The sequence below is a fragment of the Clostridium sulfidigenes genome (assembly GCF_000732635.1).
GTDB lineage: Bacteria > Bacillota > Clostridia > Clostridiales > Clostridiaceae > Clostridium_J > Clostridium_J sulfidigenes.
In genome coordinates, this window is the sequence record NZ_JPMD01000003.1 from 1 (window position 1) to 57,671 (window position 57,671).

Annotated in this window: 61 protein-coding genes, 1 pseudogene and 1 riboswitch; of the genes and pseudogenes, 10 read left to right on the forward strand and 52 right to left on the reverse strand. The window is 30.0% G+C overall.

Annotation, left to right across the window (positions count from 1 at the left end; translation table 11 throughout):
* Window positions 1–340: pseudogene (locus tag IO99_RS19255) on the forward strand (transposase); the annotation flags it as partial.
* Window positions 341–736: 396 nt separating this feature from the next.
* Here the strand turns inward: IO99_RS19255 and IO99_RS02465 are convergent.
* Window positions 737–1,897, reverse strand: coding sequence for a GerMN domain-containing protein (locus tag IO99_RS02465; protein WP_242844070.1), 1,161 nt, complete (start codon window positions 1,895–1,897; stop codon window positions 737–739).
* A gap of 213 nt (window positions 1,898–2,110) precedes the next feature.
* Here IO99_RS02465 and IO99_RS02470 point away from each other — a divergent pair, with 213 nt between their 5' ends.
* The gene (locus IO99_RS02470; protein ID WP_035129806.1) at window positions 2,111–3,457 is read left to right on the forward strand and encodes a Na+/H+ antiporter NhaC family protein; all 1,347 of its coding nucleotides are present in this window, start codon (window positions 2,111–2,113) and stop codon (window positions 3,455–3,457) included.
* A 153-nt stretch (window positions 3,458–3,610) separates the two neighbouring features.
* On the opposite strand, the gene IO99_RS02475 is transcribed toward IO99_RS02470, so the two are convergent.
* Both IO99_RS02475 and IO99_RS02480 read right to left on the reverse strand, forming a co-directional pair.
* A complete protein-coding gene (locus tag IO99_RS02475) occupies window positions 3,611–4,714 on the reverse strand; it encodes a hypothetical protein (RefSeq protein ID WP_035129809.1) in 1,104 nt (367 codons plus the stop codon).
* Window positions 4,715–4,861: 147 nt separating this feature from the next.
* A complete protein-coding gene (locus IO99_RS02480; RefSeq protein WP_035129812.1) occupies window positions 4,862–5,821 on the reverse strand; it encodes a ribonuclease Z in 960 nt (319 codons plus the stop codon).
* A 196-nt stretch (window positions 5,822–6,017) separates the two neighbouring features.
* On the opposite strand from IO99_RS02480, the gene ltaE reads away from it, so the two are divergent.
* The 3 genes from ltaE to IO99_RS19585 all read left to right on the forward strand — a co-directional run bounded on the left by ltaE (window position 6,018) and on the right by IO99_RS19585 (window position 8,534).
* A complete protein-coding gene (gene ltaE, locus IO99_RS02485; RefSeq protein WP_035129814.1) occupies window positions 6,018–7,046 on the forward strand; it encodes a low-specificity L-threonine aldolase in 1,029 nt (342 codons plus the stop codon).
* Window positions 7,047–7,269: 223 nt separating this feature from the next.
* Window positions 7,270–8,400 (forward strand): sodium ion-translocating decarboxylase subunit beta, encoded by a 1,131-nt coding sequence (locus tag IO99_RS02490; RefSeq protein ID WP_035129817.1) that lies wholly within the window; start codon window positions 7,270–7,272, stop codon window positions 8,398–8,400.
* Window positions 8,400–8,534: an OadG-related small transporter subunit gene (locus tag IO99_RS19585; RefSeq protein ID WP_341349072.1), complete on the forward strand. Its 135-nt coding sequence runs from the start codon at window positions 8,400–8,402 to the stop codon at window positions 8,532–8,534. The genes IO99_RS02490 and IO99_RS19585 overlap by 1 nt, the downstream gene beginning before the upstream one ends.
* 57 nt (window positions 8,535–8,591) lie before the next feature.
* Here IO99_RS19585 and IO99_RS02495 read toward each other — a convergent pair whose 3' ends face one another.
* The 41 genes from IO99_RS02495 to IO99_RS02685 form a co-directional block, all read right to left on the reverse strand.
* Window positions 8,592–9,887 (reverse strand): metallopeptidase TldD-related protein, encoded by a 1,296-nt coding sequence (locus IO99_RS02495; protein WP_035129819.1) that lies wholly within the window; start codon window positions 9,885–9,887, stop codon window positions 8,592–8,594.
* Between the two features lies 1 nt (window position 9,888).
* On the reverse strand, window positions 9,889–11,271 hold the full coding sequence (locus IO99_RS02500) for a TldD/PmbA family protein (protein WP_035129821.1): 1,383 nt from the start codon (window positions 11,269–11,271) through the stop codon (window positions 9,889–9,891).
* A gap of 76 nt (window positions 11,272–11,347) precedes the next feature.
* Complete coding sequence (locus tag IO99_RS02505; protein WP_035129824.1) at window positions 11,348–12,103, reverse strand: nucleoside phosphorylase; 756 nt, start codon at window positions 12,101–12,103, stop codon at window positions 11,348–11,350.
* A 30-nt stretch (window positions 12,104–12,133) separates the two neighbouring features.
* Window positions 12,134–12,655, reverse strand: a complete 522-nt coding sequence (locus tag IO99_RS02510) for a DNA topology modulation protein (protein WP_035129826.1) — start codon at window positions 12,653–12,655, stop codon at window positions 12,134–12,136.
* Between the two features lie 56 nt (window positions 12,656–12,711).
* Window positions 12,712–13,233, reverse strand: a complete 522-nt coding sequence (locus IO99_RS02515; RefSeq protein ID WP_035129829.1) for a GNAT family N-acetyltransferase — start codon at window positions 13,231–13,233, stop codon at window positions 12,712–12,714.
* 24 nt (window positions 13,234–13,257) lie between these two features.
* Window positions 13,258–13,821 carry a GNAT family N-acetyltransferase gene (locus tag IO99_RS02520; RefSeq protein ID WP_035129832.1) on the reverse strand — a complete coding sequence of 188 codons (564 nt, stop codon included), beginning with the start codon at window positions 13,819–13,821 and terminating at the stop codon, window positions 13,258–13,260.
* Between the two features lie 141 nt (window positions 13,822–13,962).
* Window positions 13,963–14,724, reverse strand: a complete 762-nt coding sequence (locus IO99_RS02525) for a GNAT family N-acetyltransferase (RefSeq protein WP_035129834.1) — start codon at window positions 14,722–14,724, stop codon at window positions 13,963–13,965.
* 39 nt (window positions 14,725–14,763) lie between these two features.
* Window positions 14,764–15,336, reverse strand: a complete 573-nt coding sequence (locus tag IO99_RS02530) for a GNAT family N-acetyltransferase (protein WP_035129837.1) — start codon at window positions 15,334–15,336, stop codon at window positions 14,764–14,766.
* A gap of 55 nt (window positions 15,337–15,391) precedes the next feature.
* Complete coding sequence (locus IO99_RS02535; protein WP_198028545.1) at window positions 15,392–16,243, reverse strand: DUF2268 domain-containing putative Zn-dependent protease; 852 nt, start codon at window positions 16,241–16,243, stop codon at window positions 15,392–15,394.
* 25 nt (window positions 16,244–16,268) lie between these two features.
* A complete protein-coding gene (locus IO99_RS18240; RefSeq protein WP_051823859.1) occupies window positions 16,269–16,802 on the reverse strand; it encodes a GNAT family N-acetyltransferase in 534 nt (177 codons plus the stop codon).
* Window positions 16,803–16,955: 153 nt separating this feature from the next.
* Window positions 16,956–17,495 carry a GNAT family N-acetyltransferase gene (locus tag IO99_RS02545; RefSeq protein WP_035129843.1) on the reverse strand — a complete coding sequence of 180 codons (540 nt, stop codon included), beginning with the start codon at window positions 17,493–17,495 and terminating at the stop codon, window positions 16,956–16,958.
* Between the two features lie 61 nt (window positions 17,496–17,556).
* On the reverse strand, window positions 17,557–18,054 hold the full coding sequence (locus IO99_RS02550) for a GNAT family N-acetyltransferase (RefSeq protein WP_035129846.1): 498 nt from the start codon (window positions 18,052–18,054) through the stop codon (window positions 17,557–17,559).
* 10 nt (window positions 18,055–18,064) lie between these two features.
* Entirely contained in the window at window positions 18,065–18,808 is a 744-nt protein-coding gene (locus IO99_RS02555; protein WP_198028546.1) for a S66 family peptidase, read from the reverse strand.
* Between the two features lie 160 nt (window positions 18,809–18,968).
* Window positions 18,969–19,490: a GNAT family N-acetyltransferase gene (locus IO99_RS02560; RefSeq protein WP_035129849.1), complete on the reverse strand. Its 522-nt coding sequence runs from the start codon at window positions 19,488–19,490 to the stop codon at window positions 18,969–18,971.
* A 30-nt stretch (window positions 19,491–19,520) separates the two neighbouring features.
* Window positions 19,521–20,318: a class I SAM-dependent methyltransferase gene (locus IO99_RS02565; RefSeq protein WP_035129854.1), complete on the reverse strand. Its 798-nt coding sequence runs from the start codon at window positions 20,316–20,318 to the stop codon at window positions 19,521–19,523.
* Window positions 20,319–20,538: 220 nt separating this feature from the next.
* A complete protein-coding gene (locus IO99_RS02570; RefSeq protein ID WP_035129857.1) occupies window positions 20,539–21,420 on the reverse strand; it encodes an aminoglycoside 6-adenylyltransferase in 882 nt (293 codons plus the stop codon).
* Between the two features lie 17 nt (window positions 21,421–21,437).
* Window positions 21,438–22,007: a GNAT family N-acetyltransferase gene (locus IO99_RS02575; RefSeq protein WP_035129859.1), complete on the reverse strand. Its 570-nt coding sequence runs from the start codon at window positions 22,005–22,007 to the stop codon at window positions 21,438–21,440.
* A gap of 51 nt (window positions 22,008–22,058) precedes the next feature.
* On the reverse strand, window positions 22,059–22,424 hold the full coding sequence (locus tag IO99_RS18620) for a GNAT family N-acetyltransferase (protein WP_084178043.1): 366 nt from the start codon (window positions 22,422–22,424) through the stop codon (window positions 22,059–22,061).
* Window positions 22,385–22,681 (reverse strand): GNAT family N-acetyltransferase, encoded by a 297-nt coding sequence (locus IO99_RS02585; protein WP_035129863.1) that lies wholly within the window; start codon window positions 22,679–22,681, stop codon window positions 22,385–22,387. The genes IO99_RS18620 and IO99_RS02585 overlap by 40 nt, the downstream gene beginning before the upstream one ends.
* A 192-nt stretch (window positions 22,682–22,873) precedes the next feature.
* A complete protein-coding gene (locus IO99_RS02590) occupies window positions 22,874–23,308 on the reverse strand; it encodes a GNAT family N-acetyltransferase (RefSeq protein WP_035129866.1) in 435 nt (144 codons plus the stop codon).
* A 38-nt stretch (window positions 23,309–23,346) separates the two neighbouring features.
* Complete coding sequence (locus IO99_RS02595; protein WP_035129869.1) at window positions 23,347–23,850, reverse strand: GNAT family N-acetyltransferase; 504 nt, start codon at window positions 23,848–23,850, stop codon at window positions 23,347–23,349.
* A gap of 91 nt (window positions 23,851–23,941) precedes the next feature.
* Window positions 23,942–24,409, reverse strand: coding sequence for a GNAT family N-acetyltransferase (locus tag IO99_RS02600; protein ID WP_035129872.1), 468 nt, complete (start codon window positions 24,407–24,409; stop codon window positions 23,942–23,944).
* Window positions 24,410–24,499: 90 nt separating this feature from the next.
* Window positions 24,500–25,183 (reverse strand): 5'-methylthioadenosine/adenosylhomocysteine nucleosidase, encoded by a 684-nt coding sequence (locus IO99_RS02605; protein ID WP_035129875.1) that lies wholly within the window; start codon window positions 25,181–25,183, stop codon window positions 24,500–24,502.
* Between the two features lie 54 nt (window positions 25,184–25,237).
* Window positions 25,238–25,831 (reverse strand): GNAT family N-acetyltransferase, encoded by a 594-nt coding sequence (locus tag IO99_RS02610; protein WP_051823864.1) that lies wholly within the window; start codon window positions 25,829–25,831, stop codon window positions 25,238–25,240.
* Window positions 25,832–25,913: 82 nt separating this feature from the next.
* Window positions 25,914–26,387 (reverse strand): GNAT family N-acetyltransferase, encoded by a 474-nt coding sequence (locus tag IO99_RS02615; RefSeq protein ID WP_051823866.1) that lies wholly within the window; start codon window positions 26,385–26,387, stop codon window positions 25,914–25,916.
* A gap of 11 nt (window positions 26,388–26,398) precedes the next feature.
* The gene (locus tag IO99_RS02620) at window positions 26,399–27,226 is read right to left on the reverse strand and encodes a DUF2785 domain-containing protein (protein WP_051823868.1); all 828 of its coding nucleotides are present in this window, start codon (window positions 27,224–27,226) and stop codon (window positions 26,399–26,401) included.
* A 48-nt stretch (window positions 27,227–27,274) separates the two neighbouring features.
* On the reverse strand, window positions 27,275–27,826 hold the full coding sequence (locus tag IO99_RS02625) for a GNAT family N-acetyltransferase (RefSeq protein WP_242844071.1): 552 nt from the start codon (window positions 27,824–27,826) through the stop codon (window positions 27,275–27,277).
* 24 nt (window positions 27,827–27,850) lie between these two features.
* Window positions 27,851–27,973: a hypothetical protein gene (locus IO99_RS19590; RefSeq protein ID WP_278245219.1), complete on the reverse strand. Its 123-nt coding sequence runs from the start codon at window positions 27,971–27,973 to the stop codon at window positions 27,851–27,853.
* A 237-nt stretch (window positions 27,974–28,210) separates the two neighbouring features.
* A complete protein-coding gene (locus IO99_RS02630) occupies window positions 28,211–28,720 on the reverse strand; it encodes a hypothetical protein (protein ID WP_035129878.1) in 510 nt (169 codons plus the stop codon).
* Window positions 28,721–28,772: 52 nt separating this feature from the next.
* Window positions 28,773–29,624, reverse strand: coding sequence for a GNAT family N-acetyltransferase (locus tag IO99_RS18245; RefSeq protein ID WP_051823870.1), 852 nt, complete (start codon window positions 29,622–29,624; stop codon window positions 28,773–28,775).
* Window positions 29,625–29,705: 81 nt separating this feature from the next.
* Window positions 29,706–30,548, reverse strand: coding sequence for an MBL fold metallo-hydrolase (locus IO99_RS02640; RefSeq protein ID WP_035129881.1), 843 nt, complete (start codon window positions 30,546–30,548; stop codon window positions 29,706–29,708).
* 185 nt (window positions 30,549–30,733) lie between these two features.
* Window positions 30,734–31,192 (reverse strand): GNAT family N-acetyltransferase, encoded by a 459-nt coding sequence (locus IO99_RS02645; protein ID WP_035129883.1) that lies wholly within the window; start codon window positions 31,190–31,192, stop codon window positions 30,734–30,736.
* 43 nt (window positions 31,193–31,235) lie between these two features.
* Entirely contained in the window at window positions 31,236–31,772 is a 537-nt protein-coding gene (locus tag IO99_RS02650) for a GNAT family N-acetyltransferase (RefSeq protein WP_035129886.1), read from the reverse strand.
* 20 nt (window positions 31,773–31,792) lie between these two features.
* A complete protein-coding gene (locus IO99_RS02655; protein WP_035129889.1) occupies window positions 31,793–32,566 on the reverse strand; it encodes a GNAT family N-acetyltransferase in 774 nt (257 codons plus the stop codon).
* Between the two features lie 46 nt (window positions 32,567–32,612).
* Window positions 32,613–33,044 carry a GNAT family N-acetyltransferase gene (locus IO99_RS02660; RefSeq protein WP_035129892.1) on the reverse strand — a complete coding sequence of 144 codons (432 nt, stop codon included), beginning with the start codon at window positions 33,042–33,044 and terminating at the stop codon, window positions 32,613–32,615.
* A gap of 385 nt (window positions 33,045–33,429) precedes the next feature.
* Window positions 33,430–35,217, reverse strand: a complete 1,788-nt coding sequence (locus IO99_RS02665; RefSeq protein ID WP_035129894.1) for an ABC transporter ATP-binding protein — start codon at window positions 35,215–35,217, stop codon at window positions 33,430–33,432.
* A 20-nt stretch (window positions 35,218–35,237) separates the two neighbouring features.
* The gene (locus tag IO99_RS02670) at window positions 35,238–36,983 is read right to left on the reverse strand and encodes an ABC transporter ATP-binding protein (RefSeq protein WP_035129896.1); all 1,746 of its coding nucleotides are present in this window, start codon (window positions 36,981–36,983) and stop codon (window positions 35,238–35,240) included.
* Between the two features lie 398 nt (window positions 36,984–37,381).
* Complete coding sequence (locus tag IO99_RS18940; RefSeq protein ID WP_156964273.1) at window positions 37,382–37,540, reverse strand: hypothetical protein; 159 nt, start codon at window positions 37,538–37,540, stop codon at window positions 37,382–37,384.
* A 262-nt stretch (window positions 37,541–37,802) separates the two neighbouring features.
* Window positions 37,803–38,309 (reverse strand): GNAT family N-acetyltransferase, encoded by a 507-nt coding sequence (locus IO99_RS02675; RefSeq protein WP_198028547.1) that lies wholly within the window; start codon window positions 38,307–38,309, stop codon window positions 37,803–37,805.
* Between the two features lie 97 nt (window positions 38,310–38,406).
* Complete coding sequence (locus IO99_RS02680; RefSeq protein WP_035129897.1) at window positions 38,407–38,820, reverse strand: hypothetical protein; 414 nt, start codon at window positions 38,818–38,820, stop codon at window positions 38,407–38,409.
* A gap of 112 nt (window positions 38,821–38,932) precedes the next feature.
* A complete protein-coding gene (locus IO99_RS02685; protein ID WP_051823873.1) occupies window positions 38,933–43,585 on the reverse strand; it encodes a cell wall-binding repeat-containing protein in 4,653 nt (1,550 codons plus the stop codon).
* A gap of 516 nt (window positions 43,586–44,101) precedes the next feature.
* On the opposite strand from IO99_RS02685, the gene arsM reads away from it, so the two are divergent.
* On the forward strand, window positions 44,102–44,893 hold the full coding sequence (arsM, locus tag IO99_RS02690) for an arsenite methyltransferase (protein ID WP_084178045.1): 792 nt from the start codon (window positions 44,102–44,104) through the stop codon (window positions 44,891–44,893).
* A 95-nt stretch (window positions 44,894–44,988) separates the two neighbouring features.
* On the opposite strand, the gene hisS is transcribed toward arsM, so the two are convergent.
* Together hisS and IO99_RS02700 are read right to left on the reverse strand one after the other, a co-directional pair.
* Window positions 44,989–46,305, reverse strand: coding sequence for a histidine--tRNA ligase (hisS, locus tag IO99_RS02695; protein ID WP_035129900.1), 1,317 nt, complete (start codon window positions 46,303–46,305; stop codon window positions 44,989–44,991).
* Window positions 46,306–46,658: 353 nt separating this feature from the next.
* A complete protein-coding gene (locus IO99_RS02700; RefSeq protein WP_035129902.1) occupies window positions 46,659–47,717 on the reverse strand; it encodes a DmpA family aminopeptidase in 1,059 nt (352 codons plus the stop codon).
* Window positions 47,718–47,906: 189 nt separating this feature from the next.
* Between IO99_RS02700 and IO99_RS02705 the strand changes: the two genes are divergently transcribed.
* Together IO99_RS02705 and IO99_RS02710 are read left to right on the forward strand one after the other, a co-directional pair.
* Window positions 47,907–48,131 carry a DUF1659 domain-containing protein gene (locus IO99_RS02705; RefSeq protein ID WP_035129904.1) on the forward strand — a complete coding sequence of 75 codons (225 nt, stop codon included), beginning with the start codon at window positions 47,907–47,909 and terminating at the stop codon, window positions 48,129–48,131.
* A gap of 58 nt (window positions 48,132–48,189) precedes the next feature.
* On the forward strand, window positions 48,190–48,411 hold the full coding sequence (locus IO99_RS02710; protein WP_035129906.1) for a DUF2922 domain-containing protein: 222 nt from the start codon (window positions 48,190–48,192) through the stop codon (window positions 48,409–48,411).
* 114 nt (window positions 48,412–48,525) lie between these two features.
* On the opposite strand, the gene lysA is transcribed toward IO99_RS02710, so the two are convergent.
* On the reverse strand, window positions 48,526–49,833 hold the full coding sequence (lysA, locus tag IO99_RS02715) for a diaminopimelate decarboxylase (RefSeq protein WP_035129908.1): 1,308 nt from the start codon (window positions 49,831–49,833) through the stop codon (window positions 48,526–48,528).
* Window positions 49,834–49,974: 141 nt separating this feature from the next.
* Window positions 49,975–50,146: riboswitch (Lysine riboswitch) on the reverse strand.
* Window positions 50,147–50,389: 243 nt separating this feature from the next.
* On the opposite strand from lysA, the gene IO99_RS02720 reads away from it, so the two are divergent.
* Complete coding sequence (locus IO99_RS02720; protein WP_035129911.1) at window positions 50,390–51,124, forward strand: DUF3784 domain-containing protein; 735 nt, start codon at window positions 50,390–50,392, stop codon at window positions 51,122–51,124.
* Window positions 51,125–51,238: 114 nt separating this feature from the next.
* The gene (locus IO99_RS19260) at window positions 51,239–51,394 is read left to right on the forward strand and encodes a hypothetical protein (protein ID WP_198028548.1); all 156 of its coding nucleotides are present in this window, start codon (window positions 51,239–51,241) and stop codon (window positions 51,392–51,394) included.
* 126 nt (window positions 51,395–51,520) lie between these two features.
* On the opposite strand, the gene IO99_RS02725 is transcribed toward IO99_RS19260, so the two are convergent.
* The 5 genes from IO99_RS02725 to IO99_RS02745 form a co-directional block, all read right to left on the reverse strand.
* Window positions 51,521–52,915: an MATE family efflux transporter gene (locus tag IO99_RS02725; RefSeq protein ID WP_035129914.1), complete on the reverse strand. Its 1,395-nt coding sequence runs from the start codon at window positions 52,913–52,915 to the stop codon at window positions 51,521–51,523.
* A 276-nt stretch (window positions 52,916–53,191) separates the two neighbouring features.
* Entirely contained in the window at window positions 53,192–54,502 is a 1,311-nt protein-coding gene (locus IO99_RS02730; protein WP_156964274.1) for an ABC transporter permease, read from the reverse strand.
* Window positions 54,503–54,510: 8 nt separating this feature from the next.
* Window positions 54,511–55,401, reverse strand: a complete 891-nt coding sequence (locus tag IO99_RS02735; RefSeq protein ID WP_035129920.1) for an ABC transporter ATP-binding protein — start codon at window positions 55,399–55,401, stop codon at window positions 54,511–54,513.
* A 251-nt stretch (window positions 55,402–55,652) separates the two neighbouring features.
* Window positions 55,653–56,186: a DUF5317 family protein gene (locus tag IO99_RS02740; protein ID WP_035129923.1), complete on the reverse strand. Its 534-nt coding sequence runs from the start codon at window positions 56,184–56,186 to the stop codon at window positions 55,653–55,655.
* A gap of 55 nt (window positions 56,187–56,241) precedes the next feature.
* The gene (locus IO99_RS02745; protein WP_051823874.1) at window positions 56,242–57,522 is read right to left on the reverse strand and encodes an HD-GYP domain-containing protein; all 1,281 of its coding nucleotides are present in this window, start codon (window positions 57,520–57,522) and stop codon (window positions 56,242–56,244) included.
* Window positions 57,523–57,671: the final 149 nt, after the last annotated feature.

The following is a 57,671-nucleotide window of genomic DNA, read 5'->3' on the forward strand; positions in this document are numbered from 1 at the left end:
TAAAACAACAAAATACATTCTCTCCTGCGAAGCACCATGCACAACGTCTCCTTGCGGAAGGATTTATCATCCAACCATCAATAAGGAACTTAGATTGAATTGCCCTATTCCTCGTGATTCAAATGAATGGACAAGACTCTATAAAATTAGAACAATTACAGAAAGAACTAATCACATTCTCAAAAATACACTAGCCATTTCAAAACTAAAAATAAATAAAACCTCTTCACTAAAATCTGAATTACTTTTATCTGGAATAACTCAACTTATTTCAGTAATTATCAGCTACAACATGAATATAAAAAACAACATACTTTCTTTAAGAAGATTAGTTTCTTAAAGCCTATCTATAGTGTTTAAAATTTCCAATTAAATATCCTAAAGCTACTTTAGCCTAAATTCTTTTAATAGTTTTGCAATGGGCTATTATATAATAATTATCTTAATATCATCTTAACTTTTCTATGTTTATTCTACTGTTTTATATAATGTTTTATAAACAAATAAATTTTCTTAATTTATTAAATTCATTTTCTTTTTATAATAAATTATTGTATTTATGTGTCTATTGTTGGTTTTTCTGTTGTTATTATATTTTACATAAAATAAACAATTCCACCTAAAAGATACCATTGAGTAATCTTTTAATGAAATTGTTTATCTAATATACTACTTTTTAAATAGCCTTTATATCATTTTAATATTCAAAACATTTTTTATAAAAATTTTTCCTAACTTATTCACATGTTACTTTAAAATATTCACCCTTAGCTTTTACTATATGACCTGAACTATAAGGCTTATTATCTATAGTTATATAAACTTTATTAACTCCGTAGTATTTTCCTATAGTATTTACAATGCTCTCTAAGATAGCACTTTCAAATCCTGAGCCTGCATTCATTTCTTTTACAAAATTACTGCTAAAATCTATATATACCATGCCATCATCATTTAAATATAAACTATTTATAGTTACATTTTTCCCTAACAATTGTCCCTTGTTATTTCCTGGAAAGTTCTTAAATAAATTTTGAATAGCAATTTTAGTTATATCATTAGTGGAAAAAGTAAGTTTTTTATCTTCATAATGAATTTTATAATTTTCATCTGGATAATAACATCTTATACTTTGATTTAATCTCATATTCTCTTCTATACTTTTTAAAGTTGAAGTAACTTTCATGGTTTTAATATCATAAATAGATTTAATTAACCCCTTGTTAACAGCGTAATACTGTAAATCAATTTGGCCATTTGTATTTTCTGTTGTAACTTCAAGAGCACTACAATCTCCATTGCCTATTGAAATCTTTACATCTACCCTTGAAATATATCTTTTACTTCCATCTGATAATTTCCATGTAGTACCTACCACTAGTGGCTCCTTTAGTAATACTTCACTTACGTTATATGGTTTATTGGTGAAATTTTCTCTATAATAACACTCATTTCTTTCAAATTTTTTTGCAATTTCTCCATTATTATTTTGTAAAACTGTGACCGTTTCTGTTCCTCCATTATTACTTCTTAGTTGAACCTTATTACCATTTATATAATCAACGTAGGTAACATATTCTGCATACTCTGAATTTGTACCAGCATAACTGTATTTTACATTTTCCTTAAATTTAAAATAGTCATCTATACTATAACTTGACTTATGGTTATTATTACTTTCTTCTGGTTTAGTAGTGCTATTCTCTTTAGTAGTTTCTTTAGAACCTGTATTTTTTTCTTCTTTTAAGGTATTATCAATGTTGTTTGTTACAACATTATTATTATTTATATTAGTATCTACATGAATATTCTTATCTTCTTCACTATTTTTATTACCACAACCAGCAAGAAAAACTGCTACTGCAAAAATTATTACAGGAATCACTTTTCTTCTCACAACAATCACTCCCTAAAATATTCTCTATATAATATACGCAAATACATCCAAATAATCCCATAAAATAAAAATAAATTTATTCCATAGAATTCCACCTTCTAAGTTTACTATATTTTCAAAATCAGTAGACTATAAATTTATCTCTTTTTATATTGTAAATTCATAATATTAAAGATAATATATAAGTGAAATTTATTTATATGGGGGATTTTTATGGACGTAATTTTAGGGCTAATCATTTCTACAATTATATTTATAACAGGAGTAATTACAAATATAGATACTGTTATATCTTTATTCATGGTACTATGTATATTCTTTATTATAGCACTAAAAAGAGGTGTCTCTATTAGGGATGGTTTTAGATATTTAATTGAAGGAGGCAAAGAATCCTTAGGGGTATTAAAAATATTTATTCTAATAGGAGCAATCGTTTCTCTTTGGATGATTTCTGGTACAGTTCCTTCAATTGTTTATTATGGAATTAATCTTATTCATCCAAGCTTCTTTGCTGTAAGCGCCTTTATTTTGTCAGCTTTTATATCTATGCTCCTTGGAACTTCCTTTGGTACCATTGGTACTGTAGGTATTTCTTTGATAGTAATGGCTAGAGCTGGTGGTGGCAATACACTTATAATAGCTGGAGCAATTCTTTCTGGTGCCTATCTTGGAGATAGAGCATCACCTATGTCTTCCAGTGCAAATCTAGTTGCATCGATTACAAATACCAATCTCTACGATAATATTAAGAGAATGACTAAAACTTCTTTAATGCCATTAATATTATCTCTAGGTTTATATTTATTTCTATCCTTATTCATGCCTGTAAATTATAGTAACTCAGATATATTATCTCAGCTAACTGAAACTTTTAATATAAATATAATAGCATTGCTTCCTGCATTAATTATAATTGTACTATCATTCTTTAAAATTGAAGTGAAAATTTCTATGTTTATCAGTATGACTGTAGCTGCTATTATATCTTTCATTTTTCAACATGCTACCTGTAGTGAAATTATTAAAACTGCCATCTTTGGTTTCCAATTACCTATTGATAACCCTCTTTACAGCATCATAAAGGGTGGAGGTATAATATCAATGATAAAGTTAGCCTTTATAGTATTTCTCTCTTCAGCACTTACCGGAATATTTCAAGGGGCTAATATGCTAGATTTTATAGAAGAATATTTAAATAAAATAAAAAGACCTTATACTTTATTTCTCACTACTATAATAACTAGTATCATTAGTTCCATGGTTGGCTGTACTCAAGTATTGGCAGTAATGCTTACAAAAATGACTATGAATGATACCTATATTAGATTAGGTTATGATAAAGAACGATTGGCACTTGATCTAGAAAATTCAGCTATTGTAATAGCTCCTTTAATACCTTGGAATGTAGCTGTATTAGTACCTTTAACCACTTTAGGTGTAGATGCAAGAGCTATTTTATTCTCTTTTTATTTAATTTTATTACCACTAATAAGCCTAATGTCTACATATTTAAAAAGTCATAAAGAATATAATTTTATGACATATAATATTGAAAAATAACTTAATAAAAAACTTATATAACATAACTTTTTTTAACAAAACCATACCTATGGACTAGGCACACAACAGTGTTTTAGTCCATAGGTATTTATTATAATTATAATTATTATTAGTATTTATTATTCATAAATTCATCTTACATATCATTTAAATTTATTCAGATATTATCTTAGATTCTTCCATAATCTCAATTTCTATGCCTTTAGCTTTGGCTGTTTTTATAAGCTCTTCATTAACATTAAGTGGTGAATATAATGATATTTTCTTCAATGTAGGTATACTAAGCAATTTATCATAATTCTCAATAACTTTATCATGTAGTGTAATTTCTTTTAAATTAGTAAGGTTTTCTATACCCTCCAAATTGGGAATCCCTGTAACAGATAGTGAAAACTTCTCAACTTCTGGGAAATTTTTCAAACCTAAAAGGCTAGTAGGCTTCTTAGTCTGAATATCAAGTTTTTTTACATTTGGAAAATATGGCATCTCTTCTAAAGAACCTTTCTTAGGAAAAACAATTTCTAAGTCTTCTAATTTTCCAAAAGTATCAAGCTCTCCTAATTTATTTAGATATCCATACCAGATAGACATTCGTTTTAGATTTTTGCATTGCAAAAGAGGCCTATAATCCATAATAAAACCTTCATCATCTATAAAAAGTGTATTAAGGTAATTCATATGCTCAATACCATTTAAGCTCTTTACCTTGCTAACAGTACTAATCCAAATACTTTCTATTTCATCTAATTCACCTTGTTTTAAAGAAAGAAAGGCAGGCTTTTTTATTTCCTGTGAACGTTTTATTTCTGCCTCTAAATTTCCATCCTTTATTATTCGATTAGAATAAACATAGTAGTTTGTGGAAAATAACAATATACCTAGAACTATAACTAAAGCAATCTTTATTTTCTTTTTATCGGAATTCTCTTTAACTGCATAAAAAATAGTTAAAACTGATAATACTATAAAAATTATAATATAGTTAGGAATATAAATATAAAAAAATCTAAATATAAAATAATTTAATATTGGAAAAATCAATATCATATATTCCTTCCAATTCTTCCTATGAAACCCAATACCACATATCATAAGTATAATCCAAAACACTGGTGAATCATCATAAATATCATGAAATCCTGAAATAAATAATTGAAGAAATATAAATCCTATTAAAATACATATCCCTATTAAGTACTCCTTTTTATAATTTTTAGGTTTATCTTTAATTTTATCATTATTAATAATATTATCCATTTTAGACCTCCAGCAATAATTAAAACTATATTTACATCAATTTTAACTTACTCATATTTACAGTTTATCTTTACGTAATATAACAGTATACTCTATATTTTACAATATATAGAGTTATAATGCTATAAATTTAATGGATAATTCTTTTTAGTCCATATAAGTTAATGTCCTAACCATCCTATCTTCTCCTATGACACTATTATCAAATATCTCTTTAGCATTATCTATAAACTGTGCTGGTTCTCCCATAATAGGACTAAAATGAGTTAATATAAGCTCTTTAACTCTTCCTTCCTTAGCTAGAGTGGCAGATTCTCTAAAAATCATATGCTTATTTTTGATAGCCTTGTCTATATCCTCATCCTTACCATAGGTACCTTCACAGATAAACAAATCACTTTCTGCAATGAATTCCACCATTGAATCCATTGGTCTGCTATCAGTTATTAAACTAATCTTAACTCCTCTTCTCTCATCTCCTAATACCATATCTCCAGTATATGTTTTCCCTTCAAAAGTTACTTCTTCCTGCCTTTGTAGCTTACTCCATAGATTTTTAGGAATGTTATTTGCCATAGCCTTTTCTACATTAAACTTTCTTTCCCTTTTAAAATAAAAACTATATCCCTTGCAAGGTGATGAATGGTCTACATCTATAGCATTTAATATTATTTCACTACTATGAATTTTTCTATGCTCATTATTCTCTGCCACATGTATCCCATCCTTTGATACATTAAGCTCTACCTTTGAAGGGGCTTCTATAATATTTACCTCATAGGGTAAATATTCTGCAACAACCCTTAGACCATTTACAACCCTAGTAATTCCCTCAGGACCAATTATAGTTAAAGGCTCAGTTCTACCACTATTACCTATAGTTGAAAGAAGCCCTGGAAGTCCTATGATATGATCTCCATGGGTATGGGTAATACATATAATATCAATGGACTTAACCCCCCATGCCACCATCTTCATAGAAACCTGAGTCCCTTCACCACAATCTATAAGTATCTTTCTCCCTTTATAATTAATTAAAGTGGCCGAAAGATTTCTTTCCGGCATTGGCATAGATCCTCCACAGCCTAATAAACATACATCTATCATTGTTTTCCTCCATTATTTTATAAGTTATAATCTAATGTAATTTAAAATCTATAATAGATTTTAAACCATATTAAGTATATTTACAAAAACTCCATAAATAATACTAGAGTCTTAGATATTTATTTAACACTTCACATATTCTAGACTTTTAATCCCTCTCATAGTACAATTTAATTATGACGTAGGGGGGATATGTATGAAATTTATCGATTTAAGAAGTGACACCGTAACAGAACCAACGGAAGCTATGAGAAAGGCTATGTATGAAGCTACTGTAGGTGATGATGTATATGGAGATGATGAGACTACTGTAGAACTTGAAAAATATGCTGCAGAACTTGTAGGCAAAGAAGCTGCACTATTTGTTCCTAGTGGAACCTTTGGGAACCAACTTTCATTACTTACTCACTGTAGACAAGGGAATGAGGTTATTCTAGGAAATGACTGTCATATAGTTTGTCATGAAGTTGGAGCAGCATCAATTATTGCTGGAGTTCAACTTAGAACCTTAAATAGCAATAAGGGTGAACTTTCACCTAGTGAAATAGAAGCAACCATAAGAAAGGAAGAAGATATCCATTATCCTGATACAGCCTTAATATGTCTTGAAAATTCTCATTCAAATGGAAGAGTTATTTCTCTAGAAAATATGGCTGAAATAAGAAAAGTTGCTAATAAATATAATTTACCTATTCATCTAGATGGTGCAAGATTATTTAATGCAGCTGCTTATCTTGATGTAGATGTAAAGGAAATCACTAAAAATGTAGATACAGTAATGTTCTGCTTATCAAAAGGACTTTGTTCTCCTGTAGGATCTATTTTAGCAGGTAGCAAAGATTTTATTGATAGAGCTAGAAAATATAGAAAACTAATGGGTGGCGGCTTAAGACAATGTGGTGTAATAACTGCTGCTGGGCTTGTGGCATTAAAAGATATGAGAAAAAACCTAAAAGTAGATCATGAGAAAGCCGTATACTTATCTAAAGAACTAGCAAAACTTCCTGGATTTAAAGTAATGGAAGATAACCTACACATAAATATGGTATTCTTTAAACTACCTACTTCTGTAAATTCTCAAGACTTAGTTCAACACCTTTTAGAAAGAGGCATAAAGGTTTGTGATATAGAAGATGGCTTAATGAGATTTGTTACTCACTACTGGATTAGTTATGAAAACATAGATTTTATTATAAAAACACTAAAAGATTACTTAACTACTTAATGATTATATTTTAACCTAAGGTTGTAGGTTAAGTGCTTATTCTATTCACTTTTAACTATAACCTAGGTTATTTTTATGTTATATAAATACAATTATAGAAATTATGTATACGTTGTAGTAAAATTATGTTGTTGTAATAAATATATTGGGGAATACTATTTTATTATAATTACACTCACTAACTACAATGGCAAAATATTTAACTTATATGGGAGGATTAATCATGGAATTTCTATTGAAGGGCATAATGTCCCTCACCTGGCAACAACTAATAATGTGGGGTATAGGTGCAGGGCTAATATGGCTTGCTATTAAAAAAGGTTTTGAACCGGCACTTTTACTACCAATGGGGTTTGGTGCTATTCTTGTAAACTTACCACTCTCTGGAGCTGTAACTCAACTTATTAATGGTCATGAAGAAATCGGAATAATAGACAATTTATTTAATATGGGTATAGCTAATGAGCTATTTCCACTTATTTTATTCATAGGTATTGGAGCTATGATCGACTTTGGTCCATTGCTTACAAATCCGAAAATGCTTTTATTTGGCGCTGCAGCTCAGTTTGGTATATTCTTTACCATTTCTTTAGCGGCACTATTAGGATTTTCATTAAAAGATGCAGCTTCCATCGGAATTATAGGAGCTGCTGATGGACCTACTTCTATCTTTGTTGCAAACTATTTTAAAAGCAATTACATAGGACCCATAACCGTGGCCGCCTATTCCTATATGTCTTTAGTACCAATTATTCAACCAGCTGCTATCAAGCTAGTAACTACTAAAAAAGAGAGACAGATAAAAATGAAGTACAATCCTAAATCTGTTTCTAAAACTACAAAGATATTATTTCCAATAATAGTTACTGTTATTGCTGGTCTTATTGCACCAACCTCTGTAGCTTTAATAGGTTTCTTAATGTTTGGTAACCTAATTAGAGAATGTGGTGTTTTAGAAAGGTTATCCAGCACTGCACAAAATGAATTAGCTAACTTAGTAACCTTACTTTTAGGAATTACTATAGCTTCTAAGATGAAAGCTGAATTCTTTGTAACCTCTCAAACCTTTATGATTATAGGTCTTGGTCTAATTGCATTCATATTTGACACTATTGGTGGAGTTTTATTTGCTAAATTTATAAATCTATTTGCAAAGGATAAAATTAATCCAATGGTTGGAGCAGCTGGAATATCTGCATTTCCTATGTCCGCTAGAGTAATCCAAAAAATGGGTCAAAAAGAAGATCCTCAAAACTTCTTATTAATGCATGCGGTTGCAGCTAACGTATCTGGACAAATAGGATCTGTTATAGCTGGTGGACTAGTTCTCTTCTTAATCGGAGGTGGCATGTAATGAATATAAATATAGAGGCATTCATGGAAAGTTTAATTGTAATGGGTAAAGGTATGGGTGGAATCTTTGTAGTAATGCTTATAATATTTTTAGCTATTAAAGGATTAGGCTCCATATTTAAAGGTGAAGAATAAACAATATATAGCAAAGCTCTATGACTAAAAGTCTTCAGTCATAGAGCTTTTATGATTTTAATTTCCTGAAATAGTTACACCTTTAATTTTCATCCAAGGAGTTACGGATTCTCCAGTATTTAAAGTTTCTATAGAAATTTCTTCTATATTATTAAACATATCCTTTAAATTTGAAGTTATCATAGTTTCAGTTATGGCATACTTAATTTCTCCATTTTCAACATAAAAACTATTTTTAGCTACTCCTGAAAAATCTCCATTTGATGCTGGCATATCTCCTGAAAATCTTCCTAGAATTATTCCTTTTTTAGTCGATTTTATTATATCTTCTATGGATTTATCTCCATTATCCACAACTATATTAAAGTCAGTTTTAGTAACTGGCTTTCCAATTTTCTTTGCAGCATATAATCCTATAATAAATGACTTTAATATCCCATTTTCTATGATACTTATATTCTCTGTTTTATATCCATCTGCAGTTATGAAGTTTTTATTAGCTATCTCATCACATAATGGCATGCATTTAACCGTAAAATTATGATTAGCAACCTTCTCATTTAATTTATCCTTTAAAATACTTGTACCACCAATTAGTGATCTATCTCCAAGAAAATTTATATTATAGTAATATAGCATTTCTACTACTAACTCTGGAGTTAAAATTATATCTCCAATAAATTTATCCTTTATTCTCTCGCAATTAAGTTGACTAACTATATCCTTAAATCTTTGTCTAACATCAGCATACTCCATAAAATCTAAAGGTAATTCATTAAATAAATAACTAAAACCTGTAAAAGATGTAGATTTTTCACCCTCCTTTGCCAAGAACCCTATGTCAACTCTATATATTCCTTCTACTATTTTAAAGTCTACACCATTAGAATTTAAAAAATTAGTTTCACTACTATTGAATTCTAAGGTAGTTCCATCCACAAACTTAACCTGCGGAAACTCTTCCTTTAGTTTCTTTAAAAACACACTTGTAAATTCATACATCTTATCTAAGTCTGGCTCACTAGCTCCACTACTAAATTCCTCTTTAGGTTGCTCTTCTGCAATATCATTACACTGATCACTCTCTGCTGATTCACACATCTCCATTAACTCTTTAATTTTTGTATTTATTGCTTCTTCTTCTAGTTTATTTAAGGTTATAGTAGATTTTTTATCATCCTTTATAGCTACTAAATCTATGTTAGTATCAATAGTTGTTCTTAAAAGAGTTATATCTTCATTTCCAAAATTCAACTCATATTTTTTATTACTTTTAAGAATGCATTGAGACTTATCCGCCCCTTGCTTCACTATATTATCAATACAATATAAGGCTATTTCTCTATTTCCCATACTATTTTCCCCCTATATTTACACTACATTTTATTGCAGGTCCACCCATACCTACAGTTATAGGTTGTTTCTTGCCACACATTCCACTATTTGACCATGAAAGGTCATCAGATACCATGGTAACAGTCTTTAACATATCAAAGGCCACTCCTGATATAGTGGTATCCTTTATGGCTTTACCTAGCTTTCCATTCTTTATTTCATAGCCCATAGTTACTCCAAACATAAACTCACTAGTAGCATCAGCTTGACCATTACCAGGATTCATTAGATAGTATCCATCCTCTACAGAAGCAATCATTTCTTCAAGTTTATTCGTTCCTGGAAGGATACAAGTGTTTCGCATTCTTATTATAGGCTCATCTGAAAACTCATAGGCTCTTGCATTTCCCGTTGGTGCTACATTAAACATATTTGCACTTTCTTTATTATGCATATATCCCTTTAAAATGCCCTTATCTATTATAGTTACATCCTCTGCCTTAGTTCCTTCATCATCTATATATATAGGTACTAGACATGTATCACCAAATGCTGTATTAGCATAATCCACTAAAGTAATTAACGGACTAGCTACCTCTTTGCCCATATATTCATTTGCTATAGAGCCAGCTAGTACAACGTCTGCCTCTGTAGTGTGTCCAACTGCTTCATGGGCAAGGATACCAGCTAAATCTGTAGCCAATATACACTCTTTTAATCCACCACTTGCATATACTCCCTCAGCCTTTTCTCTTAGTCTTTCATAAGTCTTATCTATTTTTTCATATAGATCTTCTGGTTTTAAAAATTTATCTTCAAATTGACCCAATCCACTTATAATTTCATATAATTCTATAGGTACACCATTATTATCATTAACCACTAATTCTATCATTATATTTGCTCTTGGTAAAAATGAATATAACTCAGCTCCAGAAGATGTAATAAGACTTTTTTCCATATTTAATTCATTAATTCTTATACTTCTGCTAACTAAATTACTATATTTTTTTATAATATAATTATCTATCTCTTTAGTAAATTCTATTAATTGTTTTTGAGTTAATCTTGCCTTCTTTGTAGCAAATGATTTTTCTATAGAATAGTTTGAAGTTATTAACTCTCTATGCCTACTCACTGACTTAGAATTTAAAAATTCCCCATTTTGTCTTGCAATATTTAATACTTGTCTAATACTTTCATCCTTAATATTAGAATTAGAAGCAAATCCCCATGCTCCATTTACATTTACTCTTGCAGAAATACCACTAGAAGATGATCTAATATTCTGAATCAAATTGCCATTTGTCATCATTATACCTATGGATGAATTTTCTTGGCATCGCAGTTCTGTATACCCCTTTAGCAAATTAGAATATTTACTGAAATTTGATATAATCATAAACTTCCCCCCTAAAATTAGCATTTTTATATCCATGTTATTATTATACATTAATTACATTTATTTTAAAATGTTTTTATATATTACTTGAAATTTCAAAGGCTATCATCATATATCTTTCTCTTTCACTTAAGTCTAAATTACCAAGAATTCTTTTTTCCCACTTTTCACTATCTAAGTTATCTGCTGAGTATAGAAATTGAAAAAACTCTACTCCTCTAAACTTGCACATAGCTGCTAGTGATGCACATTCCATATCCACAGCAATACATCCTTCAGCCTTTCTTTTTTGCATATTTCCTATGGTTTCTCTATAAATTGCATCAGTTGTCCAAATCTTTCCTTTAACATAGGGAATTTTTAAATCATTTAATATACTTGCCAATTTATCAGCCTTTTCAATAGTTACATAATCACTTGGTTTCATATAGTGATAACTTACCCCTTCATCTCTATATGCATCAGTTGGAACAATTAAATGTCCAGCTGTAATATTTTTATCTAATGAACCACAAGAGCCATATACTATAACCTTCTCTGCTCCCATAGCTATAATTTCTTCAAGGGTACCTGTTGCAAAGGAGCCTCCTACTGGAGTCATATAAAATCCTATATCCTTGCCCTTGTAATTCATCTTATAAATAATTATGTCACCATTTACTGACCTTGTAACTCCTACTTGAACTACATCTTCTAACTTTGAAAAAACATCCATTACTTTATGAGAAAAAGTGGCTATTACTACTTTAGGAAAACCTTCAATTCTCTCTATTACTTCCTTTGGATTTATTATGGACTCCATGCACTCATCAAAACTGTGAATTATACTCATTTTTCCATCTCCTTTACACTCTTATCAACTTTACTCACCATTCTGATTTTCTTTTAAATTTTTAATAAGCTCATCTACATCTCTTGGATTATTAAGTACTATTATCTTCTTGTCTTTATAGTTTTTAAGCTTTTCTAAAATCTTAGGTCTTTCATTTTTATTAAACTTCCATACCCATTTAACAAACTCTAAATCTAACTTTTCTTCACATCCCTCTGTCATATCTGGCCTTTTCTTTCCTTTGAACATGAATCTTCTCTTTACAATTCTATAGGTGCAAAGTAGAGTTGACATATTAAGAAATATTATTGTATCTGCTGAGTTTAACCTAATATCCATAGTTGATCTATAGTTTCCATCTATAATCCATTGATCATTATCAGCTAATTCTCTTACTACACTCTCCCATTTATCCTTTGGCGTCTCTATCCAACCCGGGTTCCAATACAAAGTATCTAGATGATATACAGGAAGATTTAATGTGTTTCCTAACTTACGTGAAAATGTAGATTTACCTGAACCACCACTACCTATTACAGCAATCTTATTCATATTTATAAATATTCTCCTTATCCTTAATAATTTTTTACATGATAAGCACTATACTATTAAATGCCCTTATCTAAGGATAAATAAACCAATTCTTTATCTTCTCTAACCTTAGTCATTCCAACCTTATTTAATAAGTTAATAGAGGGCATATTATCTCTTAAGCATTCTGCCGTAATTACCTTCACAGATTCCTGCGAAAATGCCCATTCTATCAAAGCATTAACTGCTTCATAGCCATACCCAAGCATTCTTTTGCTTTCAACTATGTTATAACCAATTTCAATTTCTCCAATCTCATTTGAAAAACCTTTAAATCCACCATCACCAATTATGGTATTGTCCGCCTTATCAATAAAAATCCAAGGTCCATATCCATCAGGAAGTTTCTTTTCTATCTGAGCCTTAAATATTGGTAAAGCAGGCATTATATCGGAGCTTGGCCATTCTTCATTAAAATTTACACCTATATGATCATATGCATTTATATCATTTTTTAAGACTTCTGTTATAAATCTAAGTGACATTGTTCTAATAATTAATCTCTCAGTTTCAATTCCTATAACTTGGTTTAAAATCATAATTATCTCCTTCTGATGTATCTGTTACAATACTTCTTCTCTAATATCAATCCATTCTCTTTTCAATAAATCCATGTACATTACATCTGAAAACTTTCCTGTTCTACTATCAAAGAACCCTTCCCTTACAATTCCAATTTCTTTGAAGCCTAAAGCTCTATATAAACTGTGAGCGCGTTTATTATCTATCATGCTAGTAAGTTCAATCTTATTTAAATTTAAAAATCTAAACATGAAATCTATGAAATGACTTAAAGCATCCTTTCCATAGCCCTTTCCTTGCTCTTCCTTCCAAATCTTTATTCCAAATTCACATTTTTGCTCCCTTTTATCCCAGCCACAATAACTCATCTCACCTATAGGAGTCATATCCTCCTTCTTGCAGATTATAAATCTTTTACTTGCAGCATATAACTGTGAATTTAAAACTTCCTTCTCTATACTATTTCTTATCGCAGTCTTACTCTCTAAAGTACCATAGGCTAAGGCAGCATGAGACATAAAACTTCCATCATTCCACCATTTATATAAATACTCCTCATCTCCTAGTTCAAGTTGCCTTATAACTACACTTTTCCCCTCTATCATAAATATCTCCTTTAATACTTTATAAAATCAAAACCTAAAACTTCTATGTGCTCATTCTTATCTAAGGATTTATCATAATTTTTTCTAAGCTGTATCATGTTTAAGTGATCAAAACCACATTCCTTATATAGTTTAATATCACTAACTTTCCTTAGAATTACTTTTCGAATAAAGCTCTGCCCATGCTGGGAAAAATCCTGAATTTATAGCAATATTTTGTGAGTGGAAATGAGATTCTGCCGTTCCATAAAAAGGAATCTTTCCTCTCTTTAAAATCTCATTTTTTAAAAGTTTAACTAAGGTGGTTCCTATTCCCTTACCTCTGTGATTTGGCAGAACATCGATACCTATTTGCCACATGGTTTTACTATCTTCACTGGCACCCGCCATACCAATTATTTCATCACCATCCCAAGCAGAAACTGCAAGCATATCTGGATGATTTTTATCAAATAAAAAAGCTTCTCCAAATCTCTTATCACCCTCAAACTTCAAAATTTCTTCTTGCTCGTACCATTTTATATCATAAATAGGTTTATCCATCTCTTGCACATCAGGATTTGGTAGATAATAATGGTGAGCATCTGCTATCTCATGTCCAACCTCCTGTAGCTTTTTATCAATAGCTCTAAGTTTAGGATATTCAAATAGCCATGCAGCACTTGCATTAATAAATTTTTCTTCAAACCATGGCATCAATGTAGGAGTTGTACTAATAATTGCTTTGTTTCCAAAACATAGTATTTTAAGAGCACATCCATCATTATCATAAATTCTTCTACCTTCAACAAGTTTATTCTCAACTACTGTATTTACTTCTTTTTCAAAATCAGCTACTTCACAGCTATAATCCAGAGCTAACTGAGCCTTAGCAATTTCTATAATTTCATTTTTTGTATACATATCAATATTCTCCTTTATATTCATAGAACTTTCTCTATTTTACCTTCTACTTTCACTATTCCATTCATCTTTTAATATCGCATATATCGCTAAATCATAAAAACCTCTTTTCTCACTGAAACTAGCTTGTCTTAATGTTCCTTCATACTTCATTCCACTTTTATTCATTACCTTTCCTGATGCACCATTTTTAGTATCATGAAGTGCTACTATTCTATTAAATCTAATTTCAGAAAATAAATAATCAATCACAGCCTTCAATGCTTCAGTCATTATGCCCATATTCCAATATTTTCTTGACATACAATATCCTACTTCACAGGAATAATGTTTTTCATTTATTCTCACCAAAGAAATTTCACCTATAACTTCTCCAATATCTTTTAACACAATAGCCCAATTATAGTTATCATCATTTTCATATTCCAAAGTCCACTGTTTTATAATTTCTTTAGTTTCTTCTACATTATCATGGGGCTTCCAAGATAAAAATTTTGTTACTTCACTATCTGTTGCCCAGTTTTTAAACATGTCATTGGAATCTTCAATTTCAAGCTTTCTCAGTAAAAGCCTATCTGTATTTATTGTTTTTGTCCCCTTATGTGTCAACATATAAATTTCCCCTTTTTAATTTAAGTTCCTTATTTCTCTAGATATTTATTAAAAACTACTTATTATTTTGACCATACCCACTCATATCATAGATTTCATCTGAATTCATTTCAATCATTTCCTTTTCACTAGTATATGGATAGTTTCTTTTAAAATATTCAACAATTCTATATCCAAAGAAATAACCTGCACACCAAGGTATTCCCTCTTCATCATCACCAAACATGTATTTACCATAATCTACATCAGTATAATTTAACAATTTAGAATAATGCTTATTCCATAATTCCTCTTCTTGTTCTTCACTTATTTGAGAAATCCACTTAGGATTTAAAGACTGATTAAAACTTTTCGCAAAGGCATCTGCTTGCCCATCGATTAGCATAGATTCTATAAACTTTCCTGTACGTCCTCCATGTACCACGTGCCAATAATTCCCCCACACGCTATGATGATACTCGTGAGCAAATACATAAGGTATCCACTCTAAATAATTTTTAGCTAATGGATTAATGTTTAATAAAATGTTACCAAACACATTAACTCCCCATACACCATTTTGATTTTCCTTAACAATCAAATTGTCATCATCAACGGGATAGATGGCAATTACTATAGGATCATCATCATAATTAGGAAGTGTATTTACTATTTGCATAAACCTATGTTTAATATCGTTAATGTCTATATTTCTCATTACTTCAATCTGTTGTTTTAATTTAGATATGTTCTTGATAGGTTGTGGTTTTCTATCAGACATATCAAATGGCGCCCATTGGCTAATTTTTTCCCAATAAGGCTTAATGGCATATTTATCCCATAACATCTCAAAATCTGCATTTTCTTTTTCCATATCTAACAAGTAGTCATCCAGATTTTCGTAAACAGCTATTATATCTAACTTCATTGCGCTCTCCTTTTTAACATAATTATTATGAATGATTATTAAACAATTTATAATAATTAAACTTACACATTTCACCATCATATAGTACTACTCTGTCGTCAACATAATTAAATCCAAGTTTATTAATTACAGTTTTAGATGAAGTGTTCTCTGGCTTTATGATTGCAGTTAAAGACTTTAATTCAGTATTTTCAAAAACCCACTGAATTAGCGCTTTAGCTGCTTCTGTTGCATATCCATTCCCTTGGTAGCTATCAGAAATACCATATAAAATCTCAACTTCATTATCTATTTCAGCTTTTGCATGAACTCCCACAACACCAATGCATTTATGCTCCATCTTATATTCAATTGCCAATATTATAAAAGGCTCATTTATATTAAACTTTTCATTTAGCCAATTTATCCAAGAAAGTGCTTCTGACTCATTATGCAAAACCATATCAGACAGCCAGTAAGACACATTGGGTTGTTGACTATAATATACTGCATCCTTTGCATCGTATGGTAAAAATGGTCTTATAATTAGATTTTCTGTTTCTATACTAATATTTATCATTTTAAAATCTTCTTTCTTTATTGTAATTCTCATCATTATCTTTAGTTAAACTTGTACAATAAGTGAATAAGCATAACTAAAAATTATCTATTTTATTTTTGTACTACTACATCCCTATAATTCGTCAAATAAGAATTTTGTTTATTTATATGATTAACACTTAAAGTCATTCCAATTTACTGGGGTAGTTTTTCCATTTTGCCAATCTTCTCTTGTAATACCATAACCAATTGCATCATATAGTTTTCCATTTTTACTTCCCCATGCCTTTCGATAGTGTGCCTCTTTAACAAAACCGCACTTATGGAATACACATCTCATTGCATAATTATCCTGCCTTGTATTTCCCTCTATCCTTTCCTTATCAGAGTAATTATTAAATATATAATCAACAAGCCACTTCACTGTAATTGTCCCAATTCCCATACCTTTGTACTTGCTCAAAATTTTTATGTCAAACAACGGGCTATCATCTTGTAAATCATAAATTCTTATCATTCCCACTTTTATATCCTCATCTAGAATAACCCAAAATGTTTTGCAGTCATCCCCAGTATAATAATGTTTTTCATAGCTCTCTCTAATTCTTTCAGGATTTTGGTTCGGTGTTCCATAAAATTCCCAAGTATCTGATGTTAAAAATCCTACAAGAGTATCAATTTCATCTTTAAATTCTTCAAAGCATATTTTCATGATTTTATTTTCTCCTTTAAATTTATTACAATTGAATCTTTTCTTTTAATCTCTCCTTTGGTTATTCTTCATTTATTTTTGCATAGAGCAAATTATCATAATAGTTATTCTCAAACTTCATAACCTTTTTTAATAAGCCTTCTTTTTTAAAGTTATTCTTTATAGCAACTCTTTCACTTGCTTTATTTCGTGGATCCATACGAATTTCCAGTCTTATTAACTTCAAATCATTAAAAGCAATATTTTCTAACTCCTTCACAACTTCGGTTGCAATGCCCCTATTAAAAAAATTTCTATCTATAAAATAACCTATTTCTCCTACGTGAGGACTATCTTGAAATATTTTTATATTACATCCACCAATCACAGCATCTTCATAGATGATTGAATAATTGTATTCAAGATTATTTGCTCTTTTATACTCTCGTCTCTTAATCCATTCTCTCTCCAATTCAATACTTTCAGGTATTGTTGCATAATAAAATTCAAACCTTCCCTCTATAAGTATTCTAAAGAAATCCTCAGCATCTTCTATTATTGGATACCGCAAATTAATCATAAAATTCCTCCTACAATCTCCACTCCTCAATAATGCTTACTTTCTTGTTTCTAGCATCAAGTTCAATCTCACACCCTAATGGTAGGGTAAACATAGGATGTGTATGGCAACAATCAAAGTCTGCGATAAATGGTAGTCTTTTATCTCCCAACACTTCTAATAATATTTCATATGGTTTTCTACCTGTATTTAAATCATTAAATAGTTCATGCTTTCCAAGGATTATTCCCGAAATTCTATCAAAAACACCATTTACTTTTAAAAAAGAAAAACTTCTTTCTATTGTTGCAGCATCTTTTAAAGAATCTTCTATAAAAAGTATATCTCCATCCTTTATTTCAGGCATGTATTTGCTCCCCCATATACCTTGCATTGTATTCAGATTTCCACCTATTACTCTACCTCTAGCAACCCCTTCATAGATCGTAATCCATCTATTTTCTCTCTCTTCTTTGCCTCTATCTTGTGTTTCCCAATTAACATATTCATCTGTCCAATATTGTGGAATTTCAAAAACATAAGGAATTTTTATTTCATCCATTGTAATTTCTTTTAAATATTCAAAGGTGGCATCAACAAAGGGTGGTAATTCCCCAAATGAAGCTACTAGTGCAGGTCCATAATAAGTACTTATCCCTGTTTGTTCATAAATTGCAAGTAGAATTGCTGTAACATCAGAATAACCTATTATTATTTTAGGATTCTTTTTAAATGCTTCATAATCTATATAAGGAAGGAGTGAATTTAAGTTCATTCCTCCTGTCAGATAATAACTTCATTCCTTTAATTCTTGTAGACTTTATCTTTCATATTATTTATATCACTATAGTTCATATATCATATACCAATTAAATAGATATCTTAAATAATATACTTTTCCATAGCTATCTGTGGTAAAAAGAAATCCTTTCCAATTAAAGTTCTATCCAATATCTTAATACCTCTTTACCTGATTCCTTTGAAATTACAGTGTTTTCTAACCTTCCACCATTGTACTCAATTATCTTTTTAGAACCAATATTATCAAAGTCACATGTTACTAAAACTGTTCTATGTCCTAGCACCCTTGCTTTTTCCAATATTAAATTTAATATTAACTTTCCATATCCCTTTCTTCTATACCTTGGTGATATATCATAACCAATATGTCCACCTTCTTCATAGTTTGTCTCATTAATCTCATATCTTAATCTAACAGTTCCTAAAATATCCTTGTTTTCATTTAAAAGCCACCATTCTGATGATGCAACGTGTCCTACTTCTAGATTAACTCCCTTTTCCCTCTTCTTAAGATAATCTAAATAGCTTTTAAAATCATAATTTGCTCTAGAATACCTTCTATCAATCACATCTTCTTCATTTTTATTATAGTCATTAAGCATTTCAATAAATTTCTCTTCAAGATAGAGTTCTGGCTGTACCAAATCAATCATCATTTACACCTCAATTCACAATGAATTTAATATTTACTTCTCTGCTACAAATAAAAGGTGGTTACTTGTACCTAAAAACTCAGGCTTTTCACAGCAATAATAATGATAGTTAAGCCACTTACTATAACTTTCCTCATCCATATTATTTATTTTATCTTCCAAAAGTTCACTTAATCCATCTGCAGCAATCTCTGACGTAACTTTTAAGTCAGATTCTCTTAATAGATTTCTACACTGGTCTACTGTATGGAAAACAAAAGGAAAGTCTACAACTTTAAAGGTGTCATGATTATAGTTATTTCCCTTTAAAAAATCTTCTTCATAGAGCATAGTTTCCGTAGTAATAACCATGTCATTTGATATAAAGGCAAAGAACATCTTTCCATCCTTCTTACAAACTTTTTTTACTTCTGCTATGCACTTCATCCTATCTTGAATTTTTGACAAATGATATAAGGGACCAAAGCATAATACAATATCATAAGTTTTATCTTTAATCATAGATATATCCATTGCATTACCTTGAAATACTTCCATGGACATTTGAAAATCAACTTTTCCCTTTATTTGCATAACATGTTTTTCAACTAGCTCAATGGCAGTTACATCAAATCCCCGTTTTGCAAAGTACAAGCTATATTCTCCTGTTCCAGCTCCTAAATCTAGTATTTTCATACCTGGTCTAAGACTTTTTTCAATCTGCCTTACCGTTGTTAAAAACTCCACTTGCCTAGCCTTTGTAGATAATCTTGAACCTTCATCAAAAATATCATAAAGAGCTGAAACTCTATCTGCTTCCTGTTCTATCTTTGAAATATCCTCTATCTTCATCTAAATACCACCTTACTTAAAATTATGGGTCTGCTCCTCTTTGTCCTAATTTTCTATAGTTCTAGTTCCATTACCTCATTCTTAATTGAAAAGCCTTCCTCTGCCTATTCACGTTGCCATCTCATTCTGCGAGAACTTCCAAATCCTCTTCTCCATCTAATCTACATATCATATTCCCCTATGCTCCTTTATGATTTTTAAAAATAAGACTAACTTATAATTAGTATATTTCTGTAGCATCCCTCGGTAATTCTTTGATATGCTTTATAAACTCAAAGCTTCTTTTAGCTTCTTCATAATTATATTCATATCCAAATATTTTACCTACTTCAGGTGCAATCTCTTCAAATAACTGGCATGTTGTAATCAACGCATTCCAAGAAGAATCATAATCACTCATATTAAAGGTACTCATCAACCTTGTCCATACATCTAAATCTAAATATTCTTTTAAATGTTTATTCGCTTTTCCTATACTTACCTTAAATTCTGTTTGAATACCAACCTTCCAAGATAGCATGGTTAATAATTCTTGTCGTACATAACTATTCATTACTTCTATTGTAAAAAGAATTTCTTCCCTCCAAAGTCCTTTTGCACAGTATGGTGCTACCCACCAAAAATTATTACATCTACTAAAATATTGTCCATAGGTAGGTCTTTTAACCCAATAATCTTCATCAGTTGTTGCTGGTATTTGTGGTAAACAGCTGTCTTTATCAAGTAAAGGAACAGTTAACTTATCTTTTCCATATTCCTTTATTAATATCTCTATAGGCTGAATATGCAAGTCAATTCTATTTTCATCTGTAAACTGCATTAAATAAGTATAGCCATTTTTAAAATCAACATCTCTTCCTTGCATTTTATCAAGCTTATCAGGTTCTTGGAAAATAATTGGCTCACCAAAAACACTTACCCAATCCTCATCTCTAATGAAAGATTCTGTTTCAGTAACTACATAAACAATGTCATAGTCCTGAAAAATATCTTTTTTCACATTAGGATTTGCCCGAGAACCATTCATATAAACAGCTCTAATTCGGCTATCTCTATTTGCAACACCCAATATTAAATCAAACATTTCCTTTTCAGTTCTCATCATAATACTCCTTTTTATCACTTCCATATATTTAAATACATTTCTTTTGTTAAGCCAAAATATATTTCATCATAATATCTACCATTGGTATAAATATTTTGCTTTAAAACCCCTTCCTGTTCACATCCAAGTTTTTTATGCATTTTGATAGATCCTTCATTTCCTTCTAAGACACTTACAGAATATTTATTTAATCTTCTTTCCATAAATCCATATTTCAAAAGCAATTTCATGGCACTTGTACCATATCCTTTACCTCTATGTTCTCTATCAATTTTAAGTCCAATCCCAAAAGTTCCATTCTTGTCATCATCTAGTAATATATTTATTCTACCAACATGTATTCCATCTAATGTCTCAATAGCAAATGTTATTCTACAATTATTAGTACATAAATTTGCAATTCTTTCAGAGTATTTTTTTGAATTTAAAGGTGTTGGTGGAAGGTCGACCTCATAATCTGCTAATCTTGCTGCTGAAGTATCAAAATTAGTATAATAATCCCACTCCCAATCATCTTCACTCCAAGCTCTTAACCTTACTAAATTATTTTGCCAATAATAATTGTCATATACTATTTCTCTCACAAAACTCTCCTCCTCCATTTTCTTACACTATAAAACTAACTTTGAGTATTACTAAAATTCATATCTATAATAATCAACTTGAAAATCAATCTGAAAACCACATTTTTTATATAAATTAAAAGCTGTTGGATTTTCTGAATCCACATCAAGGACTACTTTATCAGATTTTTTTAGGCCTTCATTCAATGCAAATCCAACCAGCTGTTTTCCAAATCCTTTTCCTCGATATGGTATAGCAATGGCCACTCCATAAAGAAATGCATGTCCTTCCTCATAATTAAAATCAAAAACTCCTACTGGAGCTCCTTCTTTGTATGCTATATATACCCTTCTGTTTTCTGAATAAATTACTGTGTCAATAAAATTACTGCTGTCCTCTAAGTCTGGAAAAGCCTCTCGTGTAATTTTTTCAAATATCCTCTTCCTCTATACTCAGGATGTGTAACTGCTAATATTTCTCCTTCATAGGAAGTGGGAATAAAAGTAGTTAAAAAAGCAACCAACATATCATTTACATATCCCATGTAAAAACACTGCACTGTTTTATCAAAATTAATTTCATTTGATAAAAAATCATGATTTTCTAACACATCTTCACCAAATGACACTGTTTCTAAATTTAAAATTTCAGTTATCTGATTTTCTGTTAATTTGTTTGGCATTTCAATTCTCATGTTACATCCACCTAACTATTTACTTACAAGCATAAATCCAGGGGAACTTCATCATCATAATTTACACCACTTAGAATAAAAAGTTAATTTTCATTTCATCCATCTTACTATAATTTGTCACTTAGCATCACTCCTATTTGTTTTGAAATTATGAAAGTTCTGACTATCTTACAATTGTCACATTCCTTCTAGTTAATAATCTAATCTCATAATGTACTCGCTTCCAAATACCTGTCCATTAAAATCAAAACCAAACCTCTTATACAATACTACAGCATAGGTACTTTCTTTGTGCACACCAAGGAAAATCTTATTATGCGAATTGTCTTGTTTTATCATATCCAAAAGTTTTTCTAAGGATTCTTTTCCATATCCTTTTGATTGATATTTTTCATCAATCATCATACGGTAAATCCAATATTCACCATCATCTTCATCAATACAATACATAATAAAACCAATCATAATGTCATCATCATATACTGCTAATGGAATGCACTCTGGTTGAATTTTTGATTGTGCTATTGAAACTGCATTAGATGTCACAAAACTAACTTGATCTTTTGCCACAGTAAGTTCAATGCAATCCCAAAAATTATCTCTTGTAATTTCTTTAAATGATACCAATATTAATTACCGTCCTTCCTATTAAATAATTTCATATCCTAGATCTTATACCATTCATACTTTGTCAATTCTAAGTAGGTATCGTCCTCTTCAAGATACGTTGGTCTTTCTTTGCTTACAAAGCCTAGCTTTTCATATAGTGCCCACGCCTTTCTATTTGCAGACTGTGGTTCAACATAAACCTGATTTACTTTTCCCCCTGTAAAAGCTTTGTCAATAGCAAAACTTAATGCTTTTGCCGCGATTCCTTTTCCCTGTGCATGTGGAAGTAATTTAATATCCATTGATGCTAAATCATGCTTGACATCAACATCATAAAAAGTTTCTCCACAATAACCTATACCTTCAGCATATATAGAGTAATGACATCTTTCTGGCTTTTTAATTGCTCCTTTAAGCCATCCCTTTAATTGATCTAATGTAATACCAAGCCCATCCGGAAAACCTACAAAAAACATAACCTCTCCATTATTCCAAAGATTCATTACATTTTCCAAATCTCTTTCTGTTGTCTCTTTAATTGTAATTTCCCCTTTATACATAAATATCCCCCTTTGACATTTCTCCATATAGTATAATTGTATACTTTATATGACTTCATAAAATTTACTTATAAAAACTTATAATTGTTTTTTATTTATCGATATGCATTATCATAATTAAGCAAGGATTCGATTCATCCCATAATTCAGTAAAACATTCTAAAGGTTTAAATCCCATTGTCGTATAAAAATCTCTTGTTTTTGCATATGATGGATCTGGATTTGATTCATCTAATGTTTTGACTTGTAAAAATTCTATACTATTTTCCTTACAAAAATCACAACATACTTGAATCAAGGCCGCACCAATTCCTTTTCGATGGTATTCTTCCTTAATTCCCATTACATATATTTCACAAGAATATTTGTTATGTTGCTTTAATGCAATAAATCCAACCGCATTATCGTTTTCATATACAGCCCAGTAAGGCATTTTACTACTTTCCTTAGTGTATTCTGTTATTGCACTTGGGATACCAAACCAATTTGGTAAACTATTTAATATATTTCTTGTTATTTCAATTTTTATATTTTCTTTATCAACTTTTCTTAATATCAACTAAAATCCTCCTACTATAAAATATAAATATAATTACATAATCACTTTTAAAGTTATAATTCACTAAAAAAACTCTGTAATATAGCTTATTTAAAGTGACTCTAATATTTTTTTAACAATATTAATAGAATTATTTGATACTGATATACAGTTATTTTCAAATACTTCTACACCACATTCTTCTTCCGTATCTGTTATGGACCTTATTGCTATGAATGGAACATTATTCACGTAACACACATGAGCAATACTTGCCGTTTCCATATCTACACAAAGTGGATGATATTTAGAAATTATTTCAGTACGACCACTATCACTTATAAAGGCTTCTCCAGTAACAATTCTTCCAAAGAATATTTTTTGAGTGAATGTATTTTTATCTATCACTGCTCTACATAATTCAACCAGCTTACTGTCTGCTTTAAAGTATATACTTTCCATCCATGGATGATATTCAGTCAAGATACCTTCATCCACATCATGATATGTTATTTCTGTTGAAATAACAGTATCTCCAATATTTAATATATTATCTATTCCTCCTGCTACCCCTGTCACAATAATATGAGTAACATTGAATTTATCTATTAATATTTGAGTTGCAATGGCTGCATTAACTTTACAAACCCCACAATACAATGCAACAACATTACTATTTTTGTATATACCACGATAAAATGTCAGCATAGCAACATTTTCTACTTTTTTATTACAAATCTCCTCAATAAAAGGCATAATTTCATTTTCTGTTGGTCCAATAACCCCAATTTTCAAAAACTCATCCCCTAATTATTTACTTAAAAGCATAAATCCATAAGAACTTTATCATCATATTTTATAATCTTTCTTTAATATGGCTAATACAATATCATCCACAAACTCACCTTTCATAATGGTTCTTTCTCTAAAAATACCCTCTTGAACAAAGTTTGCTTTTTTTAGAGCTTTTACAGACGCTTCATTACCAAGGGTTACAGTAGCTTCTATCCTATTAAAGTTCATTACTTCAAATCCGAATTTCACCAAAACCCTTATAACTTCAGTTGCATATCCTTTATTCCATTCATCACGATTAAAGCCATATCCAATCTCGCTTCTTATTGAAGCATCATCAAAGCTCCCTAAATTACAATATCCAATGATTTTATCATCATTCTTTCTTGCCACACCCCACGTAATCTCTTCTTTACTTTCAAATTCATTTTTGTAGCAATTTATGATAGATAGTGCATGACTTTTGGTATTGATTGGTGTAAACCAATCATATTTAGCAACTTCAGGATCACTATAAATCTTAAATATCTCTTCTACATCTTCTGGATTTACCTCTCTAAATATTAATCTATCAGATTCTAATTCTGGAAATACCTCAAAGCACGACTTGTCAATTTTCATTTCATGCATAATATTATGACTTGTCACTTAGTATCACTCCTCTTTTTTTAAATTAGGCAAGTTCGAACTATCTTATAATTTTTAAATTGCTTCTAGTAAATAATCAATCTTATATTTTACATATCTTTTCATAACTAACAAGTGTCATTCTTTCATTTATCGGTATTAGATCACCAACTTTTTTATATCCTAATTTTTCGTATAGATGACAGTTGCCCTTTTCCTGAAATATTGTATCCAAAATCCACTTCTGTGCTTTAGGATAATAACTTTCTATTTGTTTCAATGCTTCTTGTGCAATTCCCCTATTTTGGTATTCTGGAAGAACACATAAAGCAGAAATCTTATATGTCATTTCCGCTAATTCTGTTACTCTAACCCAGCCAACATTAACATCGTTCAGCTTAAAAATATAAGCTGTAGTATTGGCTCTATCCATCTTTTCTTTAACCATATCAATACTTTCCATTGCAGGGTTTACATCATAATCATGATATTTGTCAAGCAACTGTCTAAATGACCTTTTTTGTATATCATGGACAACATCTGCAATGTCGCTTGAAATCTGCATTACCTTTAGCATTTCTACTCCCCTTATTTAAATCTACTTATTTTATTCAATACTTCTCTAGCTGTATTTGCAATATTCTCATATTTAGGTATATCAATTAGTCTAAAGTACAGGCTTTTTAAGAACATATTCACATTAAATGCAATGACTAAATCTTCTGGATACTTTCCTACTTTTTCTATTTTATTAAAACTTTTTATCCATTCTTCAATTTCTTCTATTGGTATTATTTCTCTTTCCAATATAGATTTAACAGCTGTTATTATACGTTCATCTTCAAAATGAATGTATCCATAGTAATTTATATTTAACTTTTTATAAAATGCATCTAGTATGTTTTTTAATCTCTCATATCCAATTTCTTCACACTTAGCAAATTCATCAAGAGCATCAGCACCATGGGCAGCTCCATGAGCCCAGCCTTTAACTTCTATATGTCCTCTAACATCCTTATCTTCATTATAAAATTTCAAAAGAGTATCAAAGGCCTTTTCCATATCACTTTTAGATAAGAACTTATCACTTCTATGTCTATAGATGCATGCTGCAACTATTTCACTTGAAAAGGTTCTACCGAAAACCGAATCATCAATATTACCTAACCCCTTAAGAATATGATTTTCATCTAAAGCTGTCCACAATAGCTCATTAACCTGCTTTTCTGATAGCTGATTTTCATATATCCAAGTAAATAGATTGGAAAGTATAAGATCATCACGCAATTCACTATCAATATCTCCTATATTATCCATCATTTTTAGGGATAACTCATATGGATTAACCCCTTCTGGAACTTTATATTCATTTTCCTGTATATTCTTTAACAATTGTTTTAATTCTTGTTTTTCCAACTTATATATCACCCCTTTAACCTTTTATTAAATCCCCGTAATACGTCTTTAATCTATATACAAATCCATAAGAATTTCATCATCATAAATTCCATCTATATTAAAAAAGTTTCTATGAACCCCTACTCTTTCAAATCCAAGCTTCTCATAAAGATGTTGAGCTTTTTTATTGCTAGCTTTAACACCTAAACTTATAGTTTTTATAGTTTCATGATTTTTAGCAAAGTCTATTAATACTTCCATAACTGTAGTGCCAATTCCCATGCTCCAGCATTCCTTTTTTACTGAAATAGCTAATTCACTATTATGGGCAATTCTTTTTCTATTGGGAGCACTAACTTGTGAAACACTAACTATTTGATTATCTATAATACCTAGGAGCATAAGAGCATTATTATTTTCATTTATATTTTTAATATATTCTCTCTCCTGTTCTACAGTAAGTCTAAACTCATTCTTACCAAATAGAAGGTTATCACTTTCTCCACCAACTATATTTAGATACTCAATCATGGATTCTGCATCTTCTTCTGTTGGTTTTCTTAATATAAGCACCTTGCTATTTTCTAATTTTACTAGCTTTAATATGTCATCCTTCATACTCATCACTTCTTTCATTTACCCTTATGCTTCTAAAAATCTTAAAACTTCTTTTTCTATATTCACAAAATCCATAACTGCTATATCCTCTATTACATATCTATTACTTAACTCACCTATCAGCTTAGCTCCTAAGAAATACCCCACATCACTGATACCTAAAACTTTAAACCAATCACCATAAAAATCTCTAGTTCCTTTTTCTTTGTCCTTTAAAGCTTCTACATATTTTAATTTAAGTTCTTTTTCTAACTTTTCACAGTCAATGCTCCACTGCTCTCCCCTAGAATCAACGATACTCTCTCCTAATACTTGTTGAAAATATTGGGCAAAGCCTTCCTCATATATATTCCAGATTCCTTCATTATACTTATTCTTATCTACCTACTTTGGTAATTTTGATTCACCTCTTATTTGAAAGTGAACTACATGACAAAGTTCGTGACAAACTAAAGCATCTATTTTTTCCTTCTGTTGCCATCCAAGCTTTGCAATCTTATCAACACCAAAGAGCATAGCTCTTTTCCCCTCATATTCATCTACCCATCCAGCAGAATTTAATAATCCCCTATATATCACTATATTTATATCCATTTCGATATGAAATATAGCCTTAACTTTTTCTTCTATACCATTAAAAGTCTTTAAAAGATTCTTATAGCCTTCTATCATATTAGGAAAGTCCTCCTCAGACCTATTAAATACCATAGTTAGTCCTATTTCCTTCCAGTTATACCCTTCTGATTCATAGTCTTCTTTACACTTTCTCCCCATCTCTGGAAAATTACTATTATAAAACTTCTCCCATAACTCCATCTTTTCTTTAGGCTCTTTATTTAAGTTTTCTTCCATAAATCCCTTATAATCCTTAAAAGTATCTATAATGTTTATCATCATAAGTCACCTAGCTTTCTAAAAATTCTAAAAATTACTCTCTCTTTAATCCCTACTGAATAATTCTATAATCAAAATTATCTTCAATAATTTTATATCCTATTTTAGCGTAAACTCCGTTAGATACAGGATTGCGTTTATCTACAAAGAGGCTGCAGAACTCATTTCCTCTTTCTAAATATAATTTACTTAGGTTATAAACTACAGCAACTCCATAGCCCATGCCCCTCTTTCTAGCATCTGAGTAAACTAAACTAATAGAAATTCCTTTCTTTAATTGTTTTGTAAATGCTGCCATAGAAACTGGCACATGATTTTCATCTTCGAAAATATATATAGCTCCATTTTTAATTCTAATTACTAATTTTTCTATAAAGTCTTCTACAGCTATGTCCTCATTTAAAGCTTCCTTTGCAAATCTAATATGCCAATCTATTATTAAATCTAAATCCTTCTCTGTAGCTTCACGAAAGTATCCTTTAGGTAAAGTAACTTGGTTTAGTTTTCTTAGCTCCATAATGTCCATGGCTAAACGCTCATGAAATTTACATTTTGCTTTTTTTTCGTAATAGTCAATGCATTTTTCACAAACCTTTTTATTAGAGTTAATGCCACTTATATCAATTTTATTTTCTAAGAGGTAATCTACTAAAACTTTAATGGAGTCATCTACCTCTTCCTTTAAATTGTGTATTAGCAAATTATATGGGCTTACATTACAGAAAATAAGTGATGCTCCAACCTCATCCTCTACACGTCCAAATAATATATCATTATTAGTATCTTTTTCCCTATTTGTATATGCATTAAATAGTATCAACTGATTTACTGCTTCTTTCTTTAAAAGTATCTCTTCATTAATGTTTAAAAAATCTTCAACCTTATCATATATAACCACCTTCATAATTTTCTTAGTATGAGCCTTAACTCATACTAAATACGCCCCCTTTTCTATCTAATGATTTGTACTCTTATTGAATAAATTTTATAACTCTATTACCATTCCATCGTAAGCAAAGCTAATATCTTCATAATGATTTTCTAATTCTAAATAATCATCATAGGATTTTCCCCAATCTTCCTCAAGATGTGTCATTATAACCTTTTTTATATTATATTTATTCTTTAACTCAACTATCTCATCCATTACAAATAATTCTTCTCTTAAAGGATTGTCCTCTTCTAACTTAAAGTCACCCTTTAAGACATCACCAATAACTGTATTACCTATAATCATTACATCAGCATCCTTAAAGATTCCATTCACTGGGAAAGGTTTTACATCACAAGGAGCATATATAAGCTTCTTTTCTCCTTCTTCAAAAACAAATACTGTAGCAGATTCAGCCTTAATTAGAGTTATTTTTATTTCTCCTATTTGTATTGAATCATTAACCACATGTCTTTTTATTAAATTTCTTATTTTTTCATAGTAGTCAAAATATGAGCCATGCTTTGAGCGTATGGAATTTAAATCTTCCATTACATGATCCATAGCTATAACTTCTATAGGATTTTCACATTCTATTCCTTGGGAAATATTTAGCCAATTTAGTCGAAGCTGTTCAAATACCCTCATACCAAGGGTATGATCTGGATCCATATGACTATATAAAACTCTATCTATTTCCTTAATTTCTCCATAATTTAAGCTTTGAGAAATATCCTCTGGGGTATCTATAAGTAGCTTAGCTTCTTCTAGATATAAGCTACATCCAAATCTTGCATAAGGATTTCCCTTCTTTCTCGCCTCCATACATACTCTACAACAGCAAAGTGGCTTTGGTAGTGTAACACATCCTCCACTACCTATTATTTTAAAATTCATAGTAATCCCTCCTGTTTTCTCTCTAGTTATAATTAGATTTTTTATTATATATGTTTCAATAAAGTTTCTACATTAAATTTACTTCTTTTATTTTTAGACTATTTTCTGTATATAACTTTGTTAATAATTCGTGATATATGAAAATTATGAAGTAAAACAACATCTGATTATGCTTTTTACATGAGTTAGAGGAACTTATTCATTGATGTATAATTTGATACTCGAAATCCAAGATTTTCATATAATGGTTTCCCTTTTTCAGTGGCCATTAAATCAACTGCGGCAACGCCTAATAGCTTTACTTCCGATAAAAGTTCAGTCATAACTTTCGTTGCAATGCCTTTTCCTCTATATTGAGGGTATGTAAAAACATTGTATACCGTACCGACAAGATATGATGAAAACGCTATTATCGGAGGTCTTTCAACGATTGACATAAATGCAGTTGCTAATACTTCATTTTCATTCTCGGCAATGATAGCAATAAATCCCTTGTTAAGGTGTTGAGTAAAATATTCTTCTAACTTCGTTTTAATATCTTGCACTTCTTCCGAAGAATACACACCTTTTTCTGCAAACAGGTAATCCATACGAATCTTTATGAGGAGGTCAATATCCTCTTTAACCACTTTTCTTACTTTCATATTTTGCACCACCTTATATTTATAATCTTCAATTCGCACTTTTCTACGATTGCGACTTTCTCATCCATAATACTTTGACTTTCTCTCCTGCAATCTCGCCATCATATTCACTAAATACTTTAAAGCCTGATTTCTCATAAGTTTTTATGGCTCTTTTATTAAATTCAGCTACTCCCAGCCTTACATAATCACCTTTATATTGATGATGTTCTACTGCAAAATTAACACAAGCAGAAACAAATTCTTTTCCTAAACCTATTCCTGTTAAGTTAGGTTTTAACCCAAAACCAATCCACATTTCATAAAATACATCAGGATTATCTTTCACGGTGTCTATATCAACATAACCATCATCATCTGAATTTTCTTCAACCTCTCTAAAAAAATTTATAGTTAATTCCCCTACTAAAATTTCTTTTTCATTCAAAACTGCAAATTTACTGAAACCCCAATCTTTATTTTCCTGTAAATCTTCTGCCTCATTACAATAATCATATATAGAATATTCATTTTCATATTTCCATTCATTAATCATTGTTTTTGCATAATTATCATTCATAGGTACAAACTTAAACTTCATATTAAAACCCCTTAATAAATCTATCTTATATAATTAACATAATAAGTATCATATGGTTCTTTTAATACATATCCAAGCTTCTGAGCTAACTTAACAGACTCAAGATTAGCAGCATCCCAACTAGGATACTTCCCCTTGCTAATACAGTCTAAAATTAATGCAGCAGCTGCTATAGTTGCTAACCCTTTCCTTCTGTATTCTGGAAGTGTATCAACTTCAATTTCGATTCCTTCATCGTAAACACTATAAGATGACGCTGCCGATACAATCTTTTCATTATGCAAAATACAGAATCCAATGCCTATATTGATATAATCATCTATGGATTTAAACTGACTTGTAAAATCTTCTGATAACTCTTGTAGTGATGGATTTTTTGCTAAAGATTTATCTATTTTTTTTAACTCATATCCTTCAGGTAATGTTGATAGAAATGTATTTAAATGATCAACATCTAAATTCTTAATATCCCTTTTAAATCTATATCGTTGAAACTTTTCCATACGTCCCTTATGAATAATTTCTATACGTTTTTTCCACTCTTCAGTATCCACGATAACTAAAATATTCTCAGGCAAATTATATAGTAGTTCTTCTGCTTCCTTACTGTTAGGGTCTCCTGCATAAAATGCAAAAACCCCTACTATAACCTGTACAACTGTTGGTTTTTCAATGTCATCAGCCCAAGCTTTTCCCATATGTCCTTGAAGGCATGAAAGAATAAGTGTACAATCTATATTTTTAAAAACAGAACATAAATTTTTTCTTAAATTACTATCTACTTCATAGATCATTAAAATTTTCTCCTCATTTCAATTCAAATATTTCCCTTAACTTCATTTATAATTTCTTAGTTAAAAAATACTCCTTATGTCCTTTAGGGCTATCCTCTAAAATTCCAAAAACCTTATATCCATTCTTCATATAAAAGTCCGGACCTTGAAAATCGAAGGTATCTAGATGCGCTATATGACATCCTTGACTCCTTGCTGCATCCTCTGCCTCTTTCAAAAGTATTGAACCATATCCTCTATTGCGATAATCATCATGAATCCACAATGTGTCAATATAGAAAATATGCCAAAACACAGAGTAAGCTAATATTCCTCCTATGACCTCACCCTTTTCATTCTTAATACAACGATTTATCTTAATGTATGGCTCATCTTGCTCAAAGGGCTTAGACAGCTTGTTGTGTTCCATAAGCATATCATCAATGTAATCTACTTCTTCTTCATTAGGTATTTCTATTTTAATACTTTCTTCATTCATATTTATTTCCCCTTAATATATAAAGTTGAAAATAAGATTAATTAATAATTATTCAATCTTATTTCCTAATTAAAGAATTTAATCCTTCTATTTTAATATCATTTACCATATAGAAAAATGCTAAAACCCGCATGAACAGAACAACTAGTTAACTATTTATATATTTAAATAGTTATATATGGAACTATTTACCTATGCAAATAGTTCCATAGTTTCCTATGAAGCTATATAACTATTTACATAGCTCATAGGTAAAATTTAATTTTAAATCATGCATTGAATCAGCAATAAATTTTATTTTCTTATATTATTCACAAGGAAACTCCTTTTCACTTTGTTCAAATGAGTAAGTTCCCAGATCTAAATCGTAGATTTATATGGTCACTTATGCTCCTTCATTTAAGAAGCTGTACTGAGCCATGTATAAGTTATAGTAGAATCCTTTAAGTTTTAATAATTCTTCATGAGTTCCACTTTCTACAATTTCACCATCATCTACTACCATAATTTTGTCACAGTCTCTTATAGTTGAAAGTCTATGGGCAATTACAAAGGAAGTTCTTCCATGAAGTAATTTGTTTATACCTTTTTGAACTAATATTTCTGTTGCCGTATCTATATTAGATGTTGCTTCATCAAGGATAAGAATTCTTGGATTTGCAAGTAATGCTCTTGCAAAGGATATAAGTTGTCTTTGTCCTACTGAAAGCCTTGAACCTCTTTCGTTAACTTCTGTGTCATATCCTTTTTCTAATTTCATAATAAAATCATGGGCATTAACTGCCTTTGCTGCTGCTATGATTTCTTCATCAGTAGCATCTAATTTTCCATATCTAATATTTTCCTTAATAGAAGTTGAGAATAAGAATGTATCTTGAAGCATTATTCCCATTTGGCTTCTTAAGGAATAAAGATTGACCTTAGAAACGTCCTTACCATCAATTAAAACTTCCCCTTCAGTAGTATCGTAAAATCTACTGATTAAGCTAGTTATTGTAGTCTTTCCTGCCCCTGTTGGTCCAACTAAGGCGATATTTTCACCTGGTCTTATTTTAAAGTTTACATTGTGAAGTACCTGAACGTCTTTCTCATATTCAAATGAAACATTTTTAAACTCTACCGCTCCCTTAATAGTTGGCATATCTTCACTTCCCTCCATCTCATCAATGGTTGGTACTACATCCATAATTTCAAATATTCTCTCTGCTGCTGCAAAGTTAGTAACTAATGTATTGTAGTAAGAAGCTATATTTATGATTGGTCTCCAGAACATACTTGTATATGATATAAAAGCTATTATGGTTCCTATAGAAACTTCTCCACGTCTAGTTAAGGTTGCTCCATACCAAAACACTATGATAGAACTTATTCCAAAGGACATATCTATAAAAGACCAAAGCCAATCGTTGTATTTAACTGCTGATAAAAATCCATCTCTAACCTCACCTACAGCTTTTTCAAATTTCTTAGTAGTTTCTCCTTCAAAGGTGAAGTTTTGAATAATCTTTATCCCTGAAAAAGATTCATGGGTAAAGCCATTTAAATTGGAACGTTTTTGTCTAAATACCTGCCATTTAGCTCTAGCTTTTACCATCATTGTAGATACTACAACTGCAAGTACCGGTAAAATTATTATAGAAACTATAGCTAATTTTGCATTCATTACAAAAAGTATTACTCCGATAGCTATAAGATTTAGCGCCTGCGGTATAACTGTAGTAACAGATTTTGAAAACAGCTCTGAAAGAGAGTTTACGTCTCCAACAACTCTCGCTAAAATCTTTCCTACTGGTCTATCGTCAAAAAAGGAAAAGGAGAGTTTTTGTATATGAATATAAAGCTCTTGCCTTATAGTATGCAGTATACTGTGAGTGGTTTTATTCATTTGATAGGTAGATAATTTACTAGCATACATACCTATAACATTTATTCCTACTAACCCTAGACTTATAACTATAAGTCCTACTACATCTTTTACTTCAATATAATTATCTATAGCAATCTTTAAAAGCATAGGGCTTAAAAGCCCTGTACCCATTACTATAAGCATAAGAAAAAGTACTAAAGATACTTTTAACTTATAGGGTTTTACATATTTCACTAATCTTATTAGTATATCCCGACCCTTTAAACTATTAATTTTTTCGTCTTGATTAACTGAATTTTTAGCCATTCTAGCACCTTCTTTCTCTCTTAAAAGTTAGCCACATCTTCATCTGACAACTCTAAGAAATCTTTAAATTGAGTTTGATATATCTCAAAATACTTACCTTTTTTATTTAAGAGTTCTTGATGATTTCCTCTCTCTACTATCTTTCCATCTTCCATATATAAAATCATATCTGCATTTTTTACAGCTGATATTCTATGGGCAATGATAAAGGTAGTCTTCTTCGTGTCTCCATGATATAGATTTTTAAGTAATTGATACTCTGTTTCCATATCTAAAGCAGAAGTTGAATCATCTAAAATTAAAATTTTGCTATCTCTTATCAAAGCTCTAGCTATACATAATCTTTGCTTTTGACCTCCTGAGAGTCCAAGACCTCTCTCACCGATTAATGTGTCATATCCATCCTTAAGTCCATCTACAAATTCCTTTGCACATGCAAGCTCTACAGCCTTTTCTAGTTCTTCTTTAGTAGCATTGTTCTTACCATATTTAAGGTTATTCTCAATGGTATCAGAGAATAGAAAAGAATCCTGTGGAACTATAGAAATACTATCTCTTAAGGCTTTTAAGTTTACATCCTTAAGATTTATACCATCTAAAGTTATTTCTCCTTCTGTAGCATCATAGTTTCTTCCTAAGAGTGCCATTAATGTTGACTTTCCTGAACCTGTAGTACCCATAATAGCTACTGTAGATCCAGCTTTAATATTAAGATTTATATTATCTAATACATTCTTTTCTCCATAGGTAAAAGATACATTTTTAAGTGATAATTCACCTTCTATATTCTGTGGAACAATTCCCTCTTTAGAATTTTCAATAGTAGTGCTTACCTCTAAAATGTTGTTTATCTTTCCTGCTGAAGCCTTAGTTCTAGAGAATAGATTCATAAGCCATCCAAATTCTCTCATTGGCCATATAAGCATCCATAGATAACTAGTGAATGCCACCAATTGACCTACAGTAATCTTATTGTAGATTACTAAAATACCACCTACACAGGTTACAAGAACTACAGAAAGATTCCCTAAGAACTCCTCTAATGGGAAGAACTTAATCCATATCTTTGTATGTTCCATTTGTAAGTCAAAGTTTTTAGAATTGTATTTTAAGAATTTAAGAATTTCATGTTTTTCTCTTCCAAAAGCTTTAACTAGCTTAACTCCAGCAATATTTTCTTGTGCCGTAGTATTTAGCTCTGCAATGTGGTCACTTATTCTGTCATATACATCATCAATCTTCTTTTCAGATTTTATGGTGATATATGCTATTATTGGCATAGTAGAAAGAGCTACTAAGGTAAGTGTTGGACTTATCCTTAATAATAGAACTGAAGCTATGCCAAAGTAGGCTATATTTTCTATTAAAAGCCTAAATCCAAAGCCCATAATGTCCATTATATTATCTGCATCTTCCCCAACCCTTGACATTAATTCACCAGTGTTTACTTTGTCAAAGTAAGAGAAGGACAGTCCTTCAATATGCTTAAATAAAGTTTCCTTTACTTCCTTAGAAATAGTTATTCCTAAATAATCAAATAGATACTCCTTTAAATATCCAAAGAAAAACTTTATTAATGATATACATCCTATAATAAACAATATTTTATTTATAATTTCATAGTTTTTACCACGAAGTACATCATCTATAAATATTTCAGTTACATAGGGAATTGTTAAATCTGCTGAAATTACCAGAATCATTGAAACTATACCAAATATAGCTACCCCTAAATGATTTTTTACATAACTCAAGATTTTTTTCACTTGAATCCCTCCTTCAATGTGGTTATTATTATTAACCTCTTATGTTTTAATGTGTAAAATTAGTATCTACAAGCCACCTCTTAGTCATAATACTTCCTCCCTTTTGTCCTATAATCCCCAATCATGTTAAACTCTGCTGTCTATAAGTTTGCTATAGATATAATTAAAAATAAAAATAAAAAAGTCATAGTCCTATACCTCTTGGTATATAGGACTATGACTTAAATCATCTATAGCGTGAATAATACTAAGGATTTAATCCTTAAATATTAAAATTCATTTTAGGCTTATGTATATCTTACTTATCTTAGTATAAATAATTGTATTAAAAGCCTTATAAATATATAAAAAGTCCCGGGTTACCCTAGGACTTTTCTCACAAAATAGTTTGTTAAAAATCAATCTTTTAAACCTATATTCTGAGGCAGGGTAATATTCCAAATATTAAATTGTAAAATGTGATTATATGCACCATTAATATTGCCAGCGCCAATATTGACTCTAGCATTAACTCTATTTCTATTCATTTCACTGATTACTAATAAATTGTTTAACATTTTCCTACCTCCTTTTTCAAAATTTATTTTCTAGTTTTATTTAGTTTTACTAATTTTTACTACCCTTTTATTATATACAATTAATATAAATAATGTCAATGACTTTTTCTAAATTTTTTGAATTTATAAAATATAACCTCTATTCAATATAATTTTATGAAAAATAGCCACTATTAAATAGTGGCTAAGAAATCAAAATTTTAAATGTATAAACCATATTATATATTAAAATTTTACCTATCATTTAAAATGTAATTATAAATTAGAATTCTGATGCTAAATTAGTTAATGCTTTATCACATACTCTATATACAGTCCATTCATCCATTGGTATTGCTCCAAGTTGCTTATAGAATTTTATTGATGGTTCATTCCAATCAATACACCACCATTCAAATCTACCGCAATCTCTTTCTACTGCTAATTTAGCTAAGAATGAAAGAAGTGCTTTTCCCATTCCTTTTCCTCTCATTTCAGGTCTCACATATAAATCTTCTAAATATAAACCTGGTTTACCTGTGAAGGTTGAGAAGTTGTGGAAAAATAATGCAAAGCTTACTGGTGTACCTTCATACTCCCCAATTACTACTTGAGCTGCCTTTCTTACAAATAATGATTCCATTAAAATTTCTTCAGTAGCAACTACTTCATTTAAAAGCTTTTCATAATCTGCTAATTCCTTTATAAATTTTAGAATTAAAGGTATATCCTTCTCTTCAGCAAATCTTAAAGTATAATTTTCTACTTTAGTTTTTATTGTACCTTCCATATTAAAAATCCCCCTATAATACATCTTTATATTTTGAAAGTTAATAAACTTTCTATAATTATATTAACCCTTTACATAGGAGTTTGTAAATATGCTTTTATTTATACTTAGATAAGTCCCATTTGCTTGTGGTAGGTCTTTCCCTTATTTCTTTTGATATATTCTTTGTTAATAACACAAAAAATATAAAAGATACTCCTGAAATTAAAAAATATTTCTTAACGTATTCTTTATTTCCTTCAATAGTTAATTTAACAGAATTTATATCTATTTCTTCATATTCCTCTTTTTCATTATTAACCATGTACTCTAAAGTATCCTCTGCCTCTATTATTTTAATACCAATAAAAGTTCCATTTCCAGCAAACCATACCATTATACAAATAAGTATGGCAATACATCCATTTTTAAATCTACTTTCAGATAATCTGTAATTAATAAGTATATTTTTTACCATATAAATTACTGTTATGAAAACTAATAACATATTTAGTCCTACTATTATATACATGATATCCCCCTTAACATTTTAATACAATTATACCATATATGTAACAATGTATATATATGGTATGAAAATATCCTAGGCATTACTACCTAGGATATTTTACTATTTCCTTATTTTATTTATTATTTATTCTATTTACTAAGTCTTGTACAGCTGCTTTATTAACCTGTCCACCAACTTCTACTATTTTCTTAACTAACATCTTATCTGCTAAAGACTTTTGTTTATCAGATAAATTAGAATTAGTTATTATAACTGGTGAACCTGTTTTAGCTGCTAGAGGTGCAACTACTAGAGAATCTACTAACTTCATGCTTTCAGTTACATACATATTCTTTTGCTCTTTTGCAAATAATTTTTCTATAACTAATGCATTAGTTTCGTATCTATTTGCCCCTCCTATCCTATTTTTAGATATATCCTCAGATGTGATTTTATTTAAATCTTTCATAACTGAGTCCTTAACTACACTTTCTCCACCTATAACATAAGCTGATTTAAGTTTTTGATTCTTAAGCCATGATAATACTTTCTTAGGAACCTTTTTGGCTTCAACTAATATTATTGGAGTCTTATCTGTAGCTGCTTTAGATGAAATAGTTAATGCATCTGCTGGAGCATATCCACCTGCTACATAGATATTTTCAACATTCTTTTGTCTATCTATTTGTGTAGCCACTGCTAGTGAAGTTTCATATCTATTTGCTCCACCTAATCTTACTACATCAATTCCCATCTTAGCCATCTCTTTAACTGTAGCTTCAGATATAACACTTGTTCCACCTACTACATAAACTGTTTTAACATCTAATCTCTTTAATTCAGTCTTAGTAGCTTCAGTTAATTTACCAGCTTCAGTTAATAATATTGGTGCATCGTAGTTTGCTGCAAGAGGTGCTGCTACTAAAGCATCAGCATAAGCTGTTCCATTAGCTATTACAGCCATATCTGAATTCTTCCAACCAGTCTTACTAACTTCTACTGCTGTTGCATATCTATCTTTTCCATATAATCTACCAGTAGACTCAACAATCTTTTTAACCTTTTTAATAGTTATTTCTTTAACAGTTGTATTTCCTGCATCATCTATAGCTTCAACAGAAATCTTATTTTCACCTTCAGCTAATTTTACTTCATAAGCTAAATCATATTTAGCACTTTCTAAATCATTAAAGTATGACCAATCTGGTGCTATTGTTTTAACAACATTACCATTTACCTTAACTTTTAAGCTTGGTAGGTTATCGTTTATTTTACCAGAAATAATTACTGAATCTTTAGTAGTTTCAGATGGTACAGCTTCAAGATTAACTACTGGTGCTGTGGTATCTACAAATATTTTATGAGCAAATTCTATCTTATTATTTGCAGCATCTACAGCTGCAACCATAATACTATGATATCCATCTTTTAATTCTACTTCTGTTGAGAAGTTCCAAAGACCACTATGCGTATCAAAGGTTAATGGTACATTCTTTCCATTTACAGTAAACTCAGATATAGATGAAGCATCCTTTACAGTACCTTCAACAGCTACCTTTCCACTATTTGATACTCCAAAGAATTTTGGTCCAGTAACCATTACTGTTGGAATTGTAGTATCTCCTTGTACTGCTCCTGTAGGCTCTTTATATTCTCCTGCAGTTGCCTCTGTTACTTTAATAGATGTTTTATTTTGTGCATAATCATAGATTTCTACAGAACATTTTTTATAATCTAACTTGCTTAAATCAAATTTTCCTGTTGCATTTTCTTCTACTGCTTTACCATCACTAATAAGCACATATTTAAAAATATGACCCTTATTATTGTCTTCTGCAATTACTTCTAATTGTTTAGTATCCTTATTATAATTAACTTTATTAACTACAGGGGCCTTTGTATCAACATTTACTTTAAAGTCAAAGTTTTGCCATTTAGCATTTTCATAATCTACTTTTGCTTTAACTCTATAAGTATATTCACCATCTGAAACTATCTTATTGTTAACAGTTCCATCCCAAGTAGCATCTTTACGGATACTATACTTATCATATTTTCCATCGTGGTAATGTTTTCCTACTTTAAAATCTTGAGTTAAATTTCTTATAACTTTTCCATCTTTATCTAATACCTCTATATCTAGTTCCTTCATATTTCTTAAGTAAGAAAGAACAGGTAATATTGTATCATTTGCTCCATCACCATTTGGAGAGAATGCAATTTTATTTCCATCTGCCTTTTCACCTGATAAATCTACACCTAGGAAATCTATATTATCATTAACTATAGATGTAACTCCATAGAAAGATGCTCTTTTTGTTTCATAGATTGATGCATCTATAGCTGGAGCTTTGTCCCATTCACCTTTAAATCCTAAATATGGAATACTTAAAGTTGGGTTTGTATCTGTAGGATCAGTTAAAGTTACAAATCCTTCTACATATCCACCATTTACAAAAACTTCTTCAATAGATTTTTTATTCATTCCAGTTATAGCATTGTTTAGATCCACAGTAGCAGTAATTTGAGTTTTACCCTTTGCAGCTACTTTAATTGAATTATTACTAAATGATATTGGGAATTTTTTAGTGCCTTTATTAATTATATTTTGAGCTTCTAAGTAAGTGTATTGTTCATCAACTAAATCTGTTTGAACAGTACCTGCCACATTATAAGTTAATTCTTTGTCACTAAAATTTTGAACTTCTATAGTAAATGTAGCACTATTACCTTTAATCTCTTTTAGATTAACCTTACATTCACCAGTGGTTGTATCTGTAACTATGGCAGGTGTGGTTGTAGACGCTTGAAGATCCATAACTCCTGCACCTTGTCTTCTAGGTGATGTATAGTTAGGTCCTGCAACAACGCCTTCTGCCTGATTTGGTCCATTGTCTACATGAGCTACAGCTGTACTCATCATTAACTTTTTAGCCATTTTAGCTCTTGCTTCACCAGTTAATTTAAATTCTTTATCTACTCTTTGAAGTACTAGGGCTGACCCACCAGCTACATGTGGTGCTGCCATAGATGTACCACTCATATTTCCATAATTATTATTATTAAGTGTTGACCATATATTTCCACCAGGGGCAGTAATTTCAGGTTTAAACTCTAAATTTGGAGTAGTTCCCCATGATGTAAAATCTGACATACTTCCTTTAACTGTATTAGGAACTGATACAGTGTTTCCATTTGCTACAACCTTAACTTCTGAAGTTTTTAGTTGTTTTGCAATTTTAGCACCATATGAATTTCCTATAAACAACGCTGGAATTGTTCCGCCTTCTGGATACATCATACTTATAAGTCCTTCTCCACCACCAGCATTATTATAAACTACAACCGCAGTAGCACCTGCTGCTTCAGCATTAGCTATTTTATCTGTAAAATTATATCCACCACGTTCAATCAAAGCTAAATTACCTTTAACTTCTGCTGGGAAATGTTCTGGTAATCCACCTAGTCCACAATCTACAGCTTTTAGTTCTTTTCCTTTAAATACAGATAAAATATCTGTTCCTGATAAAGTGTATGGAGCTATATTCTTTTCTCCATCAATTGAAAACTCTAATCCAAATCCAGTAACAACATTGTTTTCTATAGATGCTACTTGAAGAGAATCTGTTGCTAACCCTGGAGAACCAACAACACCATAATCAGGATTTTCAGTATATGGATTATCATGCCCATCTCCAAACACGTTAGAGTTTCCTGCTGATATTGCCATAACTACACCATTATCTACAGCTCTATTAACAGCAACTTGTTCTAAATCTGTATCATCTACAAAGGATGCTGTTGAACCTAAACTCATATTAATAACATCTGCACCAAGTAGTACTGAATCATCTATAGCCTTAACTATAACATCACCAAAGGTAGAAGCCATAGATGGATCATTACCAAATACTTTCATGGCAAGAATTTGTGCTTCCGGAGCAACTCCTTTGATTCCATCCTTGCTAGTATCTCCATTAGCTCCTACTGTTCCTGCAACGTGCATACCATGCATTGAAGCATCTGGACCTAAATCTAAGATTTCTTGATTATTATCCATGTAGTTATATCCATATGGAACCTTTGAAGTTCTATAAGTACCTGGTAATTTCTTTTCCTTAGATATAGCTTGTACTTCATCTGATTGAAGCTCAGCTTTACTTTGATCTGTAAGAACCATATCTCTATGTGTTGAATCCACACCAGTATCAATAACTGCTACTACTGTACCTTCCCCATTGTAACCACTAGCCCAGGTTTGCTCCGTTTTTATGATTTCACCACTATTATTCATCATAGGCTCTGGTCTTTCATATTCATTAGCAATAGTAACTGACTTAACTCCAGCCATACTTTCAAGATTTTTAGCTTGTCCTAGCGTAGTTTTCATACTAAATCCATTAGCTACATTAGTGAAGCTATTTATAACTTCAAATTTAATTCCTTTAGAACTCATCTTACTTTGTAAAGAGCGTTGTTCTTTTAAAACTTGGTTTTGAAGTTTACCAACTTCAAATTTACTCATTTCATCAAGTTTTATACCCTTTTTAGTAGCCTTTTCAAGTACAGCCTCACTGTCTAATTCTACTATAATTCTAACTTCATCAGAGTCCTTAATTGTTTGTAGTGCTGGCTCTTGTTTTATCTGAGCCTGTAACACCATTAGTTTTTCTTTGCTTTCTCCCAAAGACTTAACTAGTTCGTTAGGCGATGCAAAAGCTGTCATTGTTGAACCTAACACTAAAGATAGAGCTAGTCCAACAGATATGCCCTTTTTAAAGTTCATTAAATTACCCCCTTGATATATAATTTTCTTAACCTTATATGATATGCATATAAACTTATTAACTTGTGTTAATTGTTTTATATACTTTTAAGAATATATTAACAGTATAAGAATTTATTTCAATAAAAAAATTATCTGATTTTTCTTCCATAAACACTAATCTATTACATAAAAATACTTTTTATTGTTTTTTTATCCATGTATTTGGTATTTTTTCAACATGTAAATCCACAATAATCCAAATATCTACATTATTTCGAAAATAAAGTATAACAAAAATTTTAATTTCGTATACCTAATCATTCTTAATTTTATTTACAATTTATATTTTGTTAACTATATATTCATTGATTTTATAATCAAATTATGATTTAAAATCACATTGATTTATTATATATTCATCCATTTTATCTATTATTAAGTATAAATAAGCCATCTTATATAGTATAATAAAATGCATAATATACTAATTATTGCTTACCCTACTATTTAATAAATAATTAAGGAGAGTTTTATATGAATCCAAATAAAAACTTACTAATAAAAAATGCTGTTCATGAAAGTTATAAAAGCATAGCTCTCGGTAAGACAGATAAAAATAGTTGCTGTAGCACTAGTAAAATATCTCTTAAAAAGTCCGCAGTGGAAATTTCAAATAAAATAGGGTACTCTGAAGAAGAAATAAACTCTGTACCTTCAGGAGTAAATATGGGACTTGGCTGTGGTAATCCTCTTTCTATATCTAAGTTGAGTCCTAATGAAACTCTTTTGGATTTGGGAAGCGGCGGTGGATTTGATTGTTTTCTAGCTTCAAAAAAAGTTGGTCCTACGGGTTTTGTAATTGGAGTTGATATGACTCATGAAATGTTAAGAAAAGCTCGAATGGCAGCCTCTCAAAACGGCTATAAAAATATAGATTTTAGACTTGGCGAAATTGAAAACTTACCTGTAGCAGACAACATTGTAGATGTAGTTATTTCTAACTGTGTTATAAATCTATCTCCAAATAAACAAAGGGTTTATGATGAAATATATAGAGTTCTAAAACCTGGTGGACGTATTGCAATTTCTGATATAGTTTTAATGAGGGAACTTACAGAGGACATGAAGGCGGATGAATCTTTATATTGTGGGTGAGTTACTGGTGCTTCTTCAGTTGAAGAATTAGAAGTATACTTAAAAAACTCAGGTTTTAAAGAAATTAATATAACTACTAAAGCTGTTCCTAAGGAATATGAGGAAAAGTGGGGACATAATCTTAAAGTTGGAGAATACATAATGTCTTCATATATAAAAGCATTTAAATAATACTTAAATAAAAAATGATTAGAGTTAATTGACTCTAATCATTTTTACACTAAAAATGTTATATCATTTATTAAATTTTAATACTACCATTATAATTATCTACTATTTAAAATTGAAATACATTCTTTTGTAGATACTAATTGTTGTTCACCATTTTCCATATTTTTCAACAGAATTTTATTAGATGTTTTCTCATCTTCTCCAATAATAATAACATATGGTATAGCTAATTTATTTGCATATTTCATTTTCTTAGCAAACTTTCCACCTTCAAGGTAAATATCAACCTTAATCTCAGATTGTCTTAATTGATTACAAACTTCAATACCATAATCAAAATCTTCATCCATTGGTATCACTAAAACATCTATAAGTGAATTACTATCTAAATCTATAATATTGCTTTCCATAAAACTCCAAAATAATCTTGTTAATCCAATAGATATACCAACCCCTGGAAGTTTTTTATCAGTATAGAACTGGGCTAAATCATCATATCTCCCACCTGAACACACTGAACCAAATTCCGGATAATCATCTAAGAATGTTTCATATACTGTTCCAGTATAATAATCTAATCCTCTAGTTATCTTAAAGTCAATTACATAATTTTTATCCGGAATTCCAAAAGCTTTTATATACTTATTTACAGTTTCTAATTCTTCAACACCTTCTAAAAATCTTTCGTTGGTCACTGAACTATTTTTTAAGAACTGAATCTTCTCCTCATTGCTACCTTCTATAGTTATAAATTTAATAACCTCATCTATTCCTTCACTGGTTATTATATATTCCTCTAATTCTTCTCTGACCTTGGCTTCTCCAATCTTTTCAATTTTATCTACAACTCTTAATACCTCTATATAATTATCTATATTTAAACTTCTTAAAAATCCATCTAGGATTTTTCTATTATTAATTCTTATTTTAAAGTTATCAAAGCCTAACTCTTTAAATATTTTATATATAGTACTAGGAATCTGAGCATCATTTACTATGCTTAATGCTCCATTGCCAATTACATCTACATCACACTGATAAAATTCTCTAAATCTACCCCTCTGATTCCTCTCACCTCTATAAACTTTTCCAATTTGATATCTTTTAAATGGAAAGGCTATTTCTTCCATGTGTTGAGCTACATAACGTGCAAGTGGTACTGTTAAGTCAAATCTTAATGCCATCTCTGTACTACCCTTAGTTAAAGTATATATTTGCTTTTCTGTGTCTCCACCAGTTTTAGCAAGTAATACTTCACTTTTTTCAATTATAGGAGTGTCTATAGGTAGAAATCCAAAAGACTCATAATTTCTTCTAATGACATCATAAACATTATTAAATGCTACTTGCTCTCTTGGAGTAAGCTCCATAAATCCTGGCAATATACTAGGCTTTGTTATTTTTGTACTCATATCAATCTCTCCTTAATTTATAAAACTTATATAATATTTATCTGAAAATCTGAAGCTTTCATACTATAAAAAAATCTCTAAAGACAACTAGTATCCTTAGAGATATAAAACTCAATAACTCCATAGATACATTTGCCTTCGCACAAATAGGCCCTATCTATGGCTTAATTTTAAAACCATAATTATAAGACCTTGCATCTATGATGATGTTCATATTTTCTATTTGACAAGTATTTCACTACAACCATCTCCTGTGTAAATAAATCCTATTATAAACAATTTATCATTTAATATATTTCATGTCAATAATTTTAAATGACTTATACTCTAATTCTTATATACAATCCTGTTTATTAATCTAAGGATTTAGATAATCCATCTCTTCTATTTCCATTTCGACCAATAACTGTGTCGGCTGTAATTAGAGAATTTAGAACTGACTCCTCTACAGCTTCTGCAGCTGCTCTAAAAAAGAAGTCGATATAATTTTCATTAATTACATTAACTTTACTAGTTACACATTCCTCATAATGTTTAATTTTATTAGCTGTACTAAAAGCAATTGCTATATCACCACTTCCATTTCCAAGATAAGAACCTAATCTTGTTATACCCACAATACTTCTCTTTGCCACTCTTTTCAATTGTCTTGGTGATAGCGGAGCATCTGTAGCTAAAATTATCATAATAGATCCCTTTTCCAAATTATCTATATTACAGTTTGTATTAGTTATATTTACACCTATATTATTCTCATATAACATAGGTTTTATATCATTGTTATTAAGTATAAAATCTTCCTTGATTCCAAAATTCGATAATACCAATGCACCTAGTGTATATTCTTCATCTTTTATATTTATTTTTCTAGAAGAAGATCCTATGCCACCCTTATACCCAAAGCAACTCATTCCAGTTCCTGCTCCTACTGCTCCTTCTAAAAAATCTGTAGATGCATTATTTATACTTTCAAATACGTGCTCTTCTTTAACATGAAGCCCTCTAATATCATTTAGATACCCATCGTTACATTCTCCAACTATAGGGTTAATAGTTCCTGTTTCAACACCTATATCAGTGTTTATTGAAAGCATATATCTAACTAATCCTTGACTTACTGTCCCTACATTTAAAGTATTTGTAAGCATAATTGGTGTTTCAATTGTTCCAAGCTCCTCTAATTGTATAGTTCCTACAGTCTTTCCAAAACCATTTATTACGTGAACAGCTCCATATACTTTATCCTTGAATAGATTTCCATCATGGGGTAATATAGCTGTTACTCCTGTGTTTACATCTCCATCTTTTAATGTAACATGACCTACCCTTACTCCTTTTACATCAGTAATCTTATTTTTTTCTCCCCTTGGTAATTTTCCTACAGTAACTTCATAATCTCTAATTCTCTTCATTATTTCCTCCTAAATTCAAATCACTTATTATAACACTCTATACACTTATCTATATATTTTTAAATAATGACTTATTAAATATTCATCTTCTTAATTTTACTATATTATTTTTCTAAATTTCAAAGTTTTATAATTATTTTCCACTTTTATCTTCAAAGGCATATATGTTCATTGAAAGGAGTTGATACTATGGCAATAACAAATACTAAAAATAATACAGCCTTAGTTATTAAATATACAAAGGGGCAAAATCAGGATGGTAGTCCAAAAATTCAAAGTCAAAAATTTTCAAAGGTAAGTGGATCTGCTACTGATGAAGAAATCTACAATCTGGGCATAGTAATTGGATCTGTACTAATAAGTGAACCTACAGAAATTAAAAAACTAGATGATTATACTTTGAATGAAGGCTAAAGATAAAAAATTTCTACTCTCTCATAATTATAATTCTAAAAAATAAGGAGGATTAATAATGGAAAAAAAATTAGTTATGACCTTTAAGGATGAAACGGAAAATAAATTTAATCTTACAGTTAACTCTGTTAAAGATAGTATATCACCTACAGAAATTAACAATATAATGGACTATATTATATCAACTGAAATATTTAAAAGCAAAAATGGAAAATTAGTTTCTAAAACTTCTGCTATAACTGTAGATACTAACACCACTGAACACCCAGTAGGTAACTAAAAAGGAGTGATAAACACGAGGGTACTTTTTCAGTATCTCCGTGTTTATATCACTCCCTTTTTATATTTTCATTTCCTTTCACCTGTATCTCTTGCTATAAGCTAAAATTAATTACTATATAATGTCTAAATCTAATTCATTTCTTAACATATCTTCGTAGGTTTCTCTTTTACATATGAGCCTTGGTCCTAATTTTCCAACTAAAACCACTGGCGCCTTAGGAATCTTATTATAATTACTACTCATGGAATAGCAATAGGCTCCTGTAGAAAGTACTGCTAATATATCACCTTTTTTTACCTTTGGAAGACTTATATCATTAATTAATACATCTCCTGATTCACAACATTTACCAGAAATAGTAACCATAGCTTCTTCATTATTTTCTACATTATTGGCTATTAATCCTTGATACTGTGCACTATATAATGATGGTCTTATATTATCTGTCATTCCCCCATCTACAGATACATATTTTTTAATATTAGGAATTTCTTTAACTCCTCCAATAGTATATAAAGTGATTCCACTATTTCCAACTATACTTCTACCTGGTTCTATTATTATATTAGGATTTTTCATCTGTAATTTTCTACTACAACTCTCTACTTCATTTAAAATTCCAGCACAATATTCCTCTATAGTTTTGGGATCGTCACCTTCACCATAATATATACCAAAACCTCCACCTAGGTTAAGTTCTGTCATACTAATTTCAAAATGATTATTAATATTATTCATTAAATTAATCATAATCCTTACAGCTTCTCTATATGGTTCTATATCAAATATCTGCGATCCTATATGACAGTGAAGTCCTTTTAAATTTATATTCTCAAGCTCACTTATACTCTTTACTACTCTAAATATATTATCCTCCAAAAGAGTAAATCCAAACTTAGAATCAATCTGTCCAGTCTTGATATATTCATGAGTATGTGCCTCAATTCCCGGAATTATTCTAAGTAATATATCCTGAGTTTTTCCATAAACCTCACATATATTATTAATATTCTCTAATTCCATCATATTGTCCACAATAAAGGTTCCAACACCCGCTTTTATTCCTAGTTTTATCTCTTCAATAGTTTTATTATTTCCATGAAAATATACTTTATCCATAGGAAATTCACTGACTATAGCAGTGTAAATTTCTCCTCCTGATACAACATCCAGGCATAGGCCTTCATTCTTCATAACTTGAACAATAGCCTTAGTTAAAAATGCTTTTCCAGCATAGGCTACTTTGTTATCATTTATTTTTGCACCCATAGCTTTCATATATCTTCTACAGTTATCTCTAATTTGCTCTTCATCCATGACGTAAAGAGGAGTTCCAAATTTCTTAACCAGCTCTAAAGTATTAATTCCACCCACAAAAAGATTGTTTTCTTTAACGTTCATTGTTCCAAATAAGTTCATAGTAAATTCTCCTTTCAGCTCCCCACTATAAGTTTATGAGAGTAATATTTATTTGGGTACTTATGTACCAAAAATAAAAAAAGGCGGACAAAGGAACACCCTTGTCACGCTCAATTTAATTCACTATGAACACAACAGGTGTTACTTTGTAGCTCTCCACTATTTTCATAGTGGCAGTATAGCACATATTTTGTACTATCCCAGAGAATATCCTTGCCAGGTTATTCTCTTCGGCTTTTCTCCCCTTTCTTCTTGTATCATCGTGTGCCCACTTCTCAAGAATACTTTTGGTAAAAGCTCCTCTACCCTAAATAACATCTCTTAATTATCTAAATTTAATTTTAATACTTATTGGGATAAATATTTTAATTTTCTTAATAATATAATACTCAACAAACATAGTCAATACTTATTTAACATATTTTTTAATGTAACATATACATTTTAAACTCTACTTCTCATATTTTGTATTTATTACATTATTTTCTTGATATAATTCTTAACTAATCATATAATTTGTATATAATATTATATACTATATTTAGGAGGTGTTTCTATGGGAATAAATATTGTACTTTTAATTGTTGCATCCTTATTCTTTGGTATTGGAATATGCATAAGTAAATTAAAGTGGTATTGGCTAATCTCAGGATACAACACTATGAATAAAGAAGAAAAAGCAAATGTGGAAATTGAAACCTTAGGAAATTATATGAGTAAAACATTCTTTTTTATCTCTAGTTTGAATATTGTAGGATTTCTATTAAATTATTTTTTTAATATTTCTTTAGCTATTTTTATAGTTCTAACTGTAATTGTACTACTGTATTCTATTTATTATTGTCAACGCTTTGACCATAATCCAAACTCTAGTAAAGAAACAAAAATTGTATTAGTAATAGTTATATTTATTATGTTGATAACTTGTATACCTATAATGGCTATTGGTTATTCCTCAACTAAAGTAACAATCACTGATACTTCTATAAAAATATCTAGTGGAGTTAATGCTTCAATTCCAAAGGATAAAATAAAAAGTATTTCCTTAGTAAATGAAATGCCTAAAACTCTTATTAGGACAGGTGGCATAGGCATGGGTAGAATTCAAAAAGGAAGTTATAGTCTAGAAAATGATATTAAAGCTAAGCTATTCCTAGCTAGTAAAGATGGTCCCTTCATTGAAATCATATTGGACTCAAGCCCTTCCCATTATTACATTAACTACAAAGATTCAAAAAATACTAAGACAACCTATGATGATATTATAAATAAATTAGACTTAGATAAATAATACCATAACATGAATTTTTATTATAACACAACTACCATATATACAATATATTACTAGTATTATTTTATGTAATTCTACAAATGATAATATTACTTATATTAAGGAGGAAGTATTATGTCTAAAAATTCTTGTAAAACTAAAAATAAAAAAACCACTTCACTAAAATCTGATCCAATATCCCCTAAATACCAAGAAGGTATTAAAAATAAAGCTAATGAGCATTCTCCATACGGAGAAAATGAGCCTTCTACTCATACTACCTTTAGATAACTTTAAGGAAACCACCTATAAATAATTTAATAATTTTTATAAAATGTTAAGCATACACTCATAAGTGTATGCTTAACATTAATTCTTAACTTATTTAAAATAGTTACTACTTTATAAATAAAAAATTTATATTTTTTCTTCTACTTCACTATTTGATAAAAGATTATTATTTAAAGTTCTCTTATAGAATATAGTAAAACATATTATAGTAGTTACTGATGCAATTATATCTGCTACAGGCTCTGCTGTAAGTACTCCTTGAAGCTTGCCTGCATCCCCTTCAAAAAACATAGGTAGTATAAATATTAATGGTATTAATAAAATTATCTTTCTAAGCAAAGCAAGAACTAGAGATATCTTGGCTTTACCAAGTGCAAGGAAAGTTTGTTGACAAGCACTCTGCGCACCAAAAATAAATATCCCGGCAAAGAATATTCTAATACTCCATGCAGTAATGGCTACAAGTTCAGGCTTATTGTTAAATATACCTACAAAAACTGTAGGGAATAGTAGTAAAGACGCCCACATTATTGTAGTATATGTTAGACAGCTAGTAATCAACAATTTAAATGTTTTTTTAACTCTATCCATTTGTTTACTACCATAATTATAGCTTATAATTGGTTGCGCGCCTTGAGTTAATCCCATAAGCGGCAAAAATATAATTTGCATTATACTACTCATTATAGTCATAGCTCCTACCGCTAAATCTCCACCATAGATTTTAAGTTTATTGTTTAAGGATATTAAAACTAAGCTTTCCGTAGCTTGCATTATAAATGGAGATACTCCAAGGGCAATTATTCCAAGAACTACTTTAGTATCTGGAACTATATACTTCTTTCTTATTTTAAGAATGCTTTTCTTTCCAAATAAAAAATATAATACCCATATTGCTGATACTGCTTGGGCAAGTAATGTAGCAAGAGCTGCTCCCTCAACTCCCATATTAAAACCAAATATTAATATAGGGTCAAGAACAATATTTATTACTGCACCTACCATTACTGTAATCATACCAGTTTTAGCAAAACCCTGGGTATTTATAAAAGGATTCATCCCAAGAGCTATTTGCACAAAAACAGTTCCTATAAGATATATAGTTAAATAGTCATTGGCAAACCCAATAGTATTTTTACTCGCACCAAATGCCCAAAGTATAGGTTCTTTAAATGTTAAAAATCCAATAGTTAAAATGATACCTATTACAACTAGAGTAGAAAAACTATTGCTCAATATTTTTTCAGCACCATCATTGTCTTTCTCTCCCATTTTAATAGCAGCTATAGGTGCTCCTCCCATTCCTATAAGAGCACTGAATGCCGATATAATCATAATTATAGGAAATGCAACTCCAACGCCAGCCATAGCTAAATCCCCATTTGGAATTCTTCCAATAAAAATTCTATCTACCATGTTATATAAAACATTCACAAGTTGAGCAACGATAGCTGGAAGTGCTAGCTTAAATAACAAACTTCCAACCTTATCTTTTCCTAAATCCACATTATTTTTTGACATTTAATCATCCCTTCTTAACTTATTAAACTTTAGCTCTCAATACCCTAATCTTTATTCAAAATAAGGGATTATACTGCCTTGTACTTTCAATTATTTTTAGCCCCTTAATGCAATATGATACTACTTATATATATTATTAAAGCTTAATTAAGTATTTTAATATTTTTTAAATCTAACTATGTATTTAAGAAATATAATAAATAAGCTACCTAAGAATAATTATCCAAAATCTTATTCTTAGGTAACCTTAAATTTTTAATTATATTATATTATTTTTTATTTTTCATTATTAAATATGGTGAATAGATCTTTTATTTTTAGTCTATTACCTGTATGAAGTATTACTACAGAGTATACTCTAGCTGTAAATAGAGTCAAAACTACAATTGTTGCTATTAATATTAATAATGAAACTCCCATTTGAACTATACCTACTGTTTCTGACAAAATCATAGATGGTATATAAAATGGTGCTGAAAATGGTACATAGGTTGCAATGGTTCCTATCACTGATTCTGGTGACATTATTGCTGCATATGCTAGGTAAAAACCTATTATTGAAATAAATGATACTGGCATTATAGCTGTATTTAAATCTTCTAACTTACTTATAGTTGCACCAACTAAAGCATTTATAACAGCATATAATACATATCCTAATATGAAGAACAGTATTATTAATACTACTTGTATCATCGGGATTTTTCCAAGTACTGCTGATATATCGAATATATTTGCAGATGTATCTATAAACTTCTTAACTATAGCTCCACTTCCTATAAAGGATATATAGGCAGTTAGTAATATAGATGCAAACTGAGTTATTGCTAAGAATCCCATACCAACACACTTACCTACAACAAGTTCCATTGGTTTAGTTGATGTAAGTAATAATTCCATTACTCTTGAGGTTTTCTCTGCAACTATAGAACTGGCAACCCAATATCCATAAAAATAAATTATATAGAATAGTAGCATACATGCTACCATAGGAAATACCATTTTTATTATCATATCTTCCAAGGTATCATCCTCATCACCTGCAGTAAATACTTGAGTGTTTATAGGTGTAGATAATTTTCCTAGATCTTCTTGTGATACTCCAGCCTTAATTAATCTACTATTATTTAAAATACTAGATATAGTTTCTGCTAGTATTTGTCCATCCTCTGAAGATACGGCATCACTAGTGGGTGTTATTACCTCAACGTAATATCCTATGTTCTCATTACTAATAGAAACTAAAACCATCTTATCTTCTAAAGTTTTAAGTTTTTCTAATATAGTCTCTCTACTTTCTGTAGCCTTTTTTAAATTTAAATTTGGAAAAGCTACTTTTAATCCGGATTCTAAATCTACCTTTAGGTCAGAATCATTCATATAATAAGCAGTCTCTATTCCAATTTTTTTGATATCATTAGTTGCTTCTTTACTGTCATCATCCTTACCAAAAATTGCAGGAATAAAGTTTACTAATGATGTTAATATAAGTACTGCTATCAATATTATGGTGGTAGAAATCTTGAATGCCTTCCCTTTAACTTGTTGCGCTACAGTAAATTTTGTAACCTTCCAAAAATTATCCATACTCAATTCTACTCACCTACCTTTTCAATAAATATTTCATGAAGAGTTGGTTCCCTAAGCTCAAATCTAATAACTTGAATATTTCTACTTAATATTTCTTTAAGTAAACTTGTAGCTTCATCTTCACTATTAATACTTAACTCTATACAATCTTGATTTTCATTTAAAATTTTCATATTAGCTTTTTCCAATAGTTCTTTTATATCTCCATCACAATTTAAAATTAAGTGATTTCTTCCATAAGATTTTTTAATCTCTTTTAAGTTACCACTTAACACAGTTTTGCCTTTATTAAGTATAACAAGATTCTCACAAAACTCTTCTATAGTACTCATTTGGTGACTTGACATTATTATATATTTACCTCTTGCTATTTCTTCCTTAATTATATCTTTAAACAAATCTGTATTTACTGGATCAAGTCCACTTAAAGGTTCATCTAAAATTAGTACTTCTGGATTAGATATTAATGCTGCAATAAATTGTATTTTCTGCTGATTACCCTTAGATAATTGCTCTGCTCTTTTATTTCTATATTCAGTAGCTTCTAATCTTTCAAGCCAATATTCAATGCTTTTTAATGCCTCCTTACGAGTCATTCCTTTTAATTCACCAAAATATATTAATTGATCTAACACAGTAAATTTTGAATATATACCTCGCTCTTCTGCTAAATATCCTGTTGAAACTTCTTTAGAATTATAAGGTTTCTCATTCCAAGTAATCGTCCCATTATCTTTTTTCAACATTCCTAGCATCATTCTTATGGTAGTAGTTTTTCCTGCACCATTAGTTCCTAATAATCCAAAAACTCCTGGTTCTTCTATGGAAAAGCTTAAATTATCAACTACCAATTTATCACCATAGCTTTTAGCAAGATTATTTACCTTTAACGCCATATTTCCTCCCCCTTATCAATTTTTTCAATTGAATTATGTTATAACTTTATGTAAATCCTTTTTTGCCCATGGTATAAATATATATTATTGTTAATTTGTAGTCAATACACCTTTTTTAAATATAACTTGAATTTTACTTGAAACTACTTAAATTTATACCTATTTTCTTCTTCAACAATTATTTTATGCAATATGCAAAAAACACCTAAAAGGTGTTCTATAAGTATTAAATATATAATTTTATATTTATTTTAATCTGCCCTAAGCTTCATTCCCTTTATTATAATACCAATGATACCTATAGATAATACGATATCTCCAATACTGGCTATCCCCCCATACTTCCATAACTTATATGGTATTACATCTGCTAGAAATTTAAACTTTGTTTCTCCACTAATAATAGAATATAAACCTTTAGTTTCTACTGGTCCACTTACATTTAATATATCCATAGCCTTTATACTAATAGGCATAGTACATCCATTTCCGAATATAACCACTATATTCAATAAAAAGCCTATCCCAATGACTAAAATCATCTTATATTTTCTATTGATATATATAAATGCCATTATACAACTATACATTACTATATTTAAAACATAAGTTAAACTTCCAATTTGAAGGTTTCCTGATTTAAGAAAAATCTTCATTATAAATTCCACTAAAAACCCTAGGGCTATAAGCCACCATCCTTTAATTTCGAGATTATTTAAGTTTTCTATATTTCCTTTTAGCAAATATCCTAATACTACTCCAAGAATCACTGAAAATAAGAACATGGCTATCCCCCATATATGTAAAATATTTTAAGTTGAATTATTTTTAATTATTATATTAAGGCAACTTTCCACCATTCTTTTCTACAATTCTTAAATAAGTTTCTGCCACCTTAGGATGAAATTGAGTACCTGAATATTTTTTAATTTCCTCTAAAATAATACTTTCCGAAAGTCCTTTCCTATAAGGCCTATCAGATGCCATAGCATCCACCGTATCTGCTAGTTGAACTATGTAAACATTTAAAGGTAATTCATCACCTTTTTTACCATCTGGATATCCTTTTCCGTCATACCTTTCATGATGGTTTCTAACTACAGGATAAACATAATCAATATTTTTAATATCCTTAATTATTTTAATTCCTATCTCCGGATGTTCCTTTATTGCATCGAATTCCTCATCCGTTAACTTTCCTGGTTTATTTAAAATAGCATCACTAACTCCAATTTTACCCACATCATGCAGCATAGCAGCTATATTTAGTTGCTCAATATTCCAAGGATTATATTTCAATTCCTTAGCAATAGCTACAGATATTTCTGCAACCCTTCTAGAATGTCCTTCTGTATATTGATCTCTAGCATCAATTGCATTCATTAAGGCTTCTACAGTATCTATAAATTGTGATTTTGAACTTGTATATAATAATAGAGTATATCTAATTAACAATAATGGAAATGTTATGAATACTATGCCTAAATAACCATACTTAATAAATACTAGTGCTAATAAAATTCCTATTGGAATCATAACTACAGAATTTAATATTCCCATTCTTATATTACCCGTAAAACAAAATACTACATTCTTATTTGTAACTATAGACATTAATATAGACATTATTAAACTATTAACTATTATGAAAGCAAAACAAAATACTATCAATGGTCCTATATTGCTAACTATAAAGTTTAGACTAAATTGTCCACCTAAGGTTTTATAAAAAAAACTACCAACTACAACTGGTAATATTAACGCACAACAATTAAATATTGTTCCATATAGTGGAGTATTAAATACATGTTTATATTTACCATTATCTATTTTCATAACTCTAAATAAGAATCCCACTACTAGAATTATAATGCATTGAAAAGGACCAAACAAAATATAAGATGCTATAGTTACCGCAAAGCTTGTACTAAAAGACATATTCCTAAAATATACAGTAAACGATTCTGTAATTGCTGTTAGAATTATAAATACTATAATATTTGCATAATTACAAACTTCTATTTTTATTTCCCCTTCAATTATAGGTATTATAAAAGATATTATAGTAATTATATAAATTGAAAGAAAAAATCTTTTTTGTTTTGAAGATATACTATTCATCTTATTCCTCCGCTATATATTTAAGGCCGATTATTTATTATCTTTAACTATTAAAACACCCAAGTGATAGTTGATCCACCTGCCATTGCTAAAGCTATTAAAGCTATTAAAGCTGGCATTACTTTTTTCATGTTTTTCATTATAAAATC

Coding starts and splice junctions, on each gene's coding strand:
- IO99_RS02675 (WP_198028547.1), bottom strand. CDS start 38,309: ATGGAAGGTACAATAAAAACTAAAGTAGAAAATTATACTTTAAGATTT.
- IO99_RS02495 (WP_035129819.1), bottom strand. CDS start 9,887: ATGGGAAATAGAGAAATAGCCTTATATTGTATTGATAATATAGTGAAG.
- IO99_RS18940 (WP_156964273.1), bottom strand. CDS start 37,540: ATGTTAAACAATTTATTAGTAATCAGTGAAATGAATAGAAATAGAGTT.
- IO99_RS02595 (WP_035129869.1), bottom strand. CDS start 23,850: ATGTATAAAGGGGAAATTACAATTAAAGAGACAACAGAAAGAGATTTG.
- IO99_RS02515 (WP_035129829.1), bottom strand. CDS start 13,233: ATGATTTTAAACCAAGTTATAGGAATTGAAACTGAGAGATTAATTATT.
- IO99_RS02480 (WP_035129812.1), bottom strand. CDS start 5,821: ATGATAGATGTATGTTTATTAGGCTGTGGAGGATCTATGCCAATGCCG.
- IO99_RS02470 (WP_035129806.1), top strand. CDS start 2,111: ATGGACGTAATTTTAGGGCTAATCATTTCTACAATTATATTTATAACA.
- ltaE (WP_035129814.1), top strand. CDS start 6,018: ATGAAATTTATCGATTTAAGAAGTGACACCGTAACAGAACCAACGGAA.
- IO99_RS19585 (WP_341349072.1), top strand. CDS start 8,400: ATGAATATAAATATAGAGGCATTCATGGAAAGTTTAATTGTAATGGGT.
- IO99_RS02710 (WP_035129906.1), top strand. CDS start 48,190: ATGGAAAAAAAATTAGTTATGACCTTTAAGGATGAAACGGAAAATAAA.
- IO99_RS02570 (WP_035129857.1), bottom strand. CDS start 21,420: ATGAGAACTGAAAAGGAAATGTTTGATTTAATATTGGGTGTTGCAAAT.
- IO99_RS02630 (WP_035129878.1), bottom strand. CDS start 28,720: ATGATAAACATTATAGATACTTTTAAGGATTATAAGGGATTTATGGAA.
- IO99_RS02500 (WP_035129821.1), bottom strand. CDS start 11,271: ATGATTATATCAAATTTCAGTAAATATTCTAATTTGCTAAAGGGGTAT.
- IO99_RS02545 (WP_035129843.1), bottom strand. CDS start 17,495: ATGAAAATATGCTTTGAAGAATTTAAAGATGAAATTGATACTCTTGTA.
- IO99_RS02735 (WP_035129920.1), bottom strand. CDS start 55,401: ATGGCGTTAAAGGTAAATAATCTTGCTAAAAGCTATGGTGATAAATTG.
- IO99_RS02520 (WP_035129832.1), bottom strand. CDS start 13,821: ATGATAGAGGGGAAAAGTGTAGTTATAAGGCAACTTGAACTAGGAGAT.
- IO99_RS02700 (WP_035129902.1), bottom strand. CDS start 47,717: ATGAAGAGAATTAGAGATTATGAAGTTACTGTAGGAAAATTACCAAGG.
- IO99_RS02730 (WP_156964274.1), bottom strand. CDS start 54,502: ATGGATAATTTTTGGAAGGTTACAAAATTTACTGTAGCGCAACAAGTT.
- IO99_RS02560 (WP_035129849.1), bottom strand. CDS start 19,490: ATGATGATTGATTTGGTACAGCCAGAACTCTATCTTGAAGAGAAATTT.
- IO99_RS02740 (WP_035129923.1), bottom strand. CDS start 56,186: ATGTTCTTATTTTCAGTGATTCTTGGAGTAGTATTAGGATATTTGCTA.
- IO99_RS02655 (WP_035129889.1), bottom strand. CDS start 32,566: ATGATCTATGAAGTAGATAGTAATTTAAGAAAAAATTTATGTTCTGTT.
- IO99_RS02625 (WP_242844071.1), bottom strand. CDS start 27,826: ATGAAGGATGACATATTAAAGCTAGTAAAATTAGAAAATAGCAAGGTG.
- IO99_RS02685 (WP_051823873.1), bottom strand. CDS start 43,585: ATGAACTTTAAAAAGGGCATATCTGTTGGACTAGCTCTATCTTTAGTG.
- IO99_RS02550 (WP_035129846.1), bottom strand. CDS start 18,054: ATGATTAATTTGCGGTATCCAATAATAGAAGATGCTGAGGATTTCTTT.
- IO99_RS02525 (WP_035129834.1), bottom strand. CDS start 14,724: ATGTATACAAAAAATGAAATTATAGAAATTGCTAAGGCTCAGTTAGCT.
- IO99_RS02660 (WP_035129892.1), bottom strand. CDS start 33,044: ATGAATGAAGAAAGTATTAAAATAGAAATACCTAATGAAGAAGAAGTA.
- IO99_RS18245 (WP_051823870.1), bottom strand. CDS start 29,624: ATGAAGGTGGTTATATATGATAAGGTTGAAGATTTTTTAAACATTAAT.
- IO99_RS02640 (WP_035129881.1), bottom strand. CDS start 30,548: ATGAATTTTAAAATAATAGGTAGTGGAGGATGTGTTACACTACCAAAG.
- IO99_RS02650 (WP_035129886.1), bottom strand. CDS start 31,772: ATGAAGTTTAAGTTTGTACCTATGAATGATAATTATGCAAAAACAATG.
- IO99_RS18240 (WP_051823859.1), bottom strand. CDS start 16,802: ATGATAAATATTAGTATAGAAACAGAAAATCTAATTATAAGACCATTT.
- IO99_RS02720 (WP_035129911.1), top strand. CDS start 50,390: ATGGGAATAAATATTGTACTTTTAATTGTTGCATCCTTATTCTTTGGT.
- IO99_RS19260 (WP_198028548.1), top strand. CDS start 51,239: ATGTCTAAAAATTCTTGTAAAACTAAAAATAAAAAAACCACTTCACTA.
- hisS (WP_035129900.1), bottom strand. CDS start 46,305: ATGAGTACAAAAATAACAAAGCCTAGTATATTGCCAGGATTTATGGAG.
- IO99_RS02565 (WP_035129854.1), bottom strand. CDS start 20,318: ATGAAGATAGAGGATATTTCAAAGATAGAACAGGAAGCAGATAGAGTT.
- IO99_RS02665 (WP_035129894.1), bottom strand. CDS start 35,217: ATGGCTAAAAATTCAGTTAATCAAGACGAAAAAATTAATAGTTTAAAG.
- IO99_RS02505 (WP_035129824.1), bottom strand. CDS start 12,103: ATGAGTATAATTCACAGTTTTGATGAGTGCATGGAGTCCATAATAAAT.
- IO99_RS02535 (WP_198028545.1), bottom strand. CDS start 16,243: ATGAAGTTAGATATAATAGCTGTTTACGAAAATCTGGATGACTACTTG.
- IO99_RS02530 (WP_035129837.1), bottom strand. CDS start 15,336: ATGTTGACACATAAGGGGACAAAAACAATAAATACAGATAGGCTTTTA.
- IO99_RS02725 (WP_035129914.1), bottom strand. CDS start 52,915: ATGTCAAAAAATAATGTGGATTTAGGAAAAGATAAGGTTGGAAGTTTG.
- IO99_RS02555 (WP_198028546.1), bottom strand. CDS start 18,808: ATGAACTTAAATTCACTCCTTCCTTATATAGATTATGAAGCATTTAAA.
- IO99_RS02490 (WP_035129817.1), top strand. CDS start 7,270: ATGGAATTTCTATTGAAGGGCATAATGTCCCTCACCTGGCAACAACTA.
- IO99_RS02585 (WP_035129863.1), bottom strand. CDS start 22,681: ATGAGAATTGAAATGCCAAACAAATTAACAGAAAATCAGATAACTGAA.
- IO99_RS02510 (WP_035129826.1), bottom strand. CDS start 12,655: ATGAATAAGATTGCTGTAATAGGTAGTGGTGGTTCAGGTAAATCTACA.
- IO99_RS02745 (WP_051823874.1), bottom strand. CDS start 57,522: ATGAATAGTATATCTTCAAAACAAAAAAGATTTTTTCTTTCAATTTAT.
- IO99_RS02705 (WP_035129904.1), top strand. CDS start 47,907: ATGGCAATAACAAATACTAAAAATAATACAGCCTTAGTTATTAAATAT.
- IO99_RS02645 (WP_035129883.1), bottom strand. CDS start 31,192: ATGAAAGTAAGAAAAGTGGTTAAAGAGGATATTGACCTCCTCATAAAG.
- IO99_RS02680 (WP_035129897.1), bottom strand. CDS start 38,820: ATGTATATAATAGTAGGACTAAATATGTTATTAGTTTTCATAACAGTA.
- lysA (WP_035129908.1), bottom strand. CDS start 49,833: ATGAACTTATTTGGAACAATGAACGTTAAAGAAAACAATCTTTTTGTG.
- IO99_RS02475 (WP_035129809.1), bottom strand. CDS start 4,714: ATGGATAATATTATTAATAATGATAAAATTAAAGATAAACCTAAAAAT.
- IO99_RS02615 (WP_051823866.1), bottom strand. CDS start 26,387: ATGCTAAAGGTAATGCAGATTTCAAGCGACATTGCAGATGTTGTCCAT.